The sequence below is a fragment of the Mesorhizobium sp. M0678 genome, from assembly GCF_040320505.1.
Classification (GTDB): Bacteria; Pseudomonadota; Alphaproteobacteria; order Rhizobiales; family Rhizobiaceae; genus Mesorhizobium.
Map to the genome: position 1 here is coordinate 226,757 of NZ_JAMYPT010000003.1, position 57,671 is coordinate 284,427.

Consider the following 57,671-nt stretch of genomic DNA (forward strand, 5'->3'; position numbering starts at 1 on the left):
CTTCACCTTCGCCGCCACGGCCGAAGTGGTGGCGCTGACCAAGGCCGAACCGGTGTTCGTCGACGTCGATGCCGACAGCTACAACATCGACGTCGCCAGCCTCGAGGCGGCGATTGCCATGATCAAGGCGGAAGGCCGGCTGAGGCCGAAGGCAATCATTCCCGTCGACCTGTTCGGCCTCGCCGCCGATTACGAGGCGATCATGGCCATCGCCAACCGCGAAGGCCTGATGGTCATCGAGGATGCGGCGCAGGCGACCGGCGGCTCGGCTGACGGCAAGATGTGCGGCTCGTTCGGCACCGTCGGCTCGACCAGCTTCTATCCGGCAAAACCGCTCGGCTGCTATGGCGACGGCGGTGCGATGTTCACCAATGACGATGCGCTGGCCGAACAGTTGCGCTCGTTCGCCTTCCACGGCAAGGGCGAAACGCAATACGACAATGTCCGCGTCGGCATCAACTCGCGGCTCGACACGCTGCAGGCGGCGATCCTGATCGAGAAGCTGGCCATCCTCGAGGACGAGATGGTGGCGCGGCAAGCGGTCGCCAATCGCTATGCCGAAGGTCTCGGCGATATCGTCAAGGCGGCGCGCAATCTGGGCGGCGGCCGCTCGGCCTGGGCGCAATACGCCATCGAAACGCCGAAACGCGACGGGCTCAAGGCACATCTCGGTGAAAAGGGCATTCCGTCGGTTATCTACTATGTGAAACCGCTGCACAGCCAGATTGCCTATCGCGATTATCCGCGCACGCCGACCGGCCTTGCCGTTTCGGAAGAGTTGCCGAAGCGCATCCTGTGCCTGCCGATGCATCCCTATCTGAGCGAGGCTGACCAGGACCGGATCATCGAAACGATCCGTAACTATATCGGCTCGAATTCGGCGCATGTAGCGGCGGCATAAATTCGAAAGTTTCGAAGCGTGGTCGCGGAGTACATCGACGAGTTCATCATGTTCTGCGCCGGGTTGTGGATGGCTGGCGTCGGCTTCGGATTTCTCGCGGACCCGTTCCAAGCTCGCCCGGGCCAGCAGCAAGCATGGTGGACCAACTTTGGGGTTCACTTCAAATGGATGGGACCGCTGTTGATCCTCATCGCGATATTGCTCGCGTTCGCGGCACCTTCCTAGACTCGCGTCCGACGGCAGCTCGGCACGGTCGGCATCGTTGATCAACAACCGCCGATTCAAGCTTTGCGCGTCAAGGCAGGCGATCATCGGCACCGATTTTGCGATGCTTTGCTGCGCGCCGCAGCATAGTCTGCACCTGGCTCCCCTTTAGGCTGGTTCTCATGAAGAAGATTGGTTTCCTCTCGTTCGGGCACTGGACGCCCTCGCCGCAATCGCAGACGCGGACGGCATCCGACGCGCTTTTGCAGTCCGTCGAGCTGGCCGTCGCGGCCGAGGAGCTGGGTGCGGACGGCGCGTATTTCCGCGTGCATCATTTCGCCCGTCAGCTCGCCTCGCCCTTTCCGCTGCTGGCAGCGGTTGGGGCGAAGACCAGCCGAATCGAGATCGGCACGGCGGTGATCGACATGCGCTATGAGAACCCGCTCTACATGGCCGAGGACGCCGGCGCCGCCGACCTAATCGCCGGAGGGCGTCTGCAGCTGGGCATCAGCCGCGGCTCGCCGGAGCAGGTAATCGAGGGATGGCGCTACTTCGGCTATGCCCCGCAAGAGGGCGAGAGCGATGCCGACATGGCACGCAGACACACCGAAGTGCTGCTCGAAGTGTTGCTGGGCAAAGGCTTTGCGCAGCCCAATCCGCGGCCGATGTTTCCCAACCCGCCCGGCCTGCTTCGCGTTGAACCACACTCGGAGGGCCTGCGCGACCGCATCTGGTGGGGCGCCGCCACCAACGCCACGGCGGAATGGGCGGCGAAGCTGGGGATGAACCTGCAAAGCTCCACGCTCAAATTCGATGAAGGCGGAAAGCCGTTTCACATCCAGCAGGCCGAACAGATCCGGGCTTTTCGTGAGGCCTGGAAGACGGCCGGACACACGCGCGAGCCGCGGGTGTCGGTCAGCCGGAGCATTTTTGCCTTGGTCGACGATCGCGACCGCGCCTATTTCGGCGGCAATGAGAGCGGAGATCAGTTCGGTTACATCGAGGCAGACAGGCGCGCCGTCTTCGGCCGCTCCTATGCCGCCGAGCCGGACATCCTCATCGAGCAGCTAAAGGGCGACGAAGCCATCGCCGAGGCCGATACGCTGCTGCTTACCGTCCCCAACCAGCTCGGGGTCGACTACAACGCCCATGTCATCGAGGCGATTCTGACCCATGTCGCCCCAGGCTTGGCCTGGCGCTGACGAGTTTGAACAATCGACGCCACAGGCAGGAACCTGCCCCTCCTGACCTGCTCAGGAGCCGAACAGGCGACTGTCCCAATATACGGGTTGATGCAGGCTGGCTGTGATCAAGGCAAACTCCGGATGGGTCGGATTGATCAACACGTTGTTGTCGAGGCGAGCCACGACGCTTGGCACGATCAAGATCGCGCTGCGGCGCTCGACATACCACGTCTCGCCGAATTCCTTGCTCACCTTTGCCGGCATCATATCCCACCCCGGCAGCGACGGCTGCGAAAATATCTCGTAGCTTAGCCCGCGCGGAACCATGATCTGGACGTAGTGCTGGTTGGGCGGCAGTCTGCCGCTGCCGTGCACCAGCTTTTCCAGCAACGCTGTCGAATAGTGCTCGCTGGTGTAAATCACTGGGCTGCCAGGCGTGTTCCAGCGGCCGGGCGCGATCGTCGAGCCCGTCGCGTCAAAGAACGGATGGATGCCGGCAGGATCGCCGATCCTGAAGCACGGCAGCGTCCGATCGAGTATCTGCGCCGTCAAGCGGCAGTGCCGTATTTCAGGCCTGCAAGGATATCGATCACCAGCTCGGCGCCGATCTCGTTTCGGATGACCATTTCGATCGGGCGTCGGTCTTCCAGCATGGGATGAGGTCGAAATAGAAAGTCACGAGCCTCATCTTCGATCTTCCAGACGTCGAGGGCCAAGTCCCATGCACGAGCCACCCGTGCCACCCGCATGCCCTCCTCCGAAGACAGTCGAAGAGCGCCCCTCTTGCGACGTTCATAGGTTGCCTTTGGAACGAGGCGGTATTTGAATTGGGCATCGGCCGGTGCCAGCAATTGTGAGACGCGTTCGAGCGCGCCGATGGGCAATCCGCCTTCAATTCGAGCCATCAGCCCGAATGGCGACCGTGCAGCCGTTTCCTTGGGCGACAGCCCCAGCACGTCGGCTATATTTCCAAATGCTAACATCTCTGCTTCCATTCATATGAAGCAGTATATAGCCTCACATGAGGCTGAATGCAAACGTTCTTGCGGTCTCACGGCTGGTTGCCGTCGGCTCGTTTAAGCATCGCAAATGCACGACTGATCCGTTGTAGCGCTGTGGCGTTGGCCAGCACTGCGTACAGCGCGAACCCACCCGCCAGAATCCAGGGCGAAGCCGCGCCCATGGCGGTCGCGACTCCGTCCGCGGCGAGCAGCACGCAAATGAACACCAGACGTTCCATCCGCTCGAAGAAATCCGGCCAACCATGGTTTTCTACGGGAATTTCCAGCGCCGTCCGTGCCTTGGCGTAACTTGTGAGTATCCCGCCGGCGAACGCGAACATTGCGATCGCCCACAGATCGGCGACCCAGCCGATTGCCGCAAAGACGGCCAATTCCTGATAACGGTCGACGACGGCATCGAAATAGCCACCGGCCTTGGTGCTCATATTTGTCCGGCGGGCTACCGCACCGTCCAGCGCATCGAAGGTGAAGGCAAACGCCAGGCAAAGGCCAAAGGCAAGACTTGAATGGTGATAGACATAGGCGGCCGACGACAAAGCGACGAGCACGAGCCCGCTAGCCGTAACCTGGTTCGGCGTCATGCCGATCCCGATCAGCGGAGAGGCGGCCTGCTCCCATAGCGGGTCGATGCGACTTTTCATGAGACCGGCGATCATGGCGGCTCCTCTGATGATGTCGTTTCACCGAGCTTTACCAGCAATTTGCGGGTTTGTTCCACCGTCGCTACCGTTCCAATTGGTCAAAGCGGGCCGAGACCGGGCTCAGCAACATTCTCAACTCGCCGCAACAGCGATTTCTTTTTGGCGAATGCGGCCGGCGGAATAAGGCGCTCGCCAAGCTGACGGAGCAAATCGAACGGCAGTCTGGCGGCAGCACCCGAACGATGTGACTATGATCGCTTGCGATCCGTGGGAAGCCGGCCGAAACTCGATGCATAAATTTCCACCCAAGTTCGCCTACCTGCTCGCGACCTCTGTCGGCGCGGGATTATCTCCAATATGGCCGGGCACGGTCGGCGCAATAGTTGGAGTGGCTGTTGCCGCAGCTCTGATACCTGCATCGCCTTGGCTGACCGTGCTTGCCTATGCGGCCCTGTTCGCCGTTGGCGTATGGGCGTCATCGCATGTTATCTCCCGTACCGGGGCGGAGGATCCGCAGATCGTCGTCATCGATGAGACCTTCGGCGCCGCCGCGACACTTTCCATGCTTCCGATCGACCCACTCTGGTGGGCAGCAGGCTTCCTTGCTTTCCGGTTTTTCGACGTCGTCAAGCCTTGGCCCATCCGTATCATGCATGACAAGGTAAGGGGTGGGGCCGGCATTATGCTGGACGACGCGGCCGCGGCTGTCGTCGCTGGGGCGTTGCTGCTCCTGCTGAACGGTTTGATTGACCATTTGCGGTAACGGCGACATTCGGTCTGCCAAGGCCACGGTGGTTCATCGGAGTTTAGCGCCACAAGGGAAGACCGGACCGATGCGAAGCCACAGGATCGCGGCCATTCCAGGCGATGGGATCGGCAAGGGAGTCGTAGCGGCCGGGCTTCGTGCGCTGGCCGTCTGCGCCCTTGGCATCGCCCGCATTCCCGGCGACGACATCGGCGTGCCAGAACGCAGGAGGCATCCGCACTCGCCGCCGCTCACCGATGGTGTTCGTGTGCCTGCGTGCGGAAACCAAACCCGTCAAGCGTTTCGATCAGCACCTGTACGGGATCAGGCACACCGTGCGATGACCGCCACGCGACAAAGCCGTCCGGCCTGACCAAGGCGGCACCGCCGCTTTCAACCCCGAGCGCGGAAGGCCACCGATGGTCCAAGTCAATCAGATCGTCATTGGCACCCAAGGCGTGGCAGGTCAGCGGCATTCCGAGGCGTTGGCTTATCGCGTCAGCGGCCTGACACCATGCTTCGTCAGCGCAGAGGAGAAGAAGATCGCGATCGCACAAATCGAGACTCGAAATCCGCCGGCCGGCGCGCCCGACCGCGAAATGCGGTAAACGCGTGCCAGGGCGACCCGACAGCTTGGCGGATTTTTGGAACGGGTGATCGTCCGGTGTGGATTCCCGAGCCACGATGCCTGCAGTGTAGCGTTGGCCAAATACCACGTCGTAATCCTCGACGATCGCAACAGGAGGAGGCAACCGCTTCGACGGATCGTCGAACCATTTCTGTAGGCGGGCGAGCGCTTGCGCCAACGTAGCCTCGATGACCGGCCTGCGCTCCATGTCATAGCTATCCAGCAACGAGGGATCGGCATGCCCGCGTGCTACCATCGCAAGCTTCCAGGCAAACAGGCTGGCAAGTCCGAGGGTTGATTACGTCCCCCCGGAGGGGCGGCGCCCGTGCACTACATCGAGTAGCAGGCGATAAGCGTCCCCGGCGCCGCTCGAAAGCATCTACAAAGTCAGTAGGCCATGCGTGCCGACAAGCGGCATCATGGTATCTACCTCGATCATGGGGAGTCGCCGACGGTCAGCGGCCATTGCCTATGCCGCGTAGTGGGATATCGGCGGCGGTGCGATGAACCTGCTATCTGCGCCAGCGCACTGCCAGGCAGTCCTGAGCTCGCGCGATCGAATTCAGGTCCATGGAACATCGCCTCATCCGACGACCACTTTACGACCGTGCTGATCCTCGCCGGTTGGTCGCCTGGCAAGTACCAGGCGACTTGGCGACGTGGTCCATACGATTACGCTGGCATCAGCGGCTTGACGCGGTCGACAATGGCGGCGACCGCTTCCTTCGGGTTCTTGCGACCGAGGACGGCGAGCTGAACCTCCTCGAGAAACGTCGACTGAGCGCGAGCGGCTTCGGGAAAAGCCGGGAAGGCTGGTCTCGCCTTGGCAAGGGCGGCAGCCTCGACCTTCGCCTGCGGCTGCGACCCGGCGAACGACGGCTCGGCATAGGTCGATGAGCGGACGGGGCCATTGCCGTTGCGCGCCATATCGAGTGTAGCCGCCTTGCTCGCTACGAAGCGGAGATAGCTCCAGGAGAGTTTCTTGTCCGCCGAATTGGCGGGAATGGCCATAGCCCAGGATTCGACGACCGGGTGCATTTCCTGACCGCTGCCGAGGGTCTTGGAGCCGGGGAACTCGATCGCCTTGATCTTTCCCGGCGCGGTCGACTGTTCCTTGTTGTTGAGCTGCGCGTAGCGGGCGAAAGGCAGCACCGCGAAGGCTGCGCGTCCCTGCTGCATCCAAGTCACCATATCGTCATTGCGCGTCGTGGCGTAGCTGCGGGGGAGCGCCCCGGCCTTGAAGAGGTCGGCGAGCACGGACAGGCCTTTTTCCATCGCCTCCGGATCGGGAACCACCCGGAACTGCTTGTCGATAAAATCGCCGCCAAAGGCGCGGGCGAACATGACCGGGAAGACGGCGAGGTCGCTCGCAAGGATCATGCCGACGACCGGCGTACTGGACTTGGAGGTGAAGGTCAGCTTCTTCGCCTGCTCGACCAGCTCCTCCAGCGTGTCCGGTGGCGCCGAAATGCCGGCCTCCTGAAGCAGCTCCTCGTTGTAGAAAAGCCCCTGCGTGGCATGGCGCACCGGGATGCCGACGAGCTTGCCGCCGACGGTCATCGACTGGCGCAGGCCCTCGACGATATCGTCGAAATCCTCGATCGGCTCGGCTTTCCGGAGGTCGTCGAGCGGCTCGAAGAGCGAGGCGATCTGCGATGTCATGCGGTTGTCGATGATATAGCCGACGTTGAAATCGGTCTCGCTCAGGCTCGCCTCCCGGAATAGCCGGTCCTGGAGCGGATTGCTGTCGAGCGTCGTCCAGGAGATCTGGGCGTTGTTCTTGTCCTCCCAGGGCTTGATGACATTGCCGGCGGCGCCGGTCGTCAGGTTGGTTTGGTGGACGCGATGGCAAAGCACGTTCAGCGTCTTTACCTGAGCATGGGCCAACCGGCCAAATGCGCCCGTCGCGCCGGCGGCCATCGCGGTCGTCAGCAGGGCTCTGCGTGTCATGTGCAAAGGCATTGTCTTCCTCCCTTTCTCGGTGACGTCGTCACCCCTTGGTCGCGCCGGCGGTCAACCCGGCGACAAGAAACCGGTTCATCAGGACCACGAAGACGAGAACCGGCAGCAATTGGACGGTAGAGGCCGCAAAGAGCACGCCCCAGTCGACGCCATCGATCGAGCTGATCATCTCAGAAAGGACCAAAGGCGCAGTCTTGGCGTGGTTGGCGGTGAAGATATAGGCGAACAGAAACTCGTTCCACGCGAAGACGACGACGAAGACGGCGACGGCGAGCATGCCGGGCGCTACGAGCGGCAAGATGATCTTCACAAGGATCGTCAGCGGCCGCGCGCCGTCGAGGACAGCCGCCTCGTCGAGTTCGCGCGGCACCTGGTCAATGAACGTGCGCATCAGGAGCGTGCCGAGCGAGACGAAGAAGGTCGCGTAGAGCAGGATCAGCACCAGATGGGTGTCGTTGAGCCCGAGCCGATTGACGACCGGGAACAGTGGCAGCGTCACGACGATCGGCGGGATCAGCCGCGATCCGATCAGAAACATCACCGATCCCTCCAGGAAACGGACGCCTCGATAGCGCGAGTAGGCGAAACCAGCGAGCAAACTTGCCATGACGGCAAGCGCCGTTGCCCCGGTGGTGATGATCAGGCTGTTGACGAGCCCGTCGAAAAAGGCCGGCCAGCGCTGCCATAACGAGGCGTAGTGCTCGAAGGTCGGTTCGAAGAAGAGCTCTGGTGGAACCGCGAAAATCTCGCGACCGGGTTTGAACGACGAGAGCACGATGAAACCGATCGGAAACAGCGACCAGACGACGATTGCCGCAACAGCGAGCGTCTTTCCGGCACCGATGGCGAGACGCTTAGAACGCATTGGCCACGGATTCCTTGCGCAGCCGCCATACATAGCCAGTCGCAAGCAGCAGCGAGATGACGACCATCATCCACGCCGTCGCGGCCGCCGTGCCGAACGAGTTGTAGCGGAAGCCTTCCTGATAGAGATAAACGGAAACGACCTCGGTCGTGCGCGCCGGGCCGCCCTGGGTCAGGAGCCAGACCTCGGAAAAGAGGCGGAAGGCGAAGATGTAGCGGAAGAGCAGCGCGATCAGGATCGCTGGCGCCAGAAGCGGTAGCGTGATGTTGCGGAAGAGCTGGAACGCGTTGGCCCCGTCGGTGCGCCCAGCCTCGTAGAGCTCCTTCGGAACCGCGAGCCGTGCCGCATAGAGAATGATGAATGTGAATGGCAGGTGCAGCCAGATTGTCAGCAGGCCGACGAGGATGAGGCCATGGGAAGGGATGAACGTCCAGTCGAGCGTCGGCAGCCCGGTGTATCGCAGCATCAGCGTGATCGGCCCGACGTCTGGATCGAACAGGAAGCGCCACATTGCGACCGCCGTCACCTCGCTGATAGCGTAAGGAGCGAGCACCACGACGAGCATGACACGCTGGAAGGGAAGCCCGGAGGCGAAAAGCAGAGCCAGGCCGAGACCGAGCAGAAGTTCGATATGAACCGCGACGGCGACGACGAGGACCGTGTTCCAGATCGAACCCCAAAAATATGGATCGGTGAGGACGCGGATATAGTTATCGAGCCCAACGAAGCTTGCCGATTGGCCGAATGACGAGGCCTCGAAACTCAGCCACAGGACGAAGATGGAGGGCAGCACGATGATCCCAAGCACCAGGAGGTGCACGGGCGTCGCATAGAGATAGGCAGGCGAAAACGCGAAGCGCCGCCTCTTGGTCTCGCCAGCCGCTTCCGCCGCCCCTTCCCCTCTGTGGCCGACGGACGCCTCGGAACCAAATGCCATTGCTCCTCCCTGAGCGGTTGCGCGTCAGCCGTCCCTGGCGGCAAGTGGAACGGTGCCCTCCACCGTCGTTCGGTACATCACCCGGCGATATCCGGGATAATCGTTGATGGCAGTGTGCAGGACGTGGGGATTGTTCCACATGCCGAGCGTCTTCGGTTCCCAACGCAGCCTGCAGTTGAACTCGGGCCGGACAGCCCGCGCCATCAGGAAGTCGGTCATCGGCTTGCTTTCTTCCTCCGTCATCCCCTTAAAATTGGTCATCACGCTGCTGACGAAGACATAGCGCCGGCCAGTCTCGGGGTGCCGACAGATCACAGGGTGCTCGACGACGGCATTCTCGATCGCCTCGACATCGGCCTTGACGCCCAGCCGACTGTGGGCCGCGTTGATGGCGAAGACCCCGCGGCCGCTATGGACGCCCGTCAGCCCTTGCAGGATTTCGACCAGCCGCGGCGAAAGCGAGTCATATGCCTTCTCGAGGCTTGAGAAGCATGTGTCGCCGCCGACCGGCGGCACCTCTTCACCGTAGAGGATCGTAATGCCTGGCGGCTTTGGTAGCCAGGCGAGGTCCATGTGCCAGTCCTCGCCGATCACCTTGCCCGTGTCGTCCGGCTCGCGCACGAAGCGCACGATATCGTCGAAGCCGTCGATCGGCGTGTGCACCGGATTGCCGCTAAATGGCCCGAACCGGCGCGCGACCTTGTGGACGCCAGCGGCGTCAAGCTCCTGATCGCGCACGGCGAGCGCATGATACTGGTAGAGCGCGCGGCGAACGTCTTCGAAAGCATCCTCGCTCGCGCCCGCCAGATCGATCCCGCGGATTTCTGCACCGAGCGCTCCAGTGAAGGGGCTGACCTCGAAACGGGTGAATTCGTCATCGCGTAGCACGTGATCCTCCCTTGTACGCGCCTCGTCGCCGCCACGGGCTGACTTACCTGTAAGTAAGTAACCCGGAGGCTAACATCTGTCAACTCGCCCTCGCTTTGATCCACTGGATGTCTAGCCTCGGCGCGAGCCCTTCCCCGCATCCTGCCAAGCTGCGCGGATGATCGCCGCCAGTGCTGCGAAGGTCCTAGCGACCTCGTCGAAGCTTCCGGTGTCCTGCGTCATCGGTGGACAGGACAGAAGGGTAATGCGCAGCATGTGCACGAGTTCGTCCCTGAGCGTGTCGGGAGAAAGTTCTCCATCCTTCACAGCCTGGTCCACCGCATGGCGTAGGCTCTGTTCATAGACCCGGTTGACACGCTCCAGGGCATGTTCGGCTGGTTCGCCGAGAACTGGGAGGTCGTGGCGAAGGCGCGAAAGCGGGCTCCACATATTGCGGGCTCCCGTCTCAGCGTTGAAACGTTCATAGAAGCGGCGCAGATCCTCGAGCTGCATATCGAGACGGTCGAAGAACCGGATATCGGGGGTCGTCCAGAAGCGCTTGATGCGGGCCTCGGCGTTGGCGGCGAAGTCCGCGATCAATTCCTCCATCAGCTGACGCTTGTTGCCGAAGTGATGATGGATGTTGGCGCGCGTCGTGCCGATTGCCGTCGCTATATCGCCGAAGCTGAAACCATCGTGGCCGCGCAGGACATAGAACTCGGCCGCGACCTCTTTGATTCTGCTGCGGGTAGAGTGCGCCTCATCGCCGGGAGATCCTGAAGTGTTGGCTCTCATATCCCTTCCGAAATTCATGCCGCTCGCCATCGCGACAATCAGCATACGAAACGTGCTGCAACCGTCCGCCGGTCGGCACAGACGCGATCAGCGTTGCTACACCATACAATGTCATGGGATGTACCCGTCGTACATGGATCTTCTTCTACGCTCAGGTGGGAACTAATTTGCGCCAGTTCGCGACATTCAACGTTTCGCACGAACATCCCCTCCTCCTTAGCAGCAGCCCCGAAGGCCTTACGGGCCTCCTCCGGGGTCGCCCGATCCTCGACGGCGTCGATGCATAGTTGCACAGCCTTCCTCCACTTAGGTCCCATCTTGATCCACTTCAGGAGTTCCTCGGCGGCACCCTCGACATTGTTACACCCGTAGGTGACCCCAGGTCGGTCGGTCTTGACGTACACCGGAGGGGAGAACCAATGGGTTGCCCGACACCTCCTACTCAGGGGAGAGATACATCTTGGCCTCCTTTGCGGCAGCCTCAAAGGCCTTTCGCACCACCTGAGGGTCAATCGAATCGCCCTCCAGATCTGACAGGCACAGCGTCACCGCCTTATGCCAGCAGGGTCCTCTCCGGGTCCACGTTTTGAGCTGCTCAAGGGCTGCCCTCGCATTGTTGCAGCCATGCCTGACACCGGTTTCAGTCTTCACGAACACCGGAGGGACGAACCAATGGGTTGCCATGATACCTCCTAGTCAGGGGAGAGATACACGTTGGCCTCCTTGGCAGCCGCCTCGAAGGCTTCACGGACCTCTTGGGGGGAGGATTTGCCCTCGAATGCATCGACGCAGGATTGGACAGCCTTGGTCCACTTCGGGCCCTTTGTGTCCCACCCCATGAGCTCCTCGGCGGCTCCCTCGACGTGGCTGACCCCATTGCGAATGCCCGGACGTTTCGTCTTCACGTAGACCGGTGGAGAGAACCAGAGAGGACCCATAAGGGGGAACTTAGAGCGGCAAGAGCCCGCCGACCAACCCCGCTTTAGCCGCAGCTAAGGGAACGATGTAGGCCCTCGCGGGTTTAGAGGTGGCAGCGGGATTCTTCGTGGATGTGCAGCCGCTGTGGGGGGGTCCGTCGCCTCTCCCTCACTGGCGGCGGGCTCCTTTCGCGCGAAGGCGGTGTTGGTAATAGACACCTAGAAGCTTATACCGCATCCAATTTAGCTAGTTCTCATTGGGGGAGTAATGTCCCCTCCTCTTTTGCAGCAGCCAGAAATGCCTTACGGGCCTCCTCAGGTTCCATCTCGTCGAATATCACGGCCATGCAAACGCGCACCGCGAGGTCCCAGCAAGGGCCACGCTTGGTCCACTTCATCAGCTCCTCGCCGGCTTTCTCGGCGTTGTTGACGTTGCGGATGATCCCGGGACGCTCGGTCTTGACGGGGACCGGAGGGTTGAACCAGTGGAGAGCCATACGTCACTCTTTGTCGGCCCTATCAAGTTCCTCCAGCAAATACCTTTGCTCAGCCGGCAGCTCCCGTTCTACAGGCAGATTTAGCAGGTTGCGAAGGTAATTGCGGATTACCTCTGAGGTGATCCAGTGCCGCACAACTTTGGCAATAACCTTCTGTTTGGCTTTATCGATTTCAACCACATTCGGGCCTACATCTTAAAAGGACCGAACTGCACCTCGAGCGGATTTGTTCCTTAAGGGGGCCAGAATGTTTGATACAAAAATCTGGGCGGGTGATCGGATAACTGGCTCGCGCGAGGCCCCCCGCGCGCCCTTCGTTTCCCACTGGCGAGGCCCTAACAATCCCCGTCAGAGAAGTTGGAACCCAACATCGTGAGCCTGAGCCAGAAGTTACGCAGCCAGCAGCCGTTCTGCATCTATTGTGCCGGATCGGCTCGCGGCGTCGACATCGACCACGTGCCGCCACGGGTCTGTTCGATGGCAAGTGGCGACCGAAGGGCGGGAAGTGACTACCTGCAAGGCATGCCATGAAGGGACGCGCGAGATGGACGATGTCGCGGCGTTCGCAAGCCGTTCCTGCCCAACCCGACGACCGGGGGACAGCATGGTTGTCATTGGTCATGACGATCACCTGGGCGGTGCGCCAAGAGGGCTTGGGCACGGCAGGCGCACCGTCTAGGGACAAAGGCTGCCGATGCTTCGTCAGGATTGTTCCGATATCAGCGAGTCCGCTTCTTGATAGGTCTTGCGACCAGTACGCACGCGCGCGCGGCCACAGGTCGAGGCTAGGAAACTCACACTCGCGGGCGCTGGTTGATCACCGAGCCAACACGAGCGACCTCGGCTAAGCGCCGTGTGTCCCTCTTACAGGCTTGGCTGCTATATTATTGCAGTGACCCTGCCCGACGCATCGAGGCGACAACTGACTTGCGCCTGCCGGACTTCGATGCCACCTTGTCTAGCGTAGTCTATTCGCACCTCGATCGGCGCCGTGAGTGCGCCTCGACGTTGACGCAAGGCACCTGCGCTTACCGCGTGGACACGGACGGCGCCAAGCGGCGTCGCAGCGGACACGATCGCCGCGCGGCAGGCGCGCACCACTGCGGCTGGCGTACCGGTTTTCGCTTTCAGCGGTGCCAGAAACTCAGCGGGATAGCCCTTGGTGACCCGCTCGGACCCACCGTCACCAGGTTTAGAGGGCAGGAGGACGGGTGGCAGGACGATCGATTGCCTGGCGGTCTTGGGAGAGGCAGTGGCTGTGGTGGCTGCGGCCGGACTACCGGGAGCGGTAACCGATTCGTTTTCGGCGGCTGGATCGTCGCCCACACCGACATCCGTCGAAATCCCTCCGCCTGTGTCACCTACGGTGCCGCTGGCACTAACGCTTGCGTCGACTGAGCCGTCATCTGCGCCGACCGAAGCTCCAACGCTTGCTCCGCCTACACCGTCGACGCTCGTGCCCACCCCCACAGATACGCCTTGCGAACCGGCACTCACTCCAGCACCGACCCCGGCACCGCCAACATTGCCGCCTACACCTGCATCAAGAGCCGAGGCAGGCCCGATTGCGATCCCGATCGTCAACGCGGCTGCGACGTATTTTTTCATTATCATACTCCCCTGCGGCATACATTTCGCTCACTATTCTTCACTGGCCTAGGTCGAGCTTTTTCGGTGGTCGCGTTGGGAGCAATGCGGCGGGAAGAGCGATGGTTGACAGCAGAACAGGTTGCGGTGACTTTTGGACCTTCACTTTCTGTTTTTCCGGCAAGCCCGGTTTACGGACTGGTTGGAAGCCCGAACGCGATGGCCTACTTGCATGTGCACTCGCGGGGGTACGTGCTTTCGGCGCGCGCTCCACAGCCGCAGTGCGACGCTTACCCTTGACAATATCAATTGCCTCACGCGCGGCACTGAGGCTGCGGGCTAGACCGATAGCCCTTTCACGCTCTTGGTCCAGCGCCGCACTCAATTCTATCGAGTTCTGCTTTAAAGCATCGCGTTCCTTGCGAACGATGGCGAGGGCTCGTACAGCTGAATCTGCTCGTTCGCGTCCCAGTTCGAGTGCTTCTCGAGCTTGCTTTACAGCGGCCTCGGCCACCTGTCGGTCCCTTATGGCGTTGGCCTGCTCGACGGCTGCCAGATTTGCGCCTGTCTTAAGAGCATCGATCGTTTGGCGAGCCGTAGTAAGTTCTTGTTCCAAGAGCTCAACCTTGTGCCGCTCGTCATCAAGCGCTCGCTTGGCAGCAAGCTGAGAGACTTCCATAGAGGGATGCGCTCCAAGCGTGGCAGCCTTCTCGCTGTTCCAGAGACTGGCTTCGGCCCTGTAGCTTTCGATAACGCGCTGCGCCGTCTCCAGATCGAGCGCGAGCGCTTCGTCTGTTCGCTGCTGCTCTTTTAGGGCTTGTGCTTGCTGAGCCACCGTGTCTGTCAGTACGTGTGCCTGGGCGCTTAGGTCACGTGCGCCGCGCTGCATAACGTCTAGCTCCGCTCGTGCTGCGGCCAATTCGCGGCGCAAACCCTCCACATGCTCGCCGAGCGGCGTTTGCGCGCCCTCCTTGAGTGCCTGTGTTTCGCTGAGCACCAGCTCTCTAGATATATAGGATCCGAGCGCGCTCGGTTGCGGCTTGCCCGGTTCTTTGTCGACCTCGGTGTGTTCGGAAACCACGACCGACGAGCTGTCGTTAGCTGCGGCAACAGCTGACGCTTCGGGCGCCAACTGACTATTTGCCGGAGATGCCAACAGCAGAACGAGACATAACGGAACGAGGGATAGCATGGCGCTACACCCCCTGCCGCGTATCTGCAGATGATTCATCACTGAACCTCACCGACCGCGGCCTCACCGCTATTGTATTCTCCACTTATGCGCGCGGCGCTGGATCAATGCTAGTGAAGCACCCTCGGCAACGCCAAGGCACCGAATAAGGCGTAAAGCCTGTCTCCTATTTCCTTACTTATCATCATTCGAACGAACGGAACTTTCGTTCATTTACTCTGGGGGTTGTCTGAAACCCCGAAAGGCTGCCCTGCTCAAAACGGCTCTGTCTGGTCACTCCAGAGCCTCCAAGATACTGGAGGTCACGCTCTGGAGGAGGACGAGCCCCATCAATCGCAACGAGGATGTGTTTGCGATCAATCCGCTTGGCAAAGTGCCCGTTCTCGTTCTCAATGACGGTTATACGATCTTCGATTCGAGCGTAATCTGCGGCTATCTCGACGATCTCGAAAGCAGTCGTCGGCTCATCCCCGAAAGAGGGCGAGCAAAATGGTCCGCCTTGCGCCTCCAGGCGCTCGCCGGCGGCATGTGCGACGCAGGCATTTCCATCCGCTGGGAAACGAGCGCCGCCCTGAACATCTGCGTTACCCTGCCTTGGGCGCAGGCATGACGATGAAGCTCATCGAAATTCTATAACTTTGTGGAACGCGAGGTCGAATTCGACGCGCCGCTCCATGTCGGCCACATCGCGCTCGCCACTTGTCTAAGCTGGCTGGAATTCCGGAGATTGCCCGACTTCTTGCAGGGGAGGCCACGACTGACGGTATAGATCCTTCGTGCAACGCCCTTCAATGCGTGCCACACCCTACGACGGTGACACGCGAGATTGATATCGATCTCTAGGCTTTCGAAATCCAATATGCGTCGGCAACTAGCCAAGCGTTCTCGAGGCCATTTGCTGGTCGTCCTCGATGGTATTGCGCGAGACCAGTGACCTTGCCTCGCGCAGTCTTGAGGGCGGCCATCAACGCCTTTTCTTCGTCACTGCGCCTAGCTCCGCTGCAGGGGTAAAACCCGCATGGCATAAGTGATCTTACAGGAAACGCACGGCCAGCCCTTTCCAGAAGCATCATGAAGCCTCGTTGGTCTTCACCTGTGAACGGCAGCGCCATCCGACCCTTGTCGGACAAATTTGAAAGCCACCGTTCCGGCACGTGCGTCACTCCGGCAAAGGCGGCCACGACATCGAGGTTTGGCAGATCGACTGCCTGCGTTGCATCACCGGATATCACTTCTACATGGGCATAATGAGCAAGATTGCTTTGCGCTCGCCGGGCCAGTTCTTCGTCGATCTCATATGCAATCACGCGGCCTTCAGAACCCGTCAGTTCAGCGAGGATGGCGGTGAAATAGCCGACACCAGCACCCACCTGAAGGACAGTCTGGCCGGCGGCGACGTTCAGATGGTCGAAAACCAATGCCCAAAGCGACGGCAAGCCGCTGTTTAATCCGCGCTTTTCGTCAAGCGAGACCAGAACGTCGTGGTAAATCTCGTGAAGTGCGGCTGAAGGGCTGGTATGGACCGCCCCGATTTGCAATCTCGAATGGATACGCCAAGGCCCGTTGCCAAGGTACTGTTCGCGCGGAACCTTTGCGAAGGCCTCGATGACTGCAGGGTTGTGCAAGACAGGCGATGAGACACGCAGGTCTTCGGCAAACCACCGGCGCGGTTCACTAACATCGGTTCTGGTCGGCATGGAATATCGGCTCCCGGATTGCGCGTACCCGAGTCATGCTCTCAGAAAACCGAACGGCGGCAAAGGGTGCCTATCCTCGCGTCCGCCCTGCAGTCGAAGTGATTCGGAGCCGTTGGATCAGGCAAGCTCCGACTTGAGCACGATCATTGCAAGCTCGCGCCAAGTTCGAAATTAGGCCAAGACAGCGCTCGTGCATCCACGTCGGTGATCAGCATATGGCCCGGCGAGACTGTGATGGAGATCGCGAGTTCGGCACGAGCAAGAGCGTCTTGGGCGGTCAGGCTGCTCGCCCAGAATACAGGGATCTCCCCGTCCAAGACTTCGACGGCATCACCCCAGTCGGGAGCCATCAAATTTCGGATGCCGACCGTCGTGGGCTCTCCGACATGGATGGGAGACCCGTGCGCATGCGGAAAGCGCGCGGTGAGCACGCGAACCTTGTCGACTTCGCTATGCCGTATCGGACGCATGGAGACGACCATTTCGCCACCGAACGGTCCGACTTGGGACGTCTCGATCTTGGTGCGGAACTTGGGGGCGGTTTTTCCACGGCCGATACGCCGGAGTTTCACGCCTCGTTCGACAAGTGCGGCCTCGACGGTGAGCGAACTGCCGAGCGCGAAGGCCGCAAAGTCATCTTGCCACAGGTCGATGATGTCTGTGGTCTGGCGGATCATCTCGCCGAAGTGATAGATGCTGTACTGTGGTGCATCGGTCCGGATATCGATATCGCCCAGCGCAGGCAGAAATGGGCTGCCCGCACGGCTCACACCGACCAAAGGGCAGGGTTTCGGATTGCGGACACAAAACCGATAGAAATCGGCGGCAAAGCTGCGCGGCACAATCACGACGTTGGCCTGGAGCTTGCCGCGCGCAAGCCCTCCTGTATGCCCTTCATAGGCACCCATCCTGACGAGTCTGCGCAATCTGCCCGCATCGACCATTCGCAAATCCTCGTAGATCGGTAAAGTGATCGGGCGAGCCATGGCTTCCAACGGATGCGCGTTTCAACGACACGTCGAGAGCGCGTAAGATCATCGGCGGGTCTGCCGCTTGTCAAATCATAAGAATCTTTCCTCATTGATAAATCGTATTTATTGGCCGGCGAAGGATGGCACTTTTTATTAGCTTTTGCTCATATTTATTTTCATTGACACTCGCGGCAGCCGATCGCTTCTATCTGTCGGCTTGCCTCATGCAGGAAACCAAGATCGCGGTTCATGACTTAGGCGGGCTGACATCGGAAGCCAAATCGGCAGGCTACGTCCTGGCGTGCTGCAGCCGCCCGCAAGGCGACGTTTTGCTTGACCTGTAATTGCCATCCGCATCGCGGGTCAGCTTTTGCGTTCCATAGCCAAGCCATAGTGTTGCGACCGCAATGTGATTAGCGTTTCGGAGCCTGTTGTCCGGCTGCACGGGAGAGTTCACCGCCGCTGAACCCCTTAAATTAATTGCAGTTTACCTCATTCAAACAGACGAGGACAGTATGCAACCCCGCCCCTAGGGTAAGAGGTCGTTCTGTCGATTTGTTCGGGAGAAACTATTGCAAGTCGTGTGGAACCAGAAGCAAGTTCGCGATTCTTCATGCAGACACTATTGGAGTTCATGTGCTCGCATCCCATAGGGGGAACGTTGTCGAAGGACGAGTGGGGGAACAACGATTTTCTCGGTGTTACCGCAAAAATCTATAAACCCCATTCGGTGATATGCCGGCAGGAGGACGACAACAGTGAGATATTCATTGTAAAATCGGGCTGGGGCATACTTTATCAGGCACTGCCGGACGGAGAGCGGCAGATCATAGACACTCCCCTCAAGGGGGATGTCGTCGGTTTCCGTGGCTTGGACGGACCCCGTCTTGCGTCGCTGGCGTCCATAACCGAACTAGCTGTTTATGAAATTTCCAGTAAGGAACTGGTCGAGGCCATCCTGTCGGAAGGCCGAATCGGGAAGAAGATCGCCTGCTCTCTGGCGCGCCTGAACGCCATCCTTGCCGAACATCTCATGAATACCGGGCGGCGGAACGCGATGAGGCGTACCGCCCACTTCCTGCTAGAGTTGGAGGTGAGGCTCTCCAGGGTTGGGCTGTCGGCGCATGGAAGGTATGAGTGTCCTCTTGCCCAGCATGAACTGGCCGACATACTCGGCATGACCACGGTTCACGTCAACCGAACGTTAAGGGAGCTCCGCAAGGCCGATCTCGTCTCTTTCAAGTCAGGCCATGTAGAGGTGATCAATCGCAAGAAGCTGGTCGAAACAGCCGGATTCGACAGCGAGTATCTCAGGTAGCGGCTATCTCTCTTGAAGAGATTATCATGACGGGCGGCAACTCGGCCTGTCGCACCGAGGCCGGTGTGTAGCTGAAATATGCGCGGAGCCCCTTTTACTGCGGCAGATCCACGGGTGGGGCTCAAGCTAAATTGTTGAGCCATGGCTATCAGCGCGGTGCGCTAACCATGTCAACGGCACCTTCAGGAGTTCTGGTCTACCGCGGGAATCGCCGAAGGTACCAGCCGATCAACATTCGGCTGCCTGCTAGGTGAGATGGCCAAGTGGTCCTGTGCATGCGTCTTCAGGCGGATTGCAGCCCTTTTGGTCCGGCTTGGCGCCGGTTCCCTGAAAATTATGAAAAAAGCAACCTATGTTAGAGACTGCTTATAAATAAACCCTACACTTACCCAAGTTGGGTGTCTGCTGGGTCGGGAACTAAACAGGACGCAAATGGAGTAATCGAGCCTCGACGTTTCACAAGGCGCAATACCAAGTTTTTCAATGCCAGAGAATGCGGAAACCATATCGGCCGGCGCAAGGCGGCTTGTGTGGAAGAGCGGGTATTGATATGGGCTCCACAGCAGGACTGCACAATTACACTTCGGCAAATCGATCCGGAGTCCCGTCCGGTGGAACGGAAACCGTCCGCGGGCAGACAGGCAGGGAATGCCTCCTCATTCTGGACGGAAGGGCACTAGACCGCGAGTGTCTCGCATCGGCTCTCGTGGACCACGAACTCGGTATGGATGTCACCGCGTGGCGTTCCGTCGAGGAATGGCGCGTCGGAAAGAGCTCTGCCCCTCCCCTTGCAGCCATACTCTTCAACCTTGGCAGTCGGAAGGTTACAGATTATGGCCTCGCTGACGAGATCAGGCACATTTCATCCGAGTTCAAATCGGTCCCTGTGGTCGTCCTGGCCGAGACAGAAGACCTTGCCCAGATACTGACCGCTCTCGAATGCGGTGCACGCGGCTACATTCCGACCTCTGTTGGAATCGATGTCTGTGTCGAGGCAATCAACCTCGCGGCAGCGGGAGGCATCTTCGTGCCGGCGAGCAGTGTCCTTGCTATGCGGCACCTGATAGAGTCGGGCCGCCGCGACACGCAGCCTTTGGCGGGCATTTTCACGCTTAGGCAGGCCGAGGTTGCGCTAGCGCTCCGGCGCGGCAAGGCGAACAAGATCATCGCCTACGAACTGAATTTGCGCGAAAGCACGGTGAAGGTCCACATCCGCAATATCATGAAGAAGCTAAAGGCGACCAACCGCACGGAAGTCGCCTGCAAGGTCAACGATCTTCTCTCAGAAGGAACTCTGCCTGAAGAGTGAGCCCAAGTATAACACTGCCCACCTTGGGTGAATCCTGTGGCCATGTTCGGCTATTCGCCCTATCAAACATGTATTGTGAAAGTCGAAGGGCGGAATCGGCGGCTAATCGGCTGTCTAAGCAGGCTCGGGGAAGGTGTGTCTTCCTACCCATCCTATGGCCTCCTCGATCGTATCGAAATTCTTGTGCTGCCCGCTCAGCAGCCCGAATCCCGTTTCGAGGAACCATTTGCCTTTCGTGGAATATGCTTCCTCGTCGATTTGGGTAAGGACCGCCACCAATTGGTCGCGTTTCCACACCAGCACCCCGGATTCTCCGCCTTCAACCGTTCCGATCCGGACTTCGCTGAATGACAATCCAGAAACAGTCTTCGCTTGGCCCATTTTGATGAATTCCTCAGATTCAAAATGGCAATAAAATCCGTGAGCTTTGCAATTTGTTATCAAATCACGCAGTGAGTTCGAGCCGTTTGAGGCGATCTAATTCGGCAATCGACGCTATTGAGTACAGGCGACAACGCGTAAGGAAACCGGATCTGAGACGACCGCCGCCAATACAAAGGGCCGGGTCGTGGTCACATCGGCGCCGTCCACATGATGCGTGCGGTCTCCACCGCGCTCCTTCGCCCAGCCCGGGAACGATTTGAGCCCTATGCCTTGTTGATCGGCAACGAAGTTTGGCACAGGGATGCGCCAGCCCAAACGAAGATCTATCGCAGGTCATATTGGATGATCATCATCGAGAAAGAGGTATCCGTTTTGTGCTTCAGGCAGGTCATGCGGATGGTGAGCTGACTGAGGTTCTATCGTGTCGTTCCCCGTCGGGCCGTCGCCAGACGCTGGAGTAAGCATACCATGGTTCATTGCCCAAACTGCGGCCTGTGTTCGGTTGCGAACCCGAACCTTTCGAAGGATGGCCTTGACGTGTACCTTCACTGTAGCCTCGGCGATATTAATCTCGCGCGCGATGACTTTGTTGGATTCCCCTCCGATCAAGCGACGCAGAATGGACTTCTCCCGATTTGACAAAATCACTAGTTCTTCACCTTCAATCTCCACTTTAACTGCAGCGCTCGGTAACTCAGCAGCTACAGCATCATTTCTCAACCCTTGTCTGATATCTTCAATTACCATCGAAGTTTCCGTAGGCAACACGATTTGCCCTAGCGTAACCAATTCGAGAGCTTTAATGAACGTGTCGTAAGCAGCGACCTTTGTCAGATACCCGTTAGCCCCGGCACGAAAAGCTGAGATTATATTGGTCGTTCGACAGTGATCGGCTAGCGCAACGACATGGCTGGTCGGGTAGATCGCCTTAAAGTCTGCAATTTGTGCGAACTCAGCATCCGCATCAGTATCGCCGACATCTATGATGAGCAAGATGGAACGGTGCTGGGGTAGCGGCTTCTGCAGAAGATCGTGAACAGTCGCCGCGGAGAAAAGAATACGAAAATTTGCCGCATTCAGGGTTCGACTAAGCGCTTCTCGAAGCAACTCGCTCGGCTCGACAAGCACCGTTATGAAAGATTTTCTTGTCATCATCGCATTCTCGCTCGGCGCGATTGGGATACACATGTCGATTGGGATGCTCCAAAGCGCCAGCCGCACAGTTTCTTTTGTTCTTAATGTTACGCTCGGAAACCCTTACACCCAAATACCATCTTTAGGCGTAGGGCAGCATCATCGAGGCGTATCCGAATTCTTCAACCTGGGGCTTTTGGTCAAGGGCACGAGCTCTTGGTTTCAGCAGCTCAGGGAGGCGGCCATCGTAGCAAAGGACTGCGCGGCCGTGAGGATTGCCAGGGCTTGTTTTCCGGTGGGCGTGGTGGTGCCCCCGATCTGGCGGGAGAGCGTCGCGGTTTATGCGGCGAGCGGCGGGCTCAGGCGAGCCGCCCCGCGGCAGTCGACCACTCGGGGATGTCGCGCAGGGCCGGGTGAAGCCGACACTGACGCGGGCACGCTGATCTGAGCACACGCCGCACACGCCGAGCTTCAGCAGCTGAGGCAATGCGTGCCGCGGCCGATTTAGGGTAACGCTGCAAGGGATCTTGCTTTGTCGGGGCCGGAATTCTAGCCAGACGTGAGAGCCGACGAAAGAAACGCGATGCGGCCAGTTTCGCTATGATTACCCGATAGGATTGCCAAGACTGACGGCTTGGTCGCGTCGTTCTTCTGGGCCCGGACAACATAGTGGGAAACGGCCCAGCTATCCTGCCAATGCATGTCGGAGCCACAGAGACGCACGTCGGCAAACCAAGTTTCCGGCCCTCCGTTTCGTTCGATCGCGTTTGTCCTGTCACCATCGAGGAAGCTCTCCTGGAGCGCAGCAATCCGGTTGGACGAGTTTGCCCCAGATTCTCCTTTATCCGAATGGAGTGCCCACAAAGGGACAGTTGTGCTGCCGGCGGTGAAGGGTCACGATCCGGTCGAGCCTTGCTCGACCGGATCGGACGCATCGGGCGGGCGGGATGGCCACCATCGAAAGAGAAAGCCACACGCCATGGCCGTTAATACAGAATTCAATTGCGAGCCCGTCGCTCCCTCGTCACAGGCGGCCCAGCGCAGGGGATTGAAGGCCATCCTGCTTGTCTTCGGGCTCTCCGGGGTCGCCGCCTTGGGCGGGGCCGCGGCCAAAAACTTAGGGGCACTAGAGATTGTTTCCAGAGCCGTGGCACAGGTCAAGGAAGTCTCCCGACCCGTGATGCAGCCCGTGAGACAGAAGGTCGAAGATGCCTCCGCAGCCGTGATACAAAACGTCGAGGCGGCCTCCGCAGCCGTGGCGCAGAAGGTCGAGGCTGCCTCCGCAGCCGTGGCGCAGAAGGTCGAGGAAGTCTCCGCAACCGTTGTGCAGAGGGTCGAGGATGTCTCCGGGGCCATGATGGAGACGGCCGACGATGTTTCCGGAGCCGTGATGCAGAAGGCCGAGGATGTCTCCGGAGCCGCGGGAGCCGTGATGCAGAAGGTATCTGCTGTCATCAATGGCTGGCAAGAACAACCGGTTCAAGCCATGGCCGAACCTTCCCGTGCGATCGCGTCAGGACCGAATGCGGCGGGCGTGGCGTCAGTCGAACGGAGTGTCGAAACCAATGCCGAACTCCCCAAAACCCGCAGCAAGGCACCAAGCGTGCCCACCGGATACCTGTTTGGCGTCGGCGATCGCCTCAAGGTCGCGTTCTACGAGCGCGTCGAGGTCGAGGAAGACAAGTGGGGGCGCGCGCCCTCGGCCTTGCGCGGCATCCTGCAGCGTCCGGAACTGAGCGGCGAATATATTATCCAAGAGGACGGCACGATTTCCGTGCCCTTGCTTGGCTCCATTCCGGTCGCCAACAGGTCTACGCAACAGGTACAGGCCGACCTGGTGGAAACCTTCAATCAACTGCTGGGCCGCGAGGGACTGGTCAACGTCCTGCCGCTGGAACGCCCGCCCATCTACGTGCTGGGGCCGGTCAAGAATCCAGGCTCGTTCAAGTACGCGGCCGGCATGACCGTCCTGCACGCGATCGCGCTAGCAGGCGGACTGGACCGGGCCGAGGGCGAGCCGTGGCAGAAGATCGAAGCCGTACGCGAGATCCAGAAGCGGAGCGGGGCAATCGACGCCATGTTGAAGTTGCTCGCGCGCGCGGCCGTGCTGAAGGCCGAGCGCGACGGTACGAGACCCACAATCCCGCGCCAGTTGCTGGAGCTGGCCGGCGCGACCGAAGCTGCCAAACTCGTCAACGAGCAGAGCGACCGGCGCAAGGCCGTCGCCACGGCCCGCAAGGATCGTGAGCGCGCGACCCTGCGTGCGCTGGACGCGGCCAAGCAGGACGTTGTCGCGTATGGGCGCATGGAGTCGCTCAACGAACTCATCAAGCTGCGCCAGGAGCGCGTCAACAGCATGCGCGCGCTCGTGGACCGCAAAGTTGTCAGCATGACCGTGATGGATCAAGTCCAGGGCGAATTGTCCGACGCGGAACAGCGCCGGCAGGACGCCCTCAACCAGTACGCGGCCGCCAAGCAGCGCCTCGCTTCGCTGGAGTCTGAGGTGTTGCGGACCAGGGCCGACCTCAGGATCGATCTGGAGGTCGAGATCGAGACCATGGAGAGTCAGATCGCGGCCAATCAGCGCGAGTTGAACGCCAGCGAAGGCGTCCTGTACACGATGCCGGTGACCCGCGCCCAGTTTGCGAAGGACGCAAACAGCGCAACTTATCAAATCGTGCGGCAATCGGTTGCCGGGCCGGTCAGCATCGAGACCGTTGGGATGACCCTGTTAAAGCCAGGCGACCTCGTCAACATCATCATAGGCGAAAGCGAGCCAAGAGAGCCGGCCGGTTCGTCGGTCCCAACCGTGTCGCCGAGCTGCGAGAGCTTGCCGGCAGCGTGCAATCCCAACGATGTCGAGCCTGCCCGCGTGGTGAGGGAGGAGAGGATCGGTCCGAATTGACGCCCGGCAAGGACATTGGTCTGCATTGCTGGTCTGCGTGGATGAACTCGTCGGCACGAAGTGGGAAGCGCGAACCGACCACTCGCCGTCGCCGACAGCTTGAACCGATTCATGATCGAGCATGTCCGCCTCCGCTTGCATGTCGGCCTCCGCTCAGGAGTTCGGATCACTGACAAAGTTGCAGTGAGATGACATCGAACGGGATGCAGGTGCCAATCAAGGGGGATTGGTCAAAGATCTCGGAATTTTGTCACGACGCGCGTACGCCCGAGCGAAATTTGCGCACTATCAAATCGAGAAGGCTCTGGCTACTCAGCTGCTGAATTCAGATCAAGACGCTCGGCTCAGCCTCCATGCTAAAGTGTACAGCAAGCTTTTTTGTCCAGAAAGGCGCGCGTTTCGGCGAATTGGGGGCCGGTTATTGTAAGCTTAGCCTTAGCATGTGCAATAATTGCTCATCAGATGCAATCGACGTAACTGACGCGTTACCGCCACCTGGGAGAAGCCTGTCAATTTTCGATTTGTCAAGATCGATGGTATCCATCTACATTTCGCCGATAATAGTCTTGATTTTGTGTTTAGTGGTCGGTTGATGGAGCACCTCCACCCCGACGACGCAGTAAGGCAGCTTTCGCAGCTATACCGTGTTCTTGTACCTGGCGGTGCCTACTATTGCATCACTACACACGCGGTCACGGGTCCTCACGACATTCGGTATACTTTGACAAAGTTGCATGTGGATTCCACCTGAAGGAATATAGCTACCGTGAGCTGTCACGCGCGTTTACGGGGATTGGCCTCGAAAGCAGGCTGTGCTGTTCGGCCATGGGGCGTTAATGAGCTCGTTGCTGCCAACAACGCTGTCGATACCGCCAAGTTCAGCCTGCTCCCCAACGAACTGCGCTTGCCGCCAAGCGAAGTTGTGGGATCGAGATTCCCATCATGTCGAGACCAATCCTGCCCATCCGACGAATACGCCATAAAAGCGTTGTATCGGACGCCAGTGATCGGTTGTAAGATGCTTCAGCAAGCGACCATTCATCACAGGCAACTTTGACGGGGTCATTGTAGTATGTCCGGATTTTCTCGACCCCCATTCCGGGTGTGGCTAACCATGTCGGAATATGATGGCGTAACCGATCAACGTCGGTTAGCACTTTATTGAGACCGGTACCCGCCGCCGGATCGCTGGTAGCAAAACTGTCACCAACCAATACCAGACCGGGTTGCTGTTCGTGATTCTGCGCGGCGTAAAGATCAACGGGTCGAATCTGAATATCGCTTGACACGACAGCATCACCAAGGAGACGCTTCAATCGGGGCATTACCGCATACAATGCAGATAACGGCGATGTGCGCACTTCCTGACACCACGGATGGCGTATATCACCATGGTAGACGAACACATTGGCGCGCATTCTTGAACCAATCGGAAACATGCTCACATAACCCATGGGCCCTGGCTTTTCCGCAAAATACGTTAAAGCTTGAAATTTGAAACCAGCTTTAGAGGTGAGATCAAAACCAACACTGATCGAGTGGCATTTACTGATCTCGGATCGAGTGATCGCACCCCGGACGACATTGTTTAAGCCGGTCGCCACCACAATCAATCGGGTCGACCATGTGTCACCATTTGACAGGGTAACTTTCTGCCGGTCGGAGCTCGTCGTTATTTTGGTCACTTTAGCGCAGATGAATTGGACACTATCTGGAATCTGGCGGCGAATAACATTTACCAAATCCTGATAAGCCATCCCATATTCGCAAGGCTCGCCGTGTTTCCCATGCTTTTTACCGATGACATAACCGTGACGGGCCACCGATATCTCAGTCATCGGTGTCGCAGCCGCCAATACGGCATCCGCCAGCCCGGTTTTTTTGAGCAAGTCGACTTGATCGTCATCGAGTTTTTCGCAGCGAAACTCCACTGGATAGACTTGATGGATATCAACAAGGATGGTCGAAATCTCCATCCGGCCAAGCATCGCAGCGGCTAACGAGCCGGCGGTACCACCCCCGAGGACCGCTACATCAATATTATTCAATTCCCGCTCCTCCGCTCACCACTTCATTGACAGCACGATCATGACGGCACCAAACGGTGTCGAAGAAAATTCAAGACTCCGTCTTTTGCTGCAAAACCAAACTAGCGCGCTTGTTTATCACGCGACCAAACCGCGCAATCCACAGTTCGGTAAACAGCTTTGACGCAATCCCCTCCATCGACCCGCCAGTCTCGCGAAGCAACTTGAAGTGCTTCTCCTCAATTTTCTCGCAGCAAAAATCCTCCGCACAGGGATGATGCACGTCGATCAGGACGATCGAAATCCGGCTCGCCCGAGCGTCGCGGCGGCGATAGAGCCGCCCCAGACCGCCTCCTACAATCCCAATATCTGCACTATACATCATCGTCTCCCGCAGATAACTTAAATTATACCATACTTTTTTCGCGAAGCGCTATGATGTATCCCACACCAAGTTCAAACTCACGATCGTCCAGTCAGAGAAACATGCGATGCAAGGATCGTCTTGTCTTGCGAAAGACCTGCCGCAGCGGCGGCTTTACTAACGGCGTTTTGGCATACCATGTATGTATGTAATGAATCGCCATTCGCACCGCAACGACAATACGACCGAGCAAAGTTCTGCTATCAAAATGGAAAAACAGAAGCAAATTGATATCGGACCACGAAAGCTTATAAGGCTCGTCGCCGATCGTGAAATCGAATTTCTGAATCTTCCGGCCAATGGCATATTGCATCATTTGCTGAATATGCTGACGCCCGGGACTGTATTTGGCAAACTCCTCCAGATAACTCGACATCACCAGTGAATAACTGGAATTGAACCGGAGACCCAGACCCGTCGCCACCGGAATCCCATCCACATCCAGCCGCGTGACATGGATGACCTCGCGCAACCGAGGATTGGCGACAATCGCCAAATAAAATTCGCGAAAACCCGGACGTTCGAACATATCATGAACACCCATTCGGGCATAGCTGCTCCGTTTTTGTTCGATCAGCTTTGCAATGGTGCACTCGATCTCGGCCTGATCTTGCACGTCTACAAAGCGAATCGCGCCGCCACCTTGCTTGGCGAGGTTTTTGGCCTTGCGCCGGTGGGTATGCAGCGTCGAATTCGAAAACTTTGACGCATAAAACCGATTCCAGTTCGCTTCCGGGAGGGTTGCGACATGTCCGGCGCAATTAGCCAGCAAGACCGGCAACTCGAGAAAGGGATTAGGTTGAGAGCCGACAACACTGGGCATATTGTAAAATTCAACAGTGTCGAAACGAAGTCGAGGATAGTCTTGAATCGCCCGCATTATGTCTTTCCACAGGCGGCCGAATCGCCCAGGTTTCACGTGATCGCTAAAATTTATCGCCAGAATGGGCGAATTATAATCGCACAATTCCGATCCAAACCAGACCAGCCGGCGGATCAGACTATGGCGTTCGATCGCCAATGGTAGAATAAAAACCGCCACGCCGGTATCGTCGAGACCCAGCACGATCACCGGGATCAGTCTCTCTTTGGAGCCGATGTGGTGATACCATTCCATCTGCCAATCAAACAATTGGAATACGGTACAATCCGCATGCTGCTCTAATGTTCTCCATTGAGCTTCCACCGCGTCCATATCGGTGAAAATTTGCAGAGCAATATTCGCCGTCGTCATTGGGTGTGCCTATGTAACAAAGGTTTAGCCAGTCCTGCTGCTAGAGAATGTTCTGCTTGAAATCCCAAAAGGTAGCGTGCCTTGTCCGGGTCGCCGATCGAATTATAGGGAAGAACTTGCGGATGACTTCGCCCGCAGGCTGCTCCAGTCTGAAGAAGCCACTCAAAATGAAGAACAGTTGGACCCGCAGCGCTCCCGCCCCGATGCGGAAGTGCGTTTTGACCCACGGCCAGCCGAAGTGCTCGACGCCGACGAGTCCGATCGCGATGGCCCACCGGCCATCCAATTGCAGTCGACAATCCAGCGCCATAATCGGTGTCTCCTCAAGTCTGGAGCGGCGACGCGGTCGGTCGGTCGTGCGCGGGGCCGGCCGCAGAATCCAGTTTCATCGCGAAGGCCAAAATCAGGGCGGCACATGCACCCTCGATGCTGACCGCGAGCGTCCAGCCTAGGACCAGGCCTTGAAGTCCATCAAGCTTCGCCCCCGCGACCACGAAGCACAGCTCCAGCAATCCGCCAAGCGCGAACCAGCGAGATGCCTTGCGCATCCTGTCGCCCAACCGCGCCAGCGTACAGGCATGAAATTTGAGCGTTGATCCCAACAGGCTGAAGCCGAGGAAGTGTAGGCTCGAACCGGCGATCTCAGGATAGACCGGATTGAAGACCGCAAGGATCTCCTGCGAATAGGTAAAGACGAAGACGGCACAGGCCAGCGAGAAGAGCAATGACGCCGACAGCGACACAAGGATGTCGTGTCTGGATTGTTTCGGGCTTGTTCTGATCACAGGGAACAGGATCGTGGCCATGGCTGCTGGAATCAACGAGGCCGTGAAGACCAGCATCCACAACGGCATGAGGGCGGCATTTGTGATCGGCGACAGGAGAACCAGCACAAGGTAGGGCATGATGACGACTGGTGCCTGCGAGGCGACATCGAGCGCGTAGTGGTCGAAGACCTTGCTTCGGAGCGTATGGAGCAGCTGGAAATCGGGAGGCCCAATGAGGCGACGCGCACCGCCCCGGGTCAAGAGATCGACGCCGATACAGGACGCCACCAGGCTGGCCACCCAGCTCAGAAGAAGCGCGGCATTGGAGGTGTAGCCAGCGGCAGCGGCGACGGCGATCAGCATCAGCTTGAACGTGGAGAACAGCACCTGCCGGATCATCCTGCCGGTGCTGCGCAGGTTGCCGACGAGCGCCAGATCGACCATCGCGCAGAGTACGGTCAGGCAGCAGCCGAGGACGAACGTAACACCCTCGAACCAGCCGCCGATCGGCCCGGTCGAGCTGTTGAGGTACGCCTCCCCGAAGACAAACAACAAGGCCAGGCCGACCGCCAGCGCCACCCCGACGGATGCTGCAGCGGCCACGAGGCCGCGCCCCTTGCCGGGGTGCCGTACGATTTCACCCATCAGCAGGGTCCCGAGCCCGGCTTCGCCCAGCAGGCCGACGAGCGCCATCACGGACAGGAGGGCGGAGGCCTTGCCGATCACCTCCGGCGGAAACAGCCGGGCCGCGAGCCACCAATAGACAAACCCAAGACCGGCCGTTGCAATCGTTCCGATCGCCACAGCGCCGGAATTCAGAACGAGCGCGGCGCTCTTTTGAAGCTCTCGCCGGACGCGAATAATGGCTGTCCCCACGAGACCTATTGGCATGATGGCTCCCCCGAACCTTGCTGCGCCGGTACCGCTGACCTGCTAGCGGCTGGGCACACGACGTCCCGGTAGACCTGCTCGATCCGAGTCACGACCGCTCCTGCCTTGAGGCGCCCGACTCGGGCGAGGCTTGTCGCCTCCAGGCGAGCGAGCAAGGCGCGGTCCTGCAGAAGGGTCTGCATTGCGTGGGCAAGGACGTGCGCATCACCGGGCGGCACGAGAAGCCCGGTTTCGCCATGATCGACGAGATCCGGCATGCCGCCCACGCCGGTTGCGACGACCGCCTTGCCGGAAGCCATCGCTTCCATGATGACCGTCGCGCAGGCTTCGGGCCCGACCGACGGCAGCACCCCGAACAGTGAGCGCCGCCACGCATGCATGATGGCGGAATGCGGCCATGCATTGAAGACGCGAACGCTCGGCGGAAACTCTGTTGGCGTATCGGCGACCCGGCGCCCGATCAGGACCAGCTGCGGCGCCCGTTCCAGGCCGGCATAGGCTTGCAGGAGAACGTCAATGCCCTTGAGGCGCATCATATCACCGACGAACAGGATGAATTCATCCCGGGGTAGCTCACGCAGACAGGGATGTTCCGGGCCAAGCATCGCAACATCATCGGGCACAAAGTTGGGGATGATCTCGTAGGGGGCGCGGCCTTCGGTCAGTCCGGTGTGGCGCGCCACCGCGTGGCTCACCGCGATGAAACGGTCCACCGCGCGCCGAGCGGCAAAACTCGACGCCCAGTTGCCCAAAGTGGTCGCGGCTGCCTTCACCGCCCCGTAATGTCCTGCGGCGCAGGGCAGGCACTTGGCCGGCGCTGGGCCACTGCAGAGACGGGCGCCCAAATGCATGAAGTTCTTCTTGGCGCAGACAAGGCCGTAATCGTGGAGCGTAACCACGAGGCGCGCCCTACTCCAACCTTTGAGCAGCAGGAAGGACGCGTAGATCCAGTTATGGGCGTGGACTATGTCCGGCTCCTCCCGAGCGACCAGCCGCCTCAGGGCAAGCACCAATTCGGGATCTGGAAAGGGCGGTGCATGGCGCCGCTCGGGATCGGTGTGAAGGCCCGACAGGCGCTGGAGCGTTCCCTGCAGGCGATGCACGCGGACCGCGCCGTCCAGCTCGGTTTCAGGCGATCCAGGATGCATCAAAGTCCCGACGCTGACATGATGGCCCCGCTGCGCCAGCGCCGCGCCGAGATTGCGGACGTGCCGCTCCTCTCCCCCGATCACCGGAGGATAGAACTGTGATAGCAGCAGGATGCGCATGGTCCAGCCTCGTTCTAGATGCGCGGCACCATCGTCGAAACGCTGCGATAGAGCCGGTTGTCTTCCGGTCGATAGAGCCGCGCCTCGGCCGTCTGGCGAGTTCCCAAGACGGGCACCGGGATTTTCCGTGTCCAGGTGTCGCCCGGCGCGATGGTGAGCGATCGGAAGATGGCGAACGGCTGCCCATCAAGGGTGATTTCCAGGTCGAATCGCTGAGGTTGGGTCTCGGCGCTCCTGATGCCGACGGTGATCTGGCCGGACTCGCCACTGGCCGACGGCAACAACCAGAACGCGGTGTATTTGAATTCCCGGTAGGCCGCTTCGTCCCGGACAGCAACCGCGTAGGCTCCGGTCGCCACAAGCAGCGCTAGCATGAGCGCGGCCCCCTGCCAGAACCGGATCCGCGCTGGTGCCGGCCAGGCTGGCAGATCGGGAGTGTCGCGGCGCCCGGCCGCCAGCAGCGCCGCGGCGGCCGTCACGGCCCAGAACCACAGCGCCCACCCGAGCGGTGTAAGGAAGCCTGCGGCGTTCAGGGCAAAGCCCCCGGCAATGCCGGCGGCGAGGCTTGCTCCGACCGCGTAGACCAGGTGTTGCAAGGCGGAGGTGGTCCTGACACCCATGGCCCGCAGCACCACGTGGCCCGAGACGAAAAACACCATGGGCGCGCCCAGGGCAGTACGCAGGAGCAAGCTGTCGCTAACCGAAACGGCAGCCACTGCGGCCCCCGCCCACAGGCACGCGGCCAGAAGGTCCCACTTGCTACCAATTCTCATGCAATCCTCTCACATCGTAGATGACGATCCAGCCGTTGTCGTAGATGCGGGTGACGCCCTTGACGTCATTGAACTTGAGCAGCGCTGCGCCCGAGAGCGGAGTTCCCTGCTGGGCTTGCCACGGCTGAAAGTAAAAGCCGAGCACCGGCGGAGCCGTGGTCAGGCGAAGGTCAATGAGCAGGAAATCGATGTCGCTTCGCGCCAACGCCCAAAACTCGTCGGGCCCCAATGTCTCGGCATCGAATATGCGCGCGGGATCGATCCCTTTGACGATGGTGACTCTGACGTCCTGCCGGCCGTAACCCGCAAGCAGAAGACGGTTGATACGGTCGGTGGTGAACCGGTTGCCGGCACCGAGCCATTCCCTGGCCCAGAGTGCCGTTTCGATCCCCATCGGCTCGATCGATTCCTGATCTGCACCCACCCTGTAGCGCCCATGGATCGGATTAATCGAAGAACTCGTCACGCCGCCTAGGACCATGATCACCAAGGCAACGGCAGGCGCGATGCGGCGCCACCCGCGTGGCGCGCGACCCTGCCAGAAGTGGACGATGCTCACCGCGACGACCAGTCCAACGCCGATGAACACGAACGTTCCCATGCGGTTGCCGATTTCCCAGCCGGCGACGGTCAGTCGGAAGGCCACCGAGACTGGGAGGCCGAAGGCCAGCAAGCTGAGCAGCACGAGGCGGCTGTCGCGCCAGCGGCGTTTGAGAATGCCGTGGATGGGACGCCAACCGGATCGCGCACCGCTCGGCGCTGCCAGGGCCAGCGACCGAAAGAATCCCGTTGCCAGTCCGAGCGCCACCAGCAGGAGCGCCAGCAAAGTGGTGAGCCGCATGTAGAGGGCCTTGTCCGGCGCTCCGAGGTGCTCCGACGGCGGGGTGGGCGCGCCTCGGATCTTCCCGAGCAATGTGTCGAAGCCGGACTCGATCACCGGACCGAGATAGCCTGTGAGAGGGACGTCACGGGCCTGCACCCACAGGATCGGCAGGGCTATGGCGAGGATGGCGGCGAGACCCACGGCAATGCTGGTCTTGATCCGAAGGGAGTCTTGCCGGCGCAAAGCCTCGAGGGCCGCTAGCGCTCCGAAATAGATGGCGGCGAAGGCGGCCGAGAGGTGATGCGTGACCGCGAGGCTTGCCAACAGCAATGCAATCAACCCGAGCGACTTCAGCCTCGGTTGCCCGACGAGATCCTTGGACGCTGCTTCAACCGCGAAAGTCAGCAGGCACAGCACCATGCCGAGGCTCTCGTAAGAGAACATCGAGTCGAACAGGAAGAAGGTTGAGCAACCCATATAGGCCAGACAGGCGACGGCCGAGATACGCGGCGATCCGGCGATGCTTTCAAGGAACAGAAACAGTGCACCGATGAACGTGCCCTTAAGGATGACCAACAAGAGCGCTCCCGCCACAAACAAGGGCAGTCCCGTCAAATCGACGATCGCGGTCGTCAGGATTTCCAGGCCGGGGTAGCTTGACCCGATAGGAAAAAGCGGGTTGGACAGGAACAGCCGCCGGGCCGTGATGAGATCCTCGGCCGCGATCCAGTGCAAAACCTCGTCGTAACCGCTGAAGCTTGTCGGGGAATAGACTACCTTGCAGTAGAACAGGGCTTCGGCAAGCAGGAACAGGAGCACCAGGCGCTCACCCCTGGCTGTTGTCGGCCAGGCGATGCGAAGGCTGATCGGAGCGACCAGGAGAACGACACCGGACCAGAAGAGCGGCGCCGCCACGTCATAGTCCCGGCGCCCGGCTGCGTGCCCGGCCACGACCAGGAGTAGAGCCGCGGCGATCGTTAGGCATAGAGCCGCGATCCATCCGGAACTGGCGCGTTGCGATGGGGCATCGGCGCTGCCGTCGCGAAGGTCGGGACCGACAACGGCCAAGACGAATCGGATCCCGACCTGGAGCGGGTTGATCCTGGTTCCTGCGGTGAAATGAGCTGGCAACATCAGCATCATACTCTCCTCGCAGGAGACCAGGATGTCAGACCACCGGGGGGCAAGGGGACAGTGGATCGGTTGCCGAGGACATCATAATAGACGTCGCTAAGCGCGTGCGCGCAAGCATCCCAGTCGGGCAGCGCCAAATCCGGGACCTCCCGACGGGACTCGAGTTCCTCGGCCATCGCGGCGGCCAGCTCTCCCGGACCGGCGTTGCACGGGATCGCCCGGCACAGGCCATTGGTGGCCAGCTCCCGCAGACCGGACGTGTCGCTGACGAGGACCGGACGGCGAAGTGAAAGGGCTTCCATCACGGCGACCGGATGGGCTTCGTATTCGCTGAACAGTATGAAGAGCGCGGCGCTCGCCAGGAGGTCTGCCATTTTCTGCCGCTCGGATCCGGGGATTCCCGCAATGGTGACCCGCTTTTCGAGGCCGAGCGTCGCGACGAGGCGTCGTAATTCTCCCTCGTACGGGCCTCTTCCGACGATGTGCAGTCGGGCATCCGGTACCCGGCGGATCAGTTCGGGCAAGGCCGCAATCGCCCGGTGATGGCCCTTGTAACGCTCCAACCTGCCGCCCGAGACGATCAGGTGCGGATCGACCTTGACGCCGGGGCTCGCAACCGGCATCGCGGCACCGTTCGGGATGACCACAAACCGTTCCCGCGGCACGCCCATCCTCGCGCTGAAGAAGCTGGCTTCGAATTCGGAGACGCCAATCAGCCGCGCGGCCCGGGCCACTAGCGGCCGGAGCAGCGCGTGCTGCGTGCCGCGCATGGCGTTGCGCAGCCGGGAGGAATGCCCGCCGCTGTGGAAGGTCAGGATGAACGGAAGGTCCCCGCGGACGGCCGCCAGCAGCCCGATCGGCGCCACGAAGCTGTTGTAACCTTGGAAATGGATCAGATCCCAAACCCCGCGCCGGATGGCGGTATAAATGCGGGGCGCCACGTAGAGGTCCAGCTCCCTCGGCCAGGCCGGCACGCGCTGCACGCGCATGCCGGGCACCGCCTCCTCAACCGGCAGCTCCCCCGAAGGATCGGTAGTGAGCACGTCAACCGCGTGGCCACGCGCAGCCAAGCGAGGGCCGACCTCCTGGATGTGAGTTTCGATGCCGCCCATGAAGGGGTAGCAGCGAGCGGCAACCATCAGGATTCGCATCGGGGTTGTCCACCGTCATCACAGGCTGTGGCGCTCCGCCTGTGCTGTTGGTGCAGCCTCTCGCGCAGGATGGTTTTGAGGACGCGCCAGCCGTCCGGGATGGGGCGCAGGTGGCTCACACCGCTGATGCGCCGAGCCTCGAAACTTGCCACCTCGACGATATTGAGGTGGTTCTTCAAAGCTCGCACGTTGATGAGGGTCTCGATCTCGAACCCGTCGCAATCGCAGTTCAGCGTGGCGACGTGCTTGGTCCAGAAGGCTATGTATCCGTAGCATAGATCGGAGAACCAACCGCCATAGAGCAGCCGCACGAACAGGGTCAGGCCCGTGTTGCCGAACATCCGGAACAGCGACATGTCACCGGTGCCGGCGCCCTGGATAAATCGTGAACCCTTAACGAGATCCGCGCCGGCCATCAGCGCACTGACAAACACGATCGCCTCCTCCGGGACCATGGAGCCGTCGGCGTCCAGCATGACGATGATGTCGCCTGTGGCGGCCAGGAATCCCGCTTGCAGTGCAGCGCCCTTGCCCCGGCGGGGCTCCATGACAACCTTCACGTCCTCACGCAGGCGGCGCGCGACCGCGACCGTGTCGTCGGTCGAACGACCATCCACGATAATGATCTCATGCGCCCAGTTGGGGATGCGCGGCAGAAGCCAAGGGAGGTTCTTGGCTTCATTGAGCGTCGGGACGACGAAGCTGACTCGGGGCAGACTCAACGATCGCCGCAGCGCGAAATTGATCGGGTCAGGCGGCGATGCGGCACCGATGGGGGCGACAATGCTGGAAAGACGGGCGTTCATGGCAGCGCTTTGAGGTCGTACGATGGGACCCAGGGGGCGGGCTGAAAGCGCGCCAGGACTGCCGATAGGTATCGGGCGAGATGATGGGCCGGGTGATACGTCCGGTGCTCCGCATCACGCGCAAGCAAATGCGCGGCTAGCGACAAGCCGTGAGGGCCAGCTCCAATGACCGCCACATCCACGGATGCGCTTGATCCAACCATATGCGGACTCCCGGCCATAATAAAATGAAGATGAGATGAAAGAAGATCGGTACGCTTGCAGCCTCCCCCTAATCTTAGTTATGAATCTTAGTTATGCGAGCATTACTGATGCAGATCTGAAATGGAAGGACGATGGATGGTTAGGAAAAGACAATAGATGATTAGCTCTTTTGGGGTATCCCTTCAGGTATTTTCCAGCCCATACTACCTGCGCGGATAGTGCGGCAGCGGCACCGATCATCTTCAGCAGCTGTGTTGGCAGCATTGCCAAACCCGTTTAGACCTCTGGGGCCACCTTCAACGCCAGCGAGGACATCCATCGACCCGCGGCCGGCACTAGCTCACAAGCGACAATTTTCTACTGAGCGAACCGTGCGGAAGGCAGCGAAGATCGTCGGCGCGAAGAAATGAACGTCCAGACAACGCTGACATTGCCACTGGCCAGAAGCTGCAATGTGCAGGTGGGCTCGCTCCTTCACTCGGCCGTGATTTCCGAGCTTATTCTGTGCCCGAGAAGGGTCGGGCGCGCCCGGCCCTTCTCAGGCGGGGTACCTTGCGCTCGACCACCTGGCTACGGGTGGCTGACCCGGACGAGACCGCCCAAGAGAGGGACTGCCCACGCGGTCCCGAGACCCCACGCGGTCCCGAGACCGGCGCGTCGGGTACCAGCAAACGATAGGAGGTCGTGACCTCTCGCAAACCCCGGATATGCCCGAACAGGTCGATCACCTCCAAGCCAGACCGGCGGTTGTAGGTGTGACACCCCAACGCTCCGGACCAAATGCGACCGACCGGGGTCTGGGCAAACTCCGACGCCCCGAGCGCATCGATCTGGCAGAACGTCACCGCGCTGCCATAGCCGCGCGCGCAGTCTTGGACCGGGCGTAGCGTGCGTCCGCCGTGTCGGATGACGGCGCCTGCGGGGCGGCTGAGCCTGGCATCGATCAGGACCGGGTTGGCGGCATGGGGCGTCCAAGACCCGGTCAGGCTCTCGGCACGGTAGAGGCTGAGGACATCCCAAGACGTGGAGCTCCACCGCCTTGGGCTGACGAAAAACCAAAAGCCGCCCTCATGGCAGAGAGGCGTGGTATCGTAGCCCTCGATCCCCTCGATGAGGCAGGCCTCCCGCGTCCACCGGTAAGGGAATTCCACTGCCCTGTAGAGGCTAACATTCCTGGCCGTCCCCGATTCGGGGATCATCCAGATCTGCCCGTCCTGCTCGAACACGAACGGGTATGAGAGGTGATGCGGTTCCTCCAAGACGATCTGGGGTGCGCCGACGGTCCCGTCCCGGTCCGCTGCCACGACCGCAATGCACCCCCGGTTCTTCGAGTAGAGGTACTGTTCGACAAAAATGAAATCCTGCCCCTGGCGCCGGAACGGGAACGGGTCGGCAAGGTAGCTGTCGGTGCTTCCGGTGAGCACCGAGAAGGTTGCTTCGCCTTTGTCGAGCAGGCTCGCCGATTCATCGAAGCGCCAGCCAACCCCCCACATCCTGCCGCCTCTTGCCAGGACGTCCAAAAACCTGATCGCTTTCGATGCCACCGTGCCGGTCGCCCTTGCAAGGGCCGAGGATGCGCCAAGTGAAGGCACGGCCGTCCGTGAACCGGGGACACCGGACGCAGCTGAACCGGTTTCCTCGCGCAAGGCTTTGAGGATCAGCAGCACAGCGCAGGAGAGGACGCTGTCTAGACTCGCTGAGAACACTCCACGGTCTACACTGGCCGGACGGGCCATCCACGGCCGCAACGGGCGCGCCGTGTCGTGCAGGTCGACGAGAAGGTCCTGATCATTCGCCACGGCCGCCATGACGCCGATCTCGCCGGGTACGCCGTTGAAGAGCGGCGTCAGCACCCGCAGCCCCGCCGGGCGCGTCTCCTCTCCGCTCAAATCGATCACCACGTCCACTTGGTCGGACGGAGGCGGCGGCAGGGACCGCAGCGCCGCCTCGACGGAGTCAGTGGCGCCGTTCCCGCGAAAGCCATAGACCAGTCGTTCGAGTTCGAGCAGCAGACGGCAGGTCAACGGCAGCGGGCGGCGACCGGCCGCCAAAGCGCAGGAGACCTCGTTGCCGGGCACTTCAGCAAGCGCTTCTGCCAGCCAGAGGTGCCACCGAAGTAGCCGCGATGGATCGAGACTCAGGCAAATGCGCATTGTTGTTCTGACCGCGGATTTCAAAAGGACGCCGGCTCACAGCTTGACGAGAACCGCCTGCGGCGATCCGCCTTACCAAGACTCCGCCGCGGGCCCGCGGGCCAGGGAGGTAGATGGAAAGCGATGGCGCGTGTCACAGCGCGAGAATATTTCCCACCTATTACTACCGCGGGGACTCGCCAATAAGAGGAGCCGAACTCTTGGTTGGGAGCGATGTCTGACAGCACGGGTCCATACTCGAGCGACCGGAATCGGCCAAGCACCACTATGCCCGAACGACGCCCGGGCTGTGCGAGGTCAGAGGAGGTAATCCTTCGGGGCTGTTGCACTCGGCGCCCGGCGAGAGCCACATGCCCGGGTGATTGTTGGCTGGCAACGAGTGAAAAATAGGCTGCGCAATGCCGGACTGCGGGTGCTGGTGTGCGCGTTGCTGTCCGTTCCAGCAGTCGTGAGCGCCGCGGATGACCCGTCGGCAACGTCCTTCATCAAGACTTCCGAAACGAACTTCACCTTGGACGGCAAGCCGTTCTTCGTGACCGGCGTAAACAACCACTATCTGACCTACGGGTCGCCGGATGAGGTCACCCGCGTTCTCGATGACGCGGTGGCGATGGGCGCCAATGTGGTCCGCACCTTCCTCCAGCCGGTGATCGGGTCGCTCGACGGAAGCAAGCCTACGATCTGGGATTGGCGGCTTGAAGGCGAAGCCAGCAATCTCGCGGTCAAGGGCACGTACCTGCTCTACTGGGACCCGAGCCAAAACAGGATGGCGATCAATGACGGCGCCGACGGCATGCAGAAGGTTGATTTCCTCATCGCCGAGGCCGGCAAGCGACGCCTGAGGCTGATCATCGCCGTCCTGGATTTCTGGGCCTTCACAGGCGGCGCCCAGCAGATGCGGGCCTGGTATGGGAGCCGGGACGCCCCAGGCGTGCAGAGCCAGTACGACACCGACCTCAGCAAAGAGAAGTCGGAGTTTTTCTTCCAGGATCCGCGCACGAAGCGCGACTACAGGACCTGGGTCAGCCACGTCGTGCAGCGAGTCAACCCGCTCACCGGGCTCGCCTACCGGGATGATCCGACCATCATGGCCTGGGAGCTAATGAACGAAGGCAATGCGCAGCCGGAGGCCTTACGATTGGCTTGGACCACCGAAATGACGGCTTACGTGAAGTCGCTCGATCCGAACCATCTCGTCACCTCAGGGCACGCTAACGTCGAGTCGAAGCTATCGGATCTGACGATCCCGACTCTCGATTTCGGGACCTGGCACGGCTACCCGCTCTACTACAAGCTCACCGTCCAGCAGTTCGACAGCTTGATCACCGAGTTCTGCCGGTTGGCAGTTCGCGCCGGCAAGCCGGTGCTTCTGGAGGAGTTCGGCTATGCCCGCTCCAATCAGAACTTTGCCCAGGCTTACGCGATGTGGCTCGACACGCTGACGCGCGAGCGCAACTGCGCCGGCTGGATGGTGTGGCGGCTGGTGTCGCGGCAGGACAACGGACGCTATCCCGTCGACGAATATGACAAGTTCGATATTCACAACGACGGAGGTCCGCTCTGGAACATCCTCAAAGCCGCCACGGCTCGGGCGACGCAGACACGCGAAACCAGCCCGGCCTCAGAAACCAGCCGGCAGTTGCCATGACCGAAGCCTCCGTCGTGATCTGCGCCAACACACTCGATCGCTGGGACGATTTGAACGCGGCCATCGCGTCGGTGCGCCGCCAGACCTGCCCGGCCCGCGAGATCGTCCTCGTCGTCGACAACGATGAGGCGCTCTTGGAGCGCGCCCGGCGCGAGATCGAGGGTGTCGTCGTCACACCTAATACCAACGTGCGTGGACTGTGCGGCGGTCGCACGACGGGAGCCGGATTGGCGCCCGCGCCGGTCGTGGCGTTTCTCGATGACGATGCGATCGCCGATGAGCGCTGGCTGGACGAGTTGCTGATGCCCTACGCCGACCCGCGCGTGCTTGGCGTCGGCGGCCGCCTCGAGCCTCTGTGGCGCAAACCTGGGCCCTCGTGGTTTCTTTATGCTGAGAGCCGGCTTCCGGGTAAGCCGAATCCAGCGCGTGGAAGTCTGGCTTTATCGCACCTTCTATCGAAGAGCTTGGGGCAGACATTGGCAGCTCAAGTCGGGAGAATTCCTAGATGCGTATTCTGATGCTTGCGCAATCCTGTACGCCGATTGGCGTTGGCCAGCGGGGCCACGTCCGGAACCTAAGTATCGGTTTCGCCCGCCGCGGTAATGACGTTGGCGTTGCCACAACCGGTCAGCCTGGATCGAAAACCGGGCAGACCGAGCATGGCGTCACCAGCGAACGCCGGCAGGTCCCGCGCCCCCCCACGATCTCGGTGATTATCTGTGCCTACACCGAGGACAGATGGGAGCTGATGCTTCAGTCGGTGGCCTCGGTTCAGGAGCAGACCTTGCAACCCTGCGAGATCATCGTATGCATCGACCACAATGAAATCCTGTTTCACCGTTGTGCCGCGTACTGGGCTGGCTTCGCCGCATCCACCCCTCCGATACGGGTGATCCAGAACAAGTACGACGGGCACCTGGGGTCGGCCCGAAACACGGCAGCCGAGACAGCTGCGGGAGACATTCTGGCGTTCTTGGATGACGATGCAGCGGCCGACAAGGACTGGCTCGGGATTCTCACAGACCCGTATCAGGATGAGCGCATCGGCGCCGTCGGCGGGCGCCCCCTACCGGTTTTCGAGTCTAGCCGCCCGGCCTGGTTTCCCGTGCAGTTCGACTGGGTGTTCGGATGCGCTTATGACGGTCTTCCGACAAGCCGAGGCCCCTTGGCTCATCTTATAGGTGCCAACATGTCGGTGCGGCGAACCCTCCTTGAGCAGGTGGGAGGGTTCCACTCCGACAATCACGACGACATGGACATGTGCCACCGCGTGGCGCAGATCAAGGGTAGTGAGGCTGTCATCTACGAACCGGCAGCGACCGTCCGCCACTTTGTACCCGCCTCACGGCCGAGTTGGAAGTACTTCTGGCGCCGCTGCTTCTTCGTCAACAAGGGGAAGATCGAGGCTCTTGCCCAGATGGGCGACGCCGCAACTCTGGGTGCGGAAACCCGCTTCGTCTGGTACGCGCTGACCAAGGGCGTACCGCGAGGGATTTGGCAAGCCGCCAAGGGTGACCCCCACGGGCTGGTCCGGTCCTCGGCCATAATCATTGGCATAGGTCTGGCCGCGGCAGGCCACGCCGCCGGTCATGTCGAGCGGGCGCGGCGATTGCGCCGGCAGCGCCGACAGGCCACCAGGCAGGTATTTAACACAGCCGCGCGAGCCAATGGGCGAGAGAAGTGAATGCCTTCTTCGATAATCATTGGTTCGGGTCCGGCTGCAGCCGCCGCCGTGTTGGCGCTGTCCGGGAAGTCTGACGAGAAGATAACTGTGTTCGATCCGGGCACCGTGCTGGACGTCCAGACGCAAGAGGTAATCTCCAGGCTGTCCAAGCTGCGTGTCGGCGACTGGGATGAGGAGGACGTCCGCCGGATCGGATTGCAACCCAAGCGCGTACAGTCGGATTCGCTCCCTGAAAAGAGAAGCTACGGATCCGATTTCCCGTTTGTCAACAAGGGCCAACTCGACGGAGTCCACTCCCAGGGTAGAGTCAACTCTGCTGTGATCTCATGCGCCTACGGAGGGTTCAGCAACGTCTGGGGGGCCCAGATCATGCCCTTCAGCGCTGCCACATTCAAGAGATGGCCGTTCGGTTTCTCGGATATGGAAGAGCACTATCGGACGATCCTTGGTCACATTCCGTTCGCCGGAGAGTCCGACGATCTCGATGAGTGGTTTCCGCTCATCGGATCTCCGCACCCGCTTCCGCCGCTGGCACCGCGGACGCAGATGGTGCTGGCCAACTACGACCGGCACCGCGATCGTGTACGCTCCACCGGAATAACCATGGGGCGCGCGCGGCTCGCCTTCTCGGCGCCCGAATGCCAGCCCTGCGGCCTGTGCATGACTGGGTGCCCGCGGTCGCTGATCTACTCGGCCTCGCACAGCTTCGACCGCTTCAGGCGCAGCGGGAGGATTGACTACCACAGCGGGCTGCTCGCGGTTCGAGTCGGCCAGGAGGCCGACATGGCAATCGTGGAGGCTCGGGAGCTATCCAGCGGCCGGATCCAGCGATTCGCAGCCGACCGGGTCTTCGTGGGTTGCGGAGCTATCGGCACCACTCGGCTGATCCTGGGCTCGCTCGGATCGGACCAGCCGGTCCATCTTTCGGAATCGGCTCAGTTCGTTCTTCCAATGATGTCCGTGAAGCCGACTCCCGACCCACGTACAAGGCGCGAGTTCACACTCAACCAGTTCAACATGGTCATCGGCCGGGACGACGAAGGCTTCGACGTCTCACAGGTTCACTTTTACCCGTTCAACCACGCATACTACGATGCGCTGCCCGGCTTCCTCCAACATCCCGCCGCCGCCTTCGCGACAGATCGGCTGCTGAGCCGATTGACGGTAGGCCTCGGCTATTTGCCATCCTGGGCGTCACCCAAGATACGGATCACAGCCCAGGTGCCCGCAGCTCCTGATGAGCTACCCCGGATTACCCTTACTTCCGAGGGGTTCAGCGAGACCAGGGTCAGGGGCAAAGACGTGCCTCCGACGCTGCCTGACGTAATAAAGCGCATCTATAGGGCAGCACCTTACCTTGATTTGTGGCCGGTCACGTCGCAAATGCTGTGGTCGGGTGGGGCCAAGAGCTACCACTTTGGCGGCAGCTTTCCCCACGCTAGTGAGCGGGACGCCCGGAGTGCGACGACAGACCGCGTCGGGCGGCTGGCGCGTTGGGACCGGATTCATCTTATCGACGGTTCGGTTTTCCCAAATGTTCCGGCGACTACCTTTACGCTGACTGTGATGGCCAATTCTCATCGCATCGCCTGCGAGGCGATGGAACTGACGGGGTGAGCATCAATGCGGGTCGGCATCACCGGAGCGACTGGGTATGTCGGGTCCATCCTGCGTGCTACCTTCGCCCAGCAAGGGCATGAGGTCATCGCGTTCGCCCGCCCGAACCGGGCGACCTCCGCATCTGCCGCCGCAATGGCCGGCGTCGCCGAATGGCGCCCATATGAGATTAAGCGCCCGCCGTCGGGGCCCGCATTCAGCGACCTAGATGTGCTCATACATAGTGCATGGGACCTGAGTCTCATCAAAGCCGGCGATGTATGGGGTGTCAATGTGTCCGGCTCGCAGCACCTCCTCCGCAATGCCGCCGACGCAGGGGTTCGCCGGGTCATTTTCATCTCCTCGATGTCCGCTTACAAGGGAACCCGACAGTTGTACGGCCAGGCCAAGCTGGCGTGTGAGCGCACAGCCAGCAGTCTGGGAGGCGTCTCCACCCGCCTCGGACTGGTTTACGGCCCCGGTTGGGCCGGGATGGCCGGCGCGCTGCGCAAACTCACCAAACTGCCGGTTACACCTCTCATCGGGGCGCGCTCCCATCAGTTCACCGTGCATGAGGCAGACATGGCAGCCGCCATGGTGCGTATTGCCGAGTCGGACATGCCCCTGCCGGAACCGGTAGGGCTGGCCAACCCCGAACCGGTGCCGTTCCGACGGCTCATGAACGAGATCGCCGCGTCACAAGGCAGAACACTGCGTGCCGTCCCGGTGCCCTCGCAGCTTGTCAGTTGCATGCTCCGGGCAGGAGAGGCCCTGCACGTCCCCCTACCCTTCCGATCCGACTCCATCCTGGGGCTCGTGCACCCGGCGGCAGAGGTTCCCGGGGTAGGGCAGCTCAAGCAGCTCGGAATCAGGTTTCGAAGCTTCTCGCTGGACGGAGATCGACGTTAAAGATATGGGAGATTTGCCCAGCCCTGCGGGTGACAGCGTTTTGACACTTCCCGGGCACTGCAACTTTCACCTTCGTGAGCCTCCAGCACACAAAGGTCGGTTCGCGCTCGACGCGCACGAACACCACCTCAGCTCGTGAGGACGATCAGCGAGGCGCCGCCGAGTAAGCGCACCGACAGGTCCTCTCCGGCCATAGTCCGGACAATGCCTCGGGCGGCATTACCGAGGATGGCTGTAGTGGTTCTCCATTCGGGATGGATCTGCAGAATATCTTCCGCGGTCCTAGTGTACTGTGCGTCAATAATTTTAAAATATGTGTCGCGCAGAGTCGCTAGCGCCGTTGCCTGATCAAAGTAATGCAGGTGACCAACCTCCTTGCGTTGCTTAAGATGCTGACCACGTAGAAGTCCGATGACATTCATGTCAAGTGGAATATGGAACGCATAGTACCTTGATCGTCCTCTTAGTCTTCGAAGGAAGCCAATATAATCATCAACGTGCTCGAAAACATCGATGCACAAAAGAAGATCGCAATTCTCGCCGGTCTGAAAGAAGTCGCCGCAGTGAAATTTGAGGTTGTTTTTTTCTCGGTGTTTGGCCAAATTTATAGCGTAGGGAGCGATATCGTAGCCGATGGCTGTTGAATCACGGAAGATATCATGCCGAAGAAGAGCATCCAGAACGCCTCCCGTCCCACAACCTGTATCGACGATTTTCTGGCAACTGATGTCGTTGGCGCGCACGATCTTGGCGATGTTCGCGGCCTTAACACCGCCATCTTCGTCATGCCAAGTCGGATTAGCAGCGGCATAATCTATTCCGGTATAGAGGTCATTACTTGACATCATCTCTGCCACCTTTTGTGGTTGAGCCAGATTAAGTTGCCTCTTCAAATATTTCGGTGTTACTAATAGTTTCTTTTGGCTTGAAATCGACCAGCGATCGAGGTCGCTGCATGGCCACAAGGCCAGGTCCAGAAGGGGATTCTAAGTCGTCCTGTCGATCGCACTTCACATTTCGGGAATGGACGAATGTTAGGCAGCCGCACCGGTCTTGAGGTCGCTCAGGGTTCCTCCGTTGCCTCGGGGCTACACGCTACATGCGAACCGCGCATCTCAGTGGCGCAACCGGATAAAAGCAAAACCTAGCCATTACAAATGTAACGACACTCTCGATGGCGTCAAGCCGCCGGCGGCGAAGCTTCCGGGGAGGTCCCGTAAGGCACGCGGCCCATCTGAGGTAGCTCATGGGAATCCAACTCCTCTCGTTCCACAGCGAGGCTGACTGGCAGAAATTTTCGCCGATCAGGGACAAGCGATGCCGCATTGTCGGCTTTACGTTCTGAACGACGGTCAACCTGCATAGACGACCATGCAGCAAAAGAGCACGCTAATCGACTGTGCCCCAGGTGGAGCTTTGGCCACTGGCTGTGCGGTTCAGACTCGCGGCAGGCGCCACGCGGCGAGAACGCGCCGCGCCATAGGGGTCAAGTATCAGCCACTTCAACAAGCCGCTTAAGCGATCGCACTTCCCCTGGATGCGGTTGCAGGTTCGGCGCGTTACATGCAGGCACGCTGGCGTTTCGATTGAACGGCCTGTCGGCGCTGTAGGGCCTGCACTCGATAGCAGGGCCAGCTCTCACCTTCGATCATTGAAGGCGGATCATGTGGGACATCGCCGCCGTGGCGCTGGCGAGATCCCTCAGCAATACGTGTAGAGACTGCATCGGCCGCGCAAACGGCACGGTCGAACTTCGCAGCGGCAGCGCCAGCCATAGGTTCGACGGCTCGTCCGCCACGCAACTCGGAAGACATCCCGGCCATCCTTGTCGACGACCTCACATGCGAACGACCCCGCGAACACATGCGCTCAAACCGGCGCAACATTTCAGCCGACGGACACGGTTTTGGTAGGACGTCCGGAAGGGCGCTTCGGTGCGGCCGTTCGACACACGTCCTACATTAGAATGTGTTAATAAGTTCTCACTGAGCCTCATTCTCGCCGCAAATGGCAGTAAGCTCGTGTTAGCTCGATACATCGTCCTCGGATTAATCACTTCCCGATAGTATAAGACGGTAAGCGGGATAAGTCCAACGAGCAGAAATGCCTGCGTTTTACTTATGTCGCAGGCGTAATTACAACAAAAATACACAACTAACCAAGGATACACCGTGTTTTTACTAAACAGCTCGGCGGTGCCGGAAGAGCTGCGCTCGACTTCAATTTGGCTGCGGCTGGAACCGCCGAACAGCTTGCGTGCGCGGCAGCACCCTCGACAAAATTCGTCTTCGGATGGCGAGTTCAACGTTCAGCTTGCTCGACAATAATGTCTGGGCGAGGACTTCCAAATCTCCGCTACTTTGAAACTCCGTTCGCAGTGCCCAACTGCGAGCATGCGATCTGCCGCGCGCCTTGGCGATGCGCGGCAGTGGAATTCCCTGTTTTCAACACCTAAGAGGATCACTGAATGACTCTTTCCGCCCCCGCAGGCTTTGCCTCTAGCGATCTCGTCTTCGAGGAAAACTTCTCCGGTACGGCGCTCGACAGCGACTGGCATACCTACATCACCAGCAATGCCGCCAATGGCTGGCCATGGAATAGCAATGGATCAGGAGGAAGCAACGCAGGCTCGCAATATTATGCCGACTACGATGTGCCGAGCCAAGTCTCCGTGAGCAACGGGGCCTTGGATCTCACGGCGATCAAGCAGCCCATCAGCGGCATAAATCAGGGGACCACACAGACATACCCGGTCACGTCCGGCGCGGTCAGCAGCTACGGCAACTTCGAATTCAATGGCGGCTACCTTCAGATCAGCATGAAGGCGCCAAGCGGCGATGGCGCATGGCCGGCCCTTTGGCTGTTGCCCGGCCATGGCGCCGGCAGCAGCGGCGACAATTTCGAGATCGACATGCAGGAGGGCGGATTTACCGGTTCGGGGCCGGCGGACCAGATGTTCTCCTGGCACCTCCACTCGCCGTCAGGGTGGGTAGGAAACAGCATTGATACGGGGACCGACCTCACGGCCGGCTTCCACACGTACGGCATCAACTGGGTGCCCGGTCAATCGATCACCTGGTATCTCGACGGGCATCAGATGGCGCAAGTGACCAGCGCACAGGCGCCGATCCCGGATGAACCGATGGAATTGATCATGAACAATGGGGTCGCGAATTCGAACGTGACCGGATGGCATACGGCTCTGGATGGTTCGACTCCTTCGTCGATGCAGATGCAAGTCGATCAGATTCAGCTTTACCAGAAGGCAGGCAGCGGTGACACGGTGACGGGTGCTAACGTCACTCCCCCAATCACTGGCTCGACCGGGACCGAGCCCGTGTCTGGCACCGGGACGGTTCCTTCTTCCGGCAGCACCAGCGATGGCACCTTGTACGGCACCAGCGACGCCGATGTATTACACGGAACCAGCGGCCACACGATGATTGGCTATGGCGGCAACGACACCTATTATGTCGATAATGCCAACGAGAAGGTGGTTGAGGCGGTGGGCGGCGGCAACGACAGTGTGCTCGCCTCGGTGAGCTATGCGCTTTCCGCCGGCTCGGAGATCGAGCTCCTCGCTACCAATAACGCGTCAGGGACGAAAGCAATGACCCTCGCCGGCAACGAGTTCGCCCAGACCATCCAGGGCAATGCCGGCAACAATGTCATTAACGGCGGCCTCGGCGCCGACGTCTTGACCGGCTACGGAGGCCACGATGCCTTCTCGTTCAATACTGCTCTTGGAGCCGGTAATGTCGACAAGATCACCGACTTCAAGCGCTCCCAGGATACGTTCCATCTCAGCGATACCGTTTTTGCCGGGCTTCAGCCGGGAGGGCTTCCATCCAAAGCTTTCTTTATTGGTGCAGCCGCGCATGACAGCTCCGATCACATCATCTACGACAGTGCAACCGGGGCGCTCTCTTTCGACAGTGACGGGGCCGGCGGCGCATCTCAAATACAGTTCGCCAGCCTTTCCCCACATCTGTCGCTCAGCGCAGCCTCGTTCTATGTGACCTGAAGGACTACGCGGGGCTGCCATGGCCAAATAAGGACTGGATGAACAGCACCTCAAAGCCATGGTGCCGAACCGAAGTCAGCGTACCAAAGGCGGGAGCCCGGTTTTCGGCGATGATCTGCTCAAGCAAAAGAGATGGGGTTCCATCCCGATGCCATCGGGATGGAACCGCTCTAGTTGTGAGCTTTGCGCAGGTTGTCCATTCGGACCGAACCGAGGAGACTGGAGTTACCAAGCTTCGGGTCCGAATGAACATCCCAGACTGGCATGCGCAGCATCATCAGCTACTTTCTCTCGCCAATGATGCGATACAAGCAGGAAACACTGCGAGAGCGGTAAGAAGCCGGTTTGCAGCCGACGAAAGTTCGCCCTCCGGCTTCAACTCGAGAGCGCCGCAATCTTGTCGAGGCGATAGGTCAAAGGCGGGAAGCGGTCGGCTCGAAGCTGGATGACCATAGCCGGTTGTGGAAGGTCGAACTGCAACAACTCACTCGCGAGACAGGCCTTGCGCTCCACATTGCATCACCATCCGACGGGCACGTCGACGTGGCGCAACATCGAACACCCCTGTTCTGCCGCATCACGCAAAGCTGGCGCGGACGGCGCCTCCTCAATCGCGTGGCCCTGGTCGAGCTGATCGCAGTCACGACAACCAAGCGGACCCGAAGCGGGCGCGCGGTCGATTCCGCGGCCGACGAAAAACGGGATCAAATGAACGATGTCGAGATGGAGGCGCTCGCCATCTAAAGGCGACGCATTCATCCGGAATGGAACTGCACCATCCGCCCGAGATCAGTGGCAATTCGGAGCAGTTGACTGGTCCTAGCCCGAGCTCCCTTCCCTGCGCAATAAAGACCAATGCTTGCAGGTGACGCCAATTTGGGAAACTATTGACCAGCGAGGCCTCTCACGCGGTTGATGTGGTCCAGGCTGCCGCAGCTGAATGCGTAGCGATCTCTAGTACCAACCTAGTTCTGCTGGAAAACACAAGTGCTGACGTCGCGGCGCTCATTCCTGAAGCTCTTTGGCGCCGTGTCGCTCGCGGCATTCGGTCTGGCGAGTTATGCCATCGCGATTGAGCCTCGGTTTCGACTGAGTGTCACGCACTACAAGCTCCTTCCGCCGCGCTGGCCGACCACTGCCAAGCCCCTGCGCATCGTCGTGGTCGCTGACATCCATGCCTGCGAGCCTTGGATGCCGGTTTCCAGGATCGACGAGATCGTTGGTGTTTCGAATAGCTTGCAGCCCGACATCATCCTTCTCCTTGGCGACTACGTGATGGGCGTGCTGCCAGGCTATGCCACCGGGATCGTGCCCGACACTGTTTGGGGGAATTCTCTTTCGAAACTTTCGGCGCCACTCGGCTGCCACGCCATTCTCGGCAACCACGACTGGTGGCACGGTGTCGATAGTGTCCGCGCAGCCCTCGTCGACAATGGCATTCCGGTCCTCGAGAACACCGCCACGCTTATCCGTCAGCAGGATGGCCCAGCATTCTGGCTCGCGGGTCTTGGCGACCAGTGGGCCATGCAGTTTTCTCGCGGCGTGTACAAGGGCGTCGACGATCTGCCTGGAACAATGGCCGGAATACCCAACGACGGCAATCCGATATTGCTCCTTGCGCATGAACCGGACATCTTCATTACTGTCCCTGACCGTGTCAGCCTGACGTTATGCGGCCATACACATGGCGGACAGGTGCGCTTGCCATTCGTTGGCCCCCCATCATCAATTCAGCCTACGGACAGCGCTTCGCTTATGGGCATGTCGTCGAGGGTGGGAGGCACATGATCGTATCCGGGGGTTTGGGCGTATCATGGCTGCCGGTGCGCTTCGGCGTGTCGCCGGAGATCATGGTCGTCGATATCGGCCCCAAAACGTCCTCTCGTCCTGTAGACGAACCATCCGCTGTATCACGAGACCTGCCGTCCGCCGTTGATCGTTCGCACGAGGGTATTGATGGTTGTGTACATGCCGTATTCCCATCGCATCCAAGACGAACGCGGCACAGTCTATCATCCCTTTCTCCGACGGGCGGAGTCGGCGGATAGCTCTCGATCCACTAGAATGCCTTTTAAGAAGCTGAGCCAGGCGTCCCGAAACACCTTTCTTCGACACATTCTCGGGGAAGGGAAAACCTGAATGGGTACGGCATCTTGTAGCCCCATCCTTGTCGTTGGCGCCCGAGCAGAACGCATCTTGGAGCATGCAAATGGCCCTGGTTGCACGAGATCTCCTTTGGGCCATCGGCGAGCATACTCCTATTGGATGAGGCGGCGCGAACCAGCGTTTCAGGACTACTCAAATTCCTGAAGGGGCCTGCGCCCGGCAGCATGCTAGGACTGTTGCACGCAATAGCGGATCAAAACCGTGATCCTGGACATAGTCGGCCGAACCACGCCGAACACATTCCTCTTTGAAATCCAGCGTTCCGCGGTGGGCTGTCATTCAGCCGAGCCGAGCCGCAGATGGCCGATGGCCGATGGCGTGTAGGCAAGCGAAGAAACATACGGCAGGTCAATATCCCTGTATGGCATCGACCTCGATATAGAGAGGGGCTGCAATTCAGCCCCAGCTATAGACCGTTGCGGCCGGATCAGACGGGCTCGCGGGTGAGATAAACCGCAATTGAATTGCGCTCCACCAAGCGGGCCGCAAGGACACGGTGCTCGAAAGGTAACGTGGCCTCCGCCAGCCTCTTCAAGAGAAGCTCCGCTGCCGCCGCTCCAATCAAATGTGCCGGCTGCGCGATGGCTGTGATACCCTGGGCCACGAACTGCATCCAGTCGAGATCGTCGAAGCAGAGCAGCGAAACGTCTCCTGGAATCGCAAGCTTCAATGCGGAAATGGCCTCCAGAACCCCTGTCGACATCACACCATCGGCCGTAAACAGAGCGGACGGTGCATTGCGCATTGTCAGCAGATCGAGCGCCTCCTTGCGGGCTGCCTCGCTAGAATAGAGCGCCACGCGACGGATCAATTGCGGATCCGGCGTAATGCCCGCGGCGCGATGGGCTTCGAGATAACCCAATAGCCTCTGCCAGCTTGGATGATGGTAGCGAAGATCAGCGCTGGAGAGATCAACGTTTGCCACAAACGAGCCAACATCGTCGCGTTGGCCCGGCCCGAGTTCCGCCAATATTCCGATGCGGCTGTGTCCGGCCGCTATCATCGCCGCGATGCTGCTATGCGTTACAGAAACGTTGTCGACCACGACTGAATCGGTTTCCAGGCCCGCCACCATGCGGTCGAACTGCACGACGGGACAGCGAGCCGCGACTGCTTCATGAAGGTGATCCGGCTCGTCCACGAAGGTCGATGAGACAATTAAACCGTCGACCTGCTTTTCCAGCAGCAGTTGCACCGCCTCTTGCTCGAGTTCGGCATTTTCGTCACTATTCGTAACGATAACCCCGAAGCCGCCACCGCGCGCGACATCCCCTATTCCGCGCAGCACGCTGGCGTAGAATGGGCTTTCGATGTCGCCAACCACAACTCCGATAGTCTGCGTCTTACCGGTGATCAGGCCTTTGGCCAGGCGATTGGGGCGATAGCCCAGCGCAGCTGCCGCCGCGCGCACCTTCTCCCGAACCTCAGGACTGCTGTAGCCGTAGTCACCAAGTACACGCCCCGCGGTGGCGGAGCTCACCCCGGCCCGGCGAGCGACCTCTATGATAGTTGCGTTTTTCGACGATTCTTGAGTCACTCGGCAAACCCCGCCGCCCATGCGCACGCGTGACGGCGACCTAGCGGCAGTTAATCCCGCCCCGCAAGGCCGAACACCGCAACAGCCGCCGTTGCGCACACCATTGCAATCACAGCACCTCTGACAGAAAGCGCCGAAGACGCGGGCTTTGCGGATTGTCGAATAGATCCTCTGGTCGGCCTGCCTCGACTATCCGCCCCTCGTCCATGAATACGACCTGGTTCGCGACCTTGCGAGCGAAGTTCATCTCGTGCGTAACGACCACCATCGTCATCCCGCCCCGTCCGAGGTCGGCCATCAAGTTCAAGACACCTTTGACCAATTCCGGATCGAGGGCACTGGTGACTTCGTCGAACAGCATGATTTCGGGTTCGAGGGCCAGGGCGCGCGCGATGGCTACCCGCTGCTGTTGCCCGCCCGAGAGATTGGCCGGCCGATGGTCTTTGCGCTCCAGCAGTCCGACTTCATGCAGCCTCGCTAAGGCCGCCCCCTCAGCCTCCTCGCGCGACATGCGTTTTACTTTGCGCAGCGCCAGGGTGATGTTGGCGAGGGCGCTGCGGTCGGGAAACAGATTGAACTGCTGGAAAACCATGCCGACGCGCCGGCGGAGTTGGTCAGAGGTCTGTTTGTAGATGCTTTCGCCATCGAGCAGAATGTCACCGGCTCGACACTCTACGAGGCGGTTGAGGCAACGCAGCAAGGTCGACTTGCCCGAGCCGGACGGACCGACGAGGCAGGTGACGGTCCCGGGCTCGACTTTCAGACTGACGTCATGGAGCACCTGGACGGCGCCGTAGGCCATGTCGATGTTCTTGACCTCGATGCCGCCGCCCTTGAAGCGGGTGGGCGCCGCTGCGGGCGACTTCGCTGCGCCCGGCACGCCGGCTTCGGCAAGCTCGGCGACTTCCTTGAGGCCGCTCTGCACAGCGGTGATACGTTTGCCGACGCGCATGCGCGTGTCGATGTAATTGACGAGGTGGGTCAGCGGCACCGTGATCACGAGATAGAACACGCCGGCCAGCAACAGCGGCGACAGGTTGCCGGTCAGCACGGCCTGGTCCTGGCCAACGCGGAACAGTTCGCGTTCGGAGGCGAGCAGACCAAGGAAATAGACCAGGCTGGAGTCTTTGACGTTGCCAATGAACTGGTTGACCAGTGCAGGCAGGACGCGGCGGATGCCTTGCGGGATCACCACCAGGCGCATGCCTTGGCCATACGTCATACCGAGAGTGCGGGTGGCGTCGATCTGACCACGCTCGACGCTCTGGATGCCGGCGCGGAAAATCTCTCCGATATAGGCGCCGGCGATCAGGCTGAGCGCCAGAATGCCCAGCGGATAAGGCGATGGACCGAACAGATCTCGGCCCAACCGCGCGAAGCCTTGGCCAATGATCAGGATCGTGACAATAGCAGGAAGCCCGCGGAAGATATCGGTGTAGACTCGGGCAAGGAGTTTCAGCGGCCGGTTCTCTGAAATCCCCATGACTGCGAGGACGATACCGATCAGCGTCCCGAAAAACGTCGAGGCAAGGGCCAGGATCAAAGTGTTCTTGAGGCCGACCATCACCATGTTTGGCAGAACTTCTGCCATCGCCTGGAAATCAAGGAAGCTGCGGGCGAAGGTATCGAACCAGCTCATATCAAGTCCATCTATAACTCGGCCGGGCACCGTTGCTCACGGGCCCGGCCGGAAACGAAAATGAATACGCGCGAATTTACTTCTTGGGCAGATATTGATCCGGCATCGGAGTGCCCGGGAACCACTTCTCATGCAGCCGTTTCCAGGTGCCATCGTCCATGGCCTGGCGCAGCGCCTTGTTGAGCGCCTCGCGGAAGGCATCGTTGCCTTTCTTGACCACGAACCCGGCCGGCGCATCGAAGGACGGCACATTCATTGTTATCTTCAGGTTCTTGTAGCGCTCCACATACTGCTTGGCCGACTCATAGTCAGTGAAATGGCCATCGATCGTCCCGTTATTCAGCGCCGCCACCGCAGTGTTGTTGTCGGGGAATTTGACAATGTCGCCCTTCAGATTCTTCTCGGCATAGATTTCCTGCAGCGTTCCCTGGATCACGCCGATGCGCTTTCCGGCGGTGCTCTCATTGCTCGTCAGTGCCGGATCAGCCGAAATGATCGACAGGTAGCCGGCGAGATAGCCGTCGCCAAAATCCACGGTCTTCTTGCGCTCCGCGGTCGTGCCGATGGCGGCGACAGCGACGTCGAACCGGCCGTTGGCAACCGACGGCAGCAGCGCCGAGAATTCCTGGCCGGTGAAAACGACCTGTTCCTCCTTGAACCCGAGCCGGCGCGCCACATCGCGGAAGAGTTCAGCGTCGAAGCCAGTGAAGTTACCGTTGGCGTCGGTGAAGACATAGGGTTTCGCATCGCCCATGGTTCCGACGCTGATCACCGTCGGGTCGATGAGGTTGTAGGGGTTGTCGGCCGCGTTTGCCTGCGTTGACGAGGCCAACGTGCCAAGTCCTGTCAACAGCGCGATCGTCAGCGCCAGACCGGATTTCACAAGTTGGCGCCTGCTCGAATTCGTGTGCATGTCTTCTCCTCTTACGATTGGCCGAACTCGGCCCTGCGATCCCACTCGACGTCTCATCCATCAAAACGCTCTTAGGTGGCGTTTTGGCCAGATAGGTGAGAACGTTATCATTTCCTCTAGCATTGTCCATTTCTCGCGTCAATTGTTTCGGAGAATTTCGCTGCTAGACGGTTTTCCAGTCTTGAGCGTGCCGAGCTCCGCGAAGGATCTCCGGCGTCATCTTTCCTAACTCGATTGCTGTCGCATGGCCGATCGCCCCGTAGTACCGGCAGGTAGCGGCCGCGGCCTCCGCGGCATGGCCGAGAATGTCTTGAGGCGCCTCTTCCTTAAGCAGGCCGAATAGCGTTCTGGCGATGAAGGTGTCGCCCGCGCCCAGGGTGTCGACCGGTTCGACCAGCCGCGCCTGGGTGCGGTAAGAGACGGTGTCGGCGTGAAGCACCGCGCCAGCTCGACCGCGAGTCACAAGAACCCACTTTGAACCACATCCAAGGAGTTCGGCTGCGATTGCGGCCAATTCGTTGTCGTCGAGACCGTCACCCGAGACGGAAGCCAGATAGCAATAGGGCCCAATCTCGCGTCGATGTCCCGGTTCCCGCCGCGTAGAAAAGTCGTAAGACAACAGTGACTTACTCGATACAGCGGCAACCCACGGGTCTAACCCGCTGGACTGGCCGATGTGGACGGCCTGAAAGCCCGAGAGAAAATCCAGATCTTCTTGCGTCGGCGTAAACACCGAAACGCCTAGATCGAAGTCCAGGAAAATCCGATCGGCGTTGCGGTGACCTATGAAGCAGTAAGCGGTCGGCCCCTCGAGGCGCCGTAATCGGGTGACGTCCACGCGCTCCGACGCCAGTGCAGTGCGGATCAGGTCCCCCGCCCGGTCTTTGCCGATCGCTCCGACATAGGCCGATCGCCCACCGAAGCGGCTGACATAGACCGAGACATTGAGGCAATTTCCGCCAGGATACATCTCGCCGCGAGCAAGATAACAATCGACCACGTTATCGCCTATCGCGGCAATCTTGACCATTGCAGGACTTTCAGTTTAAAGGATGTGATAACGTTCGCACAATGGCTGCCACCTGTCAATTGTGCGCCGGCCCGCAGCTCTGCCAACGAGAAGAGGAAGCACATGATTTCCGCCCTGCCCGCCGACGTGGAACGCGCCCTGACCGCTACGGCGGGCAGGCGGTTTTCGCACCTATTCCTCGTGGCGTGCGGCGGCTCGCTCTCGATCATGATGTCAGGTAAATACTTCGTCGACCGTCACAGCGGCACATTCGCCTGCGACATCTACAACGCGGATGAGTTCGTCTGCCGAGACCCGCGACGGTTGGGACCTGACGCGCTCGTTGTCCTTTGCTCGCAGACCGGCACCACCCACGAAACTGTGCGAGCGGCCAATCATGCAAAGAATCGAGGCGCAACGACAATCGGCATGACGCTCGACCAGATATCGCCCCTCGCGCAGGCGGTCGACCACGCAGTCGCCTACCAGGCCTCCTACACGACGGGCAAAGCAATCGATTCAGCCTGCAGTAACTACGGCGTGCTCTATATGTTGCTCGCCGGCCTGATCGATGCTCGGGAGGATGCCGGGCTAACTGCCGATCTGCTGATGAGCCTGAGCCATCTTCAGCCGGCGATAGAGCGTGCGCACCGGACCTATGCCGACCGGTTTCAGGCCTTCGCCCCCCGTTTCGCGCCGCGCAATGCGATCTACACACTGGCCAGCGGTGCCAGCTATGGTGCGGCCTATTCGTACGCCATCTGCGTGTTGATGGAGATGCAGTGGTACGACTCGCAGGCCATACACGCCAACGAGTTCTTTCACGGCCCATTTGAGGTGGTGGACCGGGATGCTTGCTTCGTGGTCTTGCTGGGTTTGGACGAGACGCGGAGCCTTTCCGAACGCGCCCGCGACTTCCTTTTCAAACATGGAAGCCGGGAAAACATCCTGGTGCTAGATGGAGCGGAACTCGACCTCAGCGGTATGTCCGATGACATCAAACCCTATCTCGTGCCCTTGGTCTTCTTCGACACTCTATGGCGTTTTGCCTATGAGCTGGCCGGCCTGCGTGGCCGGCCGATGCTCGATGGCCGGCGCTACATGAAGAAGCTAACGGACTACTAGTTCCGCCGCGCTCTGCAGCGATCCAACAACTCCCAGCCCGGCTTCTGCGTAGAAGGATTTCTCGATGACTGCATCTGCAAAACCGCGCCAAGTCGTCGTTGTCGGCGCAGGCATCTTCGGCACCTCTTCCGCGCTGCACCTCGCTCGTCTTGGCTTTGATGTAACCATTGTCAATGACGGCGCGCCGGCCAACGGTGCATCCGGCCGTTCACTTTCCTGGCTGAACTCAGCGCGACGTGCCGACACTGCCTATCACCGCTTGAGGCTTGCAGGCATCGACCGCTATCGGACCCTGGCGGCCACAAGGCCGGAAACCGCGTCGTGGCTTCGCTTTGACGGCGGCCTCACCTGGGATGCGGATGATGAGGCGAACCAGATCGCGTCCATTTGCCAGCTGGAGCAGGAAATTGGTTATGACGCGCTTCTGCTCGGCCCTGCCGAAGTTGGCGCAATGACGCCCGGCGTCAATGCCAATGCAATCACCCCGCAGGGCGCAATCTTCAATCCTGGCGAAGGATGGGTCGACCTGCCCTCCTTGATCGATCTGCTACTCAATGAATTCCGCTCCCGCGGCGGCAAGCTTATCCAGGGCGCTGGACGCGTGCGGATAGATGCCACAAGTGGTCGCGCGCGTGGCGTCGTCACTGCCGATGGTGCGCCGATAAAGGCGGATGCAATGGTCCTTGCCGTTGGGCCTGCGACGCCTGTCATGCTTGCGGAGATCGGCGTCCATGTCCCCGACGCCACGCCGATTTCACTTCTTTTGAAGACCAAGCCGATCAAGACCGAGCTCCGTGCCGTGCTGAATACGCCGCGCGTGGCGGTGCGCCCGACGCCGGATGGCGCACTTGTTTTGGATTCGGCGTGGTCGGAGGAAGAAGTCGTGATCAACCCGGGCGGAACCTACACCGTGCACGACAAGACCATCAAAGGACTGCTCGACGAGGCTAGTGCCGTGCTCGACGGTAATCCGCGGCTCCAACTCGCTGCCTATGCCGTCGGCCCGAAGCCTATCCCCGGCGACGGCGAGCCGGTGCTTGGCTCAGTCGAAACCGTTGCCGGGCTTCACGTCGCCTTTAGCCACAGCGGCGCCACGCTTGGACT

The 57,671-nt window shown here is 60.1% G+C and carries 54 protein-coding genes and 2 pseudogenes (2 of these 56 running past the window's edge); 20 read left to right on the forward strand and 36 right to left on the reverse strand.

Translation table 11 applies throughout. The features are described from left to right. The 3 genes from NKI29_RS07600 to NKI29_RS07610 form a co-directional block, all read left to right on the forward strand. Positions 1-901, forward strand: the 3' portion of a protein-coding gene (locus NKI29_RS07600) for a DegT/DnrJ/EryC1/StrS family aminotransferase (protein ID WP_352569913.1). Its footprint begins 242 nt before the window's first position; 901 of the gene's 1,143 nt are visible here — the last part of the coding sequence; its start codon lies off the left edge, out of view; its stop codon occupies positions 899-901. 18 nt (positions 902-919) lie between these two features. Further along, complete coding sequence (locus NKI29_RS07605; RefSeq protein ID WP_352569914.1) at positions 920-1,126, forward strand: hypothetical protein; 207 nt, start codon at positions 920-922, stop codon at positions 1,124-1,126. Positions 1,127-1,287: 161 nt separating this feature from the next. Then, on the forward strand, positions 1,288-2,307 hold the full coding sequence (locus tag NKI29_RS07610) for an LLM class flavin-dependent oxidoreductase (protein WP_352569915.1): 1,020 nt from the start codon (positions 1,288-1,290) through the stop codon (positions 2,305-2,307). Between the two features lie 51 nt (positions 2,308-2,358). On the opposite strand, the gene NKI29_RS07615 is transcribed toward NKI29_RS07610, so the two are convergent. The 3 genes from NKI29_RS07615 to NKI29_RS07625 all read right to left on the reverse strand — a co-directional run bounded on the left by NKI29_RS07615 (position 2,359) and on the right by NKI29_RS07625 (position 3,892). Next, positions 2,359-2,841, reverse strand: coding sequence for an RES family NAD+ phosphorylase (locus tag NKI29_RS07615; protein ID WP_352569916.1), 483 nt, complete (start codon positions 2,839-2,841; stop codon positions 2,359-2,361). Beyond that, positions 2,838-3,272, reverse strand: coding sequence for an antitoxin Xre-like helix-turn-helix domain-containing protein (locus tag NKI29_RS07620; protein WP_352570002.1), 435 nt, complete (start codon positions 3,270-3,272; stop codon positions 2,838-2,840). The genes NKI29_RS07615 and NKI29_RS07620 overlap by 4 nt, the downstream gene beginning before the upstream one ends. A gap of 68 nt (positions 3,273-3,340) precedes the next feature. After that, complete coding sequence (locus NKI29_RS07625) at positions 3,341-3,892, reverse strand: CDP-alcohol phosphatidyltransferase family protein (RefSeq protein ID WP_352795767.1); 552 nt, start codon at positions 3,890-3,892, stop codon at positions 3,341-3,343. A gap of 310 nt (positions 3,893-4,202) precedes the next feature. On the opposite strand from NKI29_RS07625, the gene NKI29_RS07630 reads away from it, so the two are divergent. Further along, on the forward strand, positions 4,203-4,715 hold the full coding sequence (locus NKI29_RS07630) for a phosphatidylglycerophosphatase A family protein (RefSeq protein ID WP_352636382.1): 513 nt from the start codon (positions 4,203-4,205) through the stop codon (positions 4,713-4,715). Between the two features lie 43 nt (positions 4,716-4,758). Here NKI29_RS07630 and NKI29_RS07635 read toward each other — a convergent pair whose 3' ends face one another. The 13 genes from NKI29_RS07635 to NKI29_RS07695 all read right to left on the reverse strand — a co-directional run bounded on the left by NKI29_RS07635 (position 4,759) and on the right by NKI29_RS07695 (position 14,983). Then, positions 4,759-4,932, reverse strand: coding sequence for a hypothetical protein (locus NKI29_RS07635; protein ID WP_352692675.1), 174 nt, complete (start codon positions 4,930-4,932; stop codon positions 4,759-4,761). Between the two features lie 16 nt (positions 4,933-4,948). Beyond that, positions 4,949-5,602 (reverse strand): aromatic-ring hydroxylase C-terminal domain-containing protein, encoded by a 654-nt coding sequence (locus NKI29_RS07640; RefSeq protein ID WP_352570003.1) that lies wholly within the window; start codon positions 5,600-5,602, stop codon positions 4,949-4,951. A 395-nt stretch (positions 5,603-5,997) separates the two neighbouring features. Further along, positions 5,998-7,287, reverse strand: coding sequence for an ABC transporter substrate-binding protein (locus NKI29_RS07645; protein ID WP_352569919.1), 1,290 nt, complete (start codon positions 7,285-7,287; stop codon positions 5,998-6,000). A 28-nt stretch (positions 7,288-7,315) separates the two neighbouring features. Beyond that, complete coding sequence (locus tag NKI29_RS07650; protein WP_352569920.1) at positions 7,316-8,152, reverse strand: carbohydrate ABC transporter permease; 837 nt, start codon at positions 8,150-8,152, stop codon at positions 7,316-7,318. Beyond that, positions 8,142-9,089, reverse strand: a complete 948-nt coding sequence (locus NKI29_RS07655; protein ID WP_352569921.1) for a carbohydrate ABC transporter permease — start codon at positions 9,087-9,089, stop codon at positions 8,142-8,144. Before NKI29_RS07655 ends, NKI29_RS07650 begins: the two co-directional genes overlap by 11 nt. Before the next feature lie 24 nt (positions 9,090-9,113). Beyond that, a complete protein-coding gene (locus NKI29_RS07660) occupies positions 9,114-9,977 on the reverse strand; it encodes a TauD/TfdA dioxygenase family protein (RefSeq protein ID WP_352795769.1) in 864 nt (287 codons plus the stop codon). Positions 9,978-10,088: 111 nt separating this feature from the next. Beyond that, complete coding sequence (locus NKI29_RS07665) at positions 10,089-10,769, reverse strand: TetR/AcrR family transcriptional regulator (protein WP_352795771.1); 681 nt, start codon at positions 10,767-10,769, stop codon at positions 10,089-10,091. Between the two features lie 20 nt (positions 10,770-10,789). Beyond that, positions 10,790-11,155 (reverse strand): DUF982 domain-containing protein, encoded by a 366-nt coding sequence (locus NKI29_RS07670; RefSeq protein ID WP_352679857.1) that lies wholly within the window; start codon positions 11,153-11,155, stop codon positions 10,790-10,792. Between the two features lie 34 nt (positions 11,156-11,189). Further along, a complete protein-coding gene (locus NKI29_RS07675; protein ID WP_352496211.1) occupies positions 11,190-11,435 on the reverse strand; it encodes a DUF982 domain-containing protein in 246 nt (81 codons plus the stop codon). Between the two features lie 8 nt (positions 11,436-11,443). Then, positions 11,444-11,689: a DUF982 domain-containing protein gene (locus NKI29_RS07680; RefSeq protein ID WP_352503356.1), complete on the reverse strand. Its 246-nt coding sequence runs from the start codon at positions 11,687-11,689 to the stop codon at positions 11,444-11,446. 233 nt (positions 11,690-11,922) lie between these two features. Beyond that, positions 11,923-12,165 (reverse strand): DUF982 domain-containing protein, encoded by a 243-nt coding sequence (locus NKI29_RS07685; RefSeq protein ID WP_352503357.1) that lies wholly within the window; start codon positions 12,163-12,165, stop codon positions 11,923-11,925. Between the two features lie 879 nt (positions 12,166-13,044). Further along, a complete protein-coding gene (locus NKI29_RS07690; RefSeq protein ID WP_352569927.1) occupies positions 13,045-13,773 on the reverse strand; it encodes a hypothetical protein in 729 nt (242 codons plus the stop codon). Between the two features lie 40 nt (positions 13,774-13,813). Beyond that, entirely contained in the window at positions 13,814-14,983 is a 1,170-nt protein-coding gene (locus tag NKI29_RS07695) for a coiled-coil domain-containing protein (protein ID WP_352569928.1), read from the reverse strand. A gap of 307 nt (positions 14,984-15,290) precedes the next feature. On the opposite strand from NKI29_RS07695, the gene NKI29_RS07700 reads away from it, so the two are divergent. Continuing rightward, positions 15,291-15,554: a glutathione S-transferase N-terminal domain-containing protein gene (locus tag NKI29_RS07700; RefSeq protein ID WP_352569929.1), complete on the forward strand. Its 264-nt coding sequence runs from the start codon at positions 15,291-15,293 to the stop codon at positions 15,552-15,554. Positions 15,555-15,783: 229 nt separating this feature from the next. Here NKI29_RS07700 and NKI29_RS07705 read toward each other — a convergent pair whose 3' ends face one another. Further along, complete coding sequence (locus tag NKI29_RS07705) at positions 15,784-16,641, reverse strand: protein-L-isoaspartate O-methyltransferase family protein (RefSeq protein ID WP_352569930.1); 858 nt, start codon at positions 16,639-16,641, stop codon at positions 15,784-15,786. A gap of 143 nt (positions 16,642-16,784) precedes the next feature. Then, positions 16,785-17,585 carry a D-glutamate cyclase family protein gene (locus tag NKI29_RS07710; RefSeq protein ID WP_352795773.1) on the reverse strand — a complete coding sequence of 267 codons (801 nt, stop codon included), beginning with the start codon at positions 17,583-17,585 and terminating at the stop codon, positions 16,785-16,787. 688 nt (positions 17,586-18,273) lie between these two features. On the opposite strand from NKI29_RS07710, the gene NKI29_RS07715 reads away from it, so the two are divergent. Further along, positions 18,274-18,930 (forward strand): Crp/Fnr family transcriptional regulator, encoded by a 657-nt coding sequence (locus NKI29_RS07715; RefSeq protein WP_352454219.1) that lies wholly within the window; start codon positions 18,274-18,276, stop codon positions 18,928-18,930. A 550-nt stretch (positions 18,931-19,480) separates the two neighbouring features. Beyond that, positions 19,481-20,239 (forward strand): LuxR C-terminal-related transcriptional regulator, encoded by a 759-nt coding sequence (locus NKI29_RS07720; RefSeq protein ID WP_352454218.1) that lies wholly within the window; start codon positions 19,481-19,483, stop codon positions 20,237-20,239. A gap of 114 nt (positions 20,240-20,353) precedes the next feature. Here NKI29_RS07720 and NKI29_RS07725 read toward each other — a convergent pair whose 3' ends face one another. Both NKI29_RS07725 and NKI29_RS07730 read right to left on the reverse strand, forming a co-directional pair. After that, positions 20,354-20,620: a hypothetical protein gene (locus NKI29_RS07725; RefSeq protein ID WP_352454217.1), complete on the reverse strand. Its 267-nt coding sequence runs from the start codon at positions 20,618-20,620 to the stop codon at positions 20,354-20,356. Between the two features lie 336 nt (positions 20,621-20,956). Continuing rightward, positions 20,957-21,778, reverse strand: a complete 822-nt coding sequence (locus NKI29_RS07730; protein WP_352569932.1) for a LuxR C-terminal-related transcriptional regulator — start codon at positions 21,776-21,778, stop codon at positions 20,957-20,959. Between NKI29_RS07730 and NKI29_RS07735 the strand changes: the two genes are divergently transcribed. From NKI29_RS07735 to NKI29_RS07745, 3 genes and pseudogenes are all read left to right on the forward strand, one after another. Continuing rightward, positions 21,756-22,205 carry a hypothetical protein gene (locus tag NKI29_RS07735; protein WP_352569934.1) on the forward strand — a complete coding sequence of 150 codons (450 nt, stop codon included), beginning with the start codon at positions 21,756-21,758 and terminating at the stop codon, positions 22,203-22,205. The genes NKI29_RS07730 and NKI29_RS07735 overlap by 23 nt on opposite strands. Positions 22,206-22,736: 531 nt before the next feature. Then, positions 22,737-24,662 (forward strand): polysaccharide biosynthesis/export family protein, encoded by a 1,926-nt coding sequence (locus NKI29_RS07740; RefSeq protein ID WP_352795775.1) that lies wholly within the window; start codon positions 22,737-22,739, stop codon positions 24,660-24,662. Positions 24,663-25,176: 514 nt separating this feature from the next. Further along, positions 25,177-25,413 (forward strand): annotated as a pseudogene (locus NKI29_RS07745) (class I SAM-dependent methyltransferase); the annotation flags it as partial. 127 nt (positions 25,414-25,540) lie between these two features. Here NKI29_RS07745 and NKI29_RS07750 read toward each other — a convergent pair. From NKI29_RS07750 to NKI29_RS07800, 11 genes are all read right to left on the reverse strand, one after another. Next, positions 25,541-26,710: an FAD-dependent oxidoreductase gene (locus tag NKI29_RS07750; protein ID WP_352569936.1), complete on the reverse strand. Its 1,170-nt coding sequence runs from the start codon at positions 26,708-26,710 to the stop codon at positions 25,541-25,543. A 70-nt stretch (positions 26,711-26,780) separates the two neighbouring features. Then, positions 26,781-27,074 carry a hypothetical protein gene (locus tag NKI29_RS07755; RefSeq protein ID WP_352795776.1) on the reverse strand — a complete coding sequence of 98 codons (294 nt, stop codon included), beginning with the start codon at positions 27,072-27,074 and terminating at the stop codon, positions 26,781-26,783. Positions 27,075-27,165: 91 nt separating this feature from the next. Then, positions 27,166-28,347 (reverse strand): GNAT family N-acetyltransferase, encoded by a 1,182-nt coding sequence (locus tag NKI29_RS07760; RefSeq protein WP_352569938.1) that lies wholly within the window; start codon positions 28,345-28,347, stop codon positions 27,166-27,168. A 40-nt stretch (positions 28,348-28,387) separates the two neighbouring features. Then, the gene (locus NKI29_RS07765) at positions 28,388-28,657 is read right to left on the reverse strand and encodes a hypothetical protein (RefSeq protein WP_352569939.1); all 270 of its coding nucleotides are present in this window, start codon (positions 28,655-28,657) and stop codon (positions 28,388-28,390) included. 13 nt (positions 28,658-28,670) lie between these two features. Further along, the gene (locus NKI29_RS07770; protein WP_352569940.1) at positions 28,671-30,005 is read right to left on the reverse strand and encodes a lipopolysaccharide biosynthesis protein; all 1,335 of its coding nucleotides are present in this window, start codon (positions 30,003-30,005) and stop codon (positions 28,671-28,673) included. Continuing rightward, complete coding sequence (locus tag NKI29_RS07775) at positions 29,996-31,273, reverse strand: glycosyltransferase family 4 protein (RefSeq protein ID WP_352569941.1); 1,278 nt, start codon at positions 31,271-31,273, stop codon at positions 29,996-29,998. Before NKI29_RS07775 ends, NKI29_RS07770 begins: the two co-directional genes overlap by 10 nt. A gap of 14 nt (positions 31,274-31,287) precedes the next feature. Next, on the reverse strand, positions 31,288-31,932 hold the full coding sequence (locus tag NKI29_RS07780; protein WP_352569942.1) for a hypothetical protein: 645 nt from the start codon (positions 31,930-31,932) through the stop codon (positions 31,288-31,290). A 100-nt stretch (positions 31,933-32,032) separates the two neighbouring features. Next, positions 32,033-34,003: a putative glycosyltransferase family protein gene (locus NKI29_RS07785; RefSeq protein ID WP_352795777.1), complete on the reverse strand. Its 1,971-nt coding sequence runs from the start codon at positions 34,001-34,003 to the stop codon at positions 32,033-32,035. A 5-nt stretch (positions 34,004-34,008) separates the two neighbouring features. Beyond that, positions 34,009-35,154 carry a glycosyltransferase family 4 protein gene (locus NKI29_RS07790; protein WP_352454206.1) on the reverse strand — a complete coding sequence of 382 codons (1,146 nt, stop codon included), beginning with the start codon at positions 35,152-35,154 and terminating at the stop codon, positions 34,009-34,011. Beyond that, on the reverse strand, positions 35,142-35,960 hold the full coding sequence (locus NKI29_RS07795) for a glycosyltransferase family 2 protein (protein WP_352569944.1): 819 nt from the start codon (positions 35,958-35,960) through the stop codon (positions 35,142-35,144). Before NKI29_RS07795 ends, NKI29_RS07790 begins: the two co-directional genes overlap by 13 nt. 701 nt (positions 35,961-36,661) lie before the next feature. Continuing rightward, positions 36,662-38,341, reverse strand: coding sequence for a glucosamine inositolphosphorylceramide transferase family protein (locus NKI29_RS07800; RefSeq protein ID WP_352569945.1), 1,680 nt, complete (start codon positions 38,339-38,341; stop codon positions 36,662-36,664). Positions 38,342-38,675: 334 nt separating this feature from the next. On the opposite strand from NKI29_RS07800, the gene NKI29_RS07805 reads away from it, so the two are divergent. The 5 genes from NKI29_RS07805 to NKI29_RS07825 are packed head-to-tail and all read left to right on the forward strand — an operon-like array spanning position 38,676 to position 44,154. Next, complete coding sequence (locus NKI29_RS07805; RefSeq protein WP_502896647.1) at positions 38,676-39,965, forward strand: glycoside hydrolase 5 family protein; 1,290 nt, start codon at positions 38,676-38,678, stop codon at positions 39,963-39,965. Then, positions 39,962-40,483 (forward strand): glycosyltransferase family 2 protein, encoded by a 522-nt coding sequence (locus tag NKI29_RS07810; protein WP_352569946.1) that lies wholly within the window; start codon positions 39,962-39,964, stop codon positions 40,481-40,483. Before NKI29_RS07805 ends, NKI29_RS07810 begins: the two co-directional genes overlap by 4 nt. Continuing rightward, positions 40,471-41,649 carry a glycosyltransferase family 2 protein gene (locus tag NKI29_RS07815; RefSeq protein WP_352569947.1) on the forward strand — a complete coding sequence of 393 codons (1,179 nt, stop codon included), beginning with the start codon at positions 40,471-40,473 and terminating at the stop codon, positions 41,647-41,649. Before NKI29_RS07810 ends, NKI29_RS07815 begins: the two co-directional genes overlap by 13 nt. Beyond that, positions 41,650-43,266 (forward strand): Rossmann-fold NAD(P)-binding domain-containing protein, encoded by a 1,617-nt coding sequence (locus NKI29_RS07820; protein WP_352795780.1) that lies wholly within the window; start codon positions 41,650-41,652, stop codon positions 43,264-43,266. A gap of 6 nt (positions 43,267-43,272) precedes the next feature. Next, a complete protein-coding gene (locus NKI29_RS07825; protein WP_352795781.1) occupies positions 43,273-44,154 on the forward strand; it encodes an NAD-dependent epimerase/dehydratase family protein in 882 nt (293 codons plus the stop codon). A gap of 128 nt (positions 44,155-44,282) precedes the next feature. On the opposite strand, the gene NKI29_RS07830 is transcribed toward NKI29_RS07825, so the two are convergent. After that, a complete protein-coding gene (locus NKI29_RS07830) occupies positions 44,283-45,002 on the reverse strand; it encodes a class I SAM-dependent methyltransferase (protein ID WP_352795783.1) in 720 nt (239 codons plus the stop codon). 1,619 nt (positions 45,003-46,621) lie between these two features. Between NKI29_RS07830 and NKI29_RS07835 the strand changes: the two genes are divergently transcribed. From NKI29_RS07835 to NKI29_RS07845, 3 genes and pseudogenes are all read left to right on the forward strand, one after another. Further along, on the forward strand, positions 46,622-48,178 hold the full coding sequence (locus NKI29_RS07835; protein WP_352454197.1) for a family 16 glycosylhydrolase: 1,557 nt from the start codon (positions 46,622-46,624) through the stop codon (positions 48,176-48,178). Positions 48,179-48,523: 345 nt separating this feature from the next. Continuing rightward, complete coding sequence (locus NKI29_RS07840; RefSeq protein WP_352795785.1) at positions 48,524-48,922, forward strand: ISAzo13-like element transposase-related protein; 399 nt, start codon at positions 48,524-48,526, stop codon at positions 48,920-48,922. Between the two features lie 246 nt (positions 48,923-49,168). After that, positions 49,169-50,046 (forward strand): annotated as a pseudogene (locus NKI29_RS07845) (metallophosphoesterase); the annotation flags it as partial. A gap of 725 nt (positions 50,047-50,771) precedes the next feature. Here NKI29_RS07845 and NKI29_RS07850 read toward each other — a convergent pair. The 4 genes from NKI29_RS07850 to NKI29_RS07865 form a co-directional block, all read right to left on the reverse strand. Then, complete coding sequence (locus tag NKI29_RS07850; RefSeq protein ID WP_352795788.1) at positions 50,772-51,881, reverse strand: LacI family DNA-binding transcriptional regulator; 1,110 nt, start codon at positions 51,879-51,881, stop codon at positions 50,772-50,774. 109 nt (positions 51,882-51,990) lie between these two features. Then, positions 51,991-53,520, reverse strand: a complete 1,530-nt coding sequence (locus NKI29_RS07855) for an amino acid ABC transporter permease/ATP-binding protein (RefSeq protein ID WP_352795790.1) — start codon at positions 53,518-53,520, stop codon at positions 51,991-51,993. A gap of 76 nt (positions 53,521-53,596) precedes the next feature. Further along, the gene (locus NKI29_RS07860; protein ID WP_352637498.1) at positions 53,597-54,433 is read right to left on the reverse strand and encodes an ABC transporter substrate-binding protein; all 837 of its coding nucleotides are present in this window, start codon (positions 54,431-54,433) and stop codon (positions 53,597-53,599) included. A gap of 163 nt (positions 54,434-54,596) precedes the next feature. Further along, positions 54,597-55,463, reverse strand: coding sequence for a PfkB family carbohydrate kinase (locus NKI29_RS07865; RefSeq protein ID WP_352795792.1), 867 nt, complete (start codon positions 55,461-55,463; stop codon positions 54,597-54,599). 102 nt (positions 55,464-55,565) lie between these two features. On the opposite strand from NKI29_RS07865, the gene NKI29_RS07870 reads away from it, so the two are divergent. Both NKI29_RS07870 and NKI29_RS07875 read left to right on the forward strand, forming a co-directional pair. Next, positions 55,566-56,567 carry an SIS domain-containing protein gene (locus tag NKI29_RS07870; RefSeq protein ID WP_352795794.1) on the forward strand — a complete coding sequence of 334 codons (1,002 nt, stop codon included), beginning with the start codon at positions 55,566-55,568 and terminating at the stop codon, positions 56,565-56,567. A gap of 64 nt (positions 56,568-56,631) precedes the next feature. Next, a protein-coding gene (locus NKI29_RS07875) for an NAD(P)/FAD-dependent oxidoreductase (RefSeq protein WP_352795795.1) crosses the window boundary here: on the forward strand, positions 56,632-57,671 show its 5' portion. 88 nt of this gene lie beyond the right edge of the window; the window shows 1,040 of its 1,128 coding nt (coding positions 1-1,040); its start codon is at positions 56,632-56,634; the stop codon falls past the right edge of the window.

Coding starts and splice junctions, on each gene's coding strand:
- NKI29_RS07780 (WP_352569942.1), bottom strand. CDS start 31,932: ATGGTGTTTTTCGTCTCGGGCCACGTGGTGCTGCGGGCCATGGGTGTC.
- NKI29_RS07870 (WP_352795794.1), top strand. CDS start 55,566: ATGATTTCCGCCCTGCCCGCCGACGTGGAACGCGCCCTGACCGCTACG.
- NKI29_RS07760 (WP_352569938.1), bottom strand. CDS start 28,347: ATGACGACGGCGAATATTGCTCTGCAAATTTTCACCGATATGGACGCG.
- NKI29_RS07725 (WP_352454217.1), bottom strand. CDS start 20,620: ATGGGCCAAGCGAAGACTGTTTCTGGATTGTCATTCAGCGAAGTCCGG.
- NKI29_RS07740 (WP_352795775.1), top strand. CDS start 22,737: ATGGCCGTTAATACAGAATTCAATTGCGAGCCCGTCGCTCCCTCGTCA.
- NKI29_RS07820 (WP_352795780.1), top strand. CDS start 41,650: ATGCCTTCTTCGATAATCATTGGTTCGGGTCCGGCTGCAGCCGCCGCC.
- NKI29_RS07775 (WP_352569941.1), bottom strand. CDS start 31,273: ATGCGCATCCTGCTGCTATCACAGTTCTATCCTCCGGTGATCGGGGGA.
- NKI29_RS07755 (WP_352795776.1), bottom strand. CDS start 27,074: ATGATGTATAGTGCAGATATTGGGATTGTAGGAGGCGGTCTGGGGCGG.
- NKI29_RS07735 (WP_352569934.1), top strand. CDS start 21,756: ATGAAAGATTTTCTTGTCATCATCGCATTCTCGCTCGGCGCGATTGGG.
- NKI29_RS07690 (WP_352569927.1), bottom strand. CDS start 13,773: ATGAAAAAATACGTCGCAGCCGCGTTGACGATCGGGATCGCAATCGGG.
- NKI29_RS07655 (WP_352569921.1), bottom strand. CDS start 9,089: ATGGCATTTGGTTCCGAGGCGTCCGTCGGCCACAGAGGGGAAGGGGCG.
- NKI29_RS07705 (WP_352569930.1), bottom strand. CDS start 16,641: ATGCCGACCAGAACCGATGTTAGTGAACCGCGCCGGTGGTTTGCCGAA.
- NKI29_RS07835 (WP_352454197.1), top strand. CDS start 46,622: ATGACTCTTTCCGCCCCCGCAGGCTTTGCCTCTAGCGATCTCGTCTTC.
- NKI29_RS07730 (WP_352569932.1), bottom strand. CDS start 21,778: ATGATGACAAGAAAATCTTTCATAACGGTGCTTGTCGAGCCGAGCGAG.
- NKI29_RS07785 (WP_352795777.1), bottom strand. CDS start 34,003: ATGTTGCCAGCTCATTTCACCGCAGGAACCAGGATCAACCCGCTCCAG.
- NKI29_RS07855 (WP_352795790.1), bottom strand. CDS start 53,520: ATGAGCTGGTTCGATACCTTCGCCCGCAGCTTCCTTGATTTCCAGGCG.
- NKI29_RS07720 (WP_352454218.1), top strand. CDS start 19,481: ATGGGCTCCACAGCAGGACTGCACAATTACACTTCGGCAAATCGATCC.
- NKI29_RS07795 (WP_352569944.1), bottom strand. CDS start 35,960: ATGAACGCCCGTCTTTCCAGCATTGTCGCCCCCATCGGTGCCGCATCG.
- NKI29_RS07675 (WP_352496211.1), bottom strand. CDS start 11,435: ATGGCAACCCATTGGTTCGTCCCTCCGGTGTTCGTGAAGACTGAAACC.
- NKI29_RS07645 (WP_352569919.1), bottom strand. CDS start 7,287: ATGCCTTTGCACATGACACGCAGAGCCCTGCTGACGACCGCGATGGCC.
- NKI29_RS07650 (WP_352569920.1), bottom strand. CDS start 8,152: ATGCGTTCTAAGCGTCTCGCCATCGGTGCCGGAAAGACGCTCGCTGTT.
- NKI29_RS07810 (WP_352569946.1), top strand. CDS start 39,962: ATGACCGAAGCCTCCGTCGTGATCTGCGCCAACACACTCGATCGCTGG.
- NKI29_RS07825 (WP_352795781.1), top strand. CDS start 43,273: ATGCGGGTCGGCATCACCGGAGCGACTGGGTATGTCGGGTCCATCCTG.
- NKI29_RS07610 (WP_352569915.1), top strand. CDS start 1,288: ATGAAGAAGATTGGTTTCCTCTCGTTCGGGCACTGGACGCCCTCGCCG.
- NKI29_RS07635 (WP_352692675.1), bottom strand. CDS start 4,932: ATGCCTCCTGCGTTCTGGCACGCCGATGTCGTCGCCGGGAATGCGGGC.
- NKI29_RS07665 (WP_352795771.1), bottom strand. CDS start 10,769: ATGAATTTCGGAAGGGATATGAGAGCCAACACTTCAGGATCTCCCGGC.
- NKI29_RS07710 (WP_352795773.1), bottom strand. CDS start 17,585: ATGGTCGATGCGGGCAGATTGCGCAGACTCGTCAGGATGGGTGCCTAT.
- NKI29_RS07790 (WP_352454206.1), bottom strand. CDS start 35,154: ATGCGAATCCTGATGGTTGCCGCTCGCTGCTACCCCTTCATGGGCGGC.
- NKI29_RS07630 (WP_352636382.1), top strand. CDS start 4,203: ATGATCGCTTGCGATCCGTGGGAAGCCGGCCGAAACTCGATGCATAAA.
- NKI29_RS07830 (WP_352795783.1), bottom strand. CDS start 45,002: ATGATGTCAAGTAATGACCTCTATACCGGAATAGATTATGCCGCTGCT.
- NKI29_RS07625 (WP_352795767.1), bottom strand. CDS start 3,892: ATGACGCCGAACCAGGTTACGGCTAGCGGGCTCGTGCTCGTCGCTTTG.
- NKI29_RS07765 (WP_352569939.1), bottom strand. CDS start 28,657: ATGGCGCTGGATTGTCGACTGCAATTGGATGGCCGGTGGGCCATCGCG.
- NKI29_RS07620 (WP_352570002.1), bottom strand. CDS start 3,272: ATGTTAGCATTTGGAAATATAGCCGACGTGCTGGGGCTGTCGCCCAAG.
- NKI29_RS07860 (WP_352637498.1), bottom strand. CDS start 54,433: ATGCACACGAATTCGAGCAGGCGCCAACTTGTGAAATCCGGTCTGGCG.
- NKI29_RS07695 (WP_352569928.1), bottom strand. CDS start 14,983: ATGAATCATCTGCAGATACGCGGCAGGGGGTGTAGCGCCATGCTATCC.
- NKI29_RS07685 (WP_352503357.1), bottom strand. CDS start 12,165: ATGGCTCTCCACTGGTTCAACCCTCCGGTCCCCGTCAAGACCGAGCGT.
- NKI29_RS07815 (WP_352569947.1), top strand. CDS start 40,471: ATGCGTATTCTGATGCTTGCGCAATCCTGTACGCCGATTGGCGTTGGC.
- NKI29_RS07865 (WP_352795792.1), bottom strand. CDS start 55,463: ATGGTCAAGATTGCCGCGATAGGCGATAACGTGGTCGATTGTTATCTT.
- NKI29_RS07770 (WP_352569940.1), bottom strand. CDS start 30,005: ATGCCAATAGGTCTCGTGGGGACAGCCATTATTCGCGTCCGGCGAGAG.
- NKI29_RS07680 (WP_352503356.1), bottom strand. CDS start 11,689: ATGGGTCCTCTCTGGTTCTCTCCACCGGTCTACGTGAAGACGAAACGT.